The sequence below is a fragment of the Rhizobium sp. NXC14 genome (genome assembly GCF_002117485.1).
Taxonomy (GTDB): Bacteria; Pseudomonadota; Alphaproteobacteria; order Rhizobiales; family Rhizobiaceae; genus Rhizobium.
This window is the reverse complement of the sequence record NZ_CP021031.1, coordinates 403,700-461,370: the sequence shown is the minus strand read 5'-3', so window position 1 is coordinate 461,370 and position 57,671 is coordinate 403,700. Positions and strand designations below refer to the sequence as shown.

General features: G+C 59.9%; 41 protein-coding genes and 4 pseudogenes (1 of these 45 cut by a window edge). 26 read left to right on the top strand and 19 right to left on the bottom strand.

The window, feature by feature from the left end; genetic code table 11:
- On the top strand, nt 1–1,022 hold the 3' portion of the coding sequence (locus NXC14_RS23960; RefSeq protein ID WP_198175545.1) for a phospholipase D-like domain-containing protein. Its footprint begins 49 nt before the window's first position; 1,022 of the gene's 1,071 nt are visible here — the last part of the coding sequence; the start codon falls outside the window, past its left edge; its stop codon occupies nt 1,020–1,022.
- 254 nt (nt 1,023–1,276) lie between these two features.
- Here the strand turns inward: NXC14_RS23960 and NXC14_RS23955 are convergent, their stop codons facing one another.
- From NXC14_RS23955 to NXC14_RS23935, 6 genes and pseudogenes are all read right to left on the bottom strand, one after another.
- Nucleotides 1,277–6,370, bottom strand: coding sequence for an N-6 DNA methylase (locus tag NXC14_RS23955; RefSeq protein ID WP_085780530.1), 5,094 nt, complete (start codon nt 6,368–6,370; stop codon nt 1,277–1,279).
- A gap of 272 nt (nt 6,371–6,642) precedes the next feature.
- A complete protein-coding gene (locus NXC14_RS23950; RefSeq protein WP_085780529.1) occupies nt 6,643–7,242 on the bottom strand; it encodes a DUF1419 domain-containing protein in 600 nt (199 codons plus the stop codon).
- Between the two features lie 123 nt (nt 7,243–7,365).
- A complete protein-coding gene (locus NXC14_RS23945; RefSeq protein ID WP_245362194.1) occupies nt 7,366–8,355 on the bottom strand; it encodes a DUF3991 and toprim domain-containing protein in 990 nt (329 codons plus the stop codon).
- Between the two features lie 191 nt (nt 8,356–8,546).
- Nucleotides 8,547–8,717: a hypothetical protein gene (locus NXC14_RS33140; protein ID WP_198175544.1), complete on the bottom strand. Its 171-nt coding sequence runs from the start codon at nt 8,715–8,717 to the stop codon at nt 8,547–8,549.
- Nucleotides 8,718–8,992: 275 nt separating this feature from the next.
- Nucleotides 8,993–9,528: pseudogene (gene panD / locus NXC14_RS23940) on the bottom strand (aspartate 1-decarboxylase).
- Nucleotides 9,529–9,675: 147 nt separating this feature from the next.
- A pseudogene (locus NXC14_RS23935) lies at nt 9,676–9,871 on the bottom strand (hypothetical protein).
- Between the two features lie 901 nt (nt 9,872–10,772).
- Here NXC14_RS23935 and msuE point away from each other — a divergent pair.
- The 5 genes from msuE (at nt 10,773) to NXC14_RS33610 (ending at nt 17,044) form a co-directional block, all read left to right on the top strand.
- Nucleotides 10,773–11,303, top strand: coding sequence for an FMN reductase (msuE, locus tag NXC14_RS23930; RefSeq protein WP_041679112.1), 531 nt, complete (start codon nt 10,773–10,775; stop codon nt 11,301–11,303).
- A gap of 359 nt (nt 11,304–11,662) precedes the next feature.
- Nucleotides 11,663–12,736, top strand: a complete 1,074-nt coding sequence (locus NXC14_RS23925; protein WP_085780528.1) for an efflux RND transporter periplasmic adaptor subunit — start codon at nt 11,663–11,665, stop codon at nt 12,734–12,736.
- A complete protein-coding gene (locus tag NXC14_RS23920; protein WP_085780527.1) occupies nt 12,736–15,906 on the top strand; it encodes an efflux RND transporter permease subunit in 3,171 nt (1,056 codons plus the stop codon). The genes NXC14_RS23925 and NXC14_RS23920 overlap by 1 nt, the downstream gene beginning before the upstream one ends.
- Before the next feature lie 224 nt (nt 15,907–16,130).
- The gene (locus tag NXC14_RS33615) at nt 16,131–16,595 is read left to right on the top strand and encodes a hypothetical protein (RefSeq protein WP_245362193.1); all 465 of its coding nucleotides are present in this window, start codon (nt 16,131–16,133) and stop codon (nt 16,593–16,595) included.
- A 35-nt stretch (nt 16,596–16,630) separates the two neighbouring features.
- On the top strand, nt 16,631–17,044 hold the full coding sequence (locus NXC14_RS33610; protein WP_245362192.1) for a hypothetical protein: 414 nt from the start codon (nt 16,631–16,633) through the stop codon (nt 17,042–17,044).
- 378 nt (nt 17,045–17,422) lie between these two features.
- Here the strand turns inward: NXC14_RS33610 and NXC14_RS23910 are convergent, their stop codons facing one another.
- Nucleotides 17,423–17,641, bottom strand: a complete 219-nt coding sequence (locus NXC14_RS23910) for a hypothetical protein (RefSeq protein WP_085780526.1) — start codon at nt 17,639–17,641, stop codon at nt 17,423–17,425.
- 503 nt (nt 17,642–18,144) lie between these two features.
- Between NXC14_RS23910 and NXC14_RS23905 the strand changes: the two genes are divergently transcribed.
- A complete protein-coding gene (locus tag NXC14_RS23905; protein ID WP_085780525.1) occupies nt 18,145–20,070 on the top strand; it encodes an acyltransferase family protein in 1,926 nt (641 codons plus the stop codon).
- 102 nt (nt 20,071–20,172) lie between these two features.
- On the opposite strand, the gene NXC14_RS23900 is transcribed toward NXC14_RS23905, so the two are convergent.
- The 4 genes from NXC14_RS23900 to NXC14_RS32675 all read right to left on the bottom strand — a co-directional run bounded on the left by NXC14_RS23900 (nt 20,173) and on the right by NXC14_RS32675 (nt 26,649).
- Nucleotides 20,173–22,059 (bottom strand): MFS transporter, encoded by a 1,887-nt coding sequence (locus tag NXC14_RS23900; protein ID WP_245362191.1) that lies wholly within the window; start codon nt 22,057–22,059, stop codon nt 20,173–20,175.
- Nucleotides 22,060–22,438: 379 nt separating this feature from the next.
- On the bottom strand, nt 22,439–24,082 hold the full coding sequence (locus tag NXC14_RS23895) for an MFS transporter (RefSeq protein WP_085780524.1): 1,644 nt from the start codon (nt 24,080–24,082) through the stop codon (nt 22,439–22,441).
- Nucleotides 24,083–26,242: 2,160 nt separating this feature from the next.
- Complete coding sequence (locus NXC14_RS23890) at nt 26,243–26,500, bottom strand: DUF5334 family protein (protein ID WP_245362211.1); 258 nt, start codon at nt 26,498–26,500, stop codon at nt 26,243–26,245.
- Nucleotides 26,501–26,511: 11 nt separating this feature from the next.
- Complete coding sequence (locus NXC14_RS32675; protein ID WP_155249458.1) at nt 26,512–26,649, bottom strand: YHYH domain-containing protein; 138 nt, start codon at nt 26,647–26,649, stop codon at nt 26,512–26,514.
- 465 nt (nt 26,650–27,114) lie between these two features.
- Between NXC14_RS32675 and NXC14_RS23880 the strand changes: the two genes are divergently transcribed.
- From NXC14_RS23880 to hypE, 15 genes are all read left to right on the top strand, one after another.
- Nucleotides 27,115–28,197, top strand: coding sequence for a hydrogenase small subunit (locus NXC14_RS23880; protein WP_198175543.1), 1,083 nt, complete (start codon nt 27,115–27,117; stop codon nt 28,195–28,197).
- A 21-nt stretch (nt 28,198–28,218) separates the two neighbouring features.
- Nucleotides 28,219–30,009 carry a nickel-dependent hydrogenase large subunit gene (locus NXC14_RS23875; RefSeq protein ID WP_085780520.1) on the top strand — a complete coding sequence of 597 codons (1,791 nt, stop codon included), beginning with the start codon at nt 28,219–28,221 and terminating at the stop codon, nt 30,007–30,009.
- Between the two features lie 11 nt (nt 30,010–30,020).
- On the top strand, nt 30,021–30,743 hold the full coding sequence (gene cybH / locus NXC14_RS23870) for a Ni/Fe-hydrogenase, b-type cytochrome subunit (protein ID WP_085780519.1): 723 nt from the start codon (nt 30,021–30,023) through the stop codon (nt 30,741–30,743).
- Nucleotides 30,744–31,346: a HyaD/HybD family hydrogenase maturation endopeptidase gene (locus tag NXC14_RS23865; protein ID WP_085780518.1), complete on the top strand. Its 603-nt coding sequence runs from the start codon at nt 30,744–30,746 to the stop codon at nt 31,344–31,346.
- 78 nt (nt 31,347–31,424) lie between these two features.
- Nucleotides 31,425–31,721 carry a HypC/HybG/HupF family hydrogenase formation chaperone gene (locus NXC14_RS23860; RefSeq protein ID WP_085780517.1) on the top strand — a complete coding sequence of 99 codons (297 nt, stop codon included), beginning with the start codon at nt 31,425–31,427 and terminating at the stop codon, nt 31,719–31,721.
- 172 nt (nt 31,722–31,893) lie between these two features.
- Complete coding sequence (locus NXC14_RS23855; protein WP_085780516.1) at nt 31,894–32,343, top strand: hydrogenase accessory protein; 450 nt, start codon at nt 31,894–31,896, stop codon at nt 32,341–32,343.
- Nucleotides 32,340–33,188: a hydrogenase expression/formation protein gene (locus tag NXC14_RS23850; RefSeq protein WP_085780515.1), complete on the top strand. Its 849-nt coding sequence runs from the start codon at nt 32,340–32,342 to the stop codon at nt 33,186–33,188. Before NXC14_RS23855 ends, NXC14_RS23850 begins: the two co-directional genes overlap by 4 nt.
- Nucleotides 33,185–33,913, top strand: a complete 729-nt coding sequence (hybE, locus tag NXC14_RS23845) for a [NiFe]-hydrogenase assembly chaperone HybE (RefSeq protein ID WP_085780514.1) — start codon at nt 33,185–33,187, stop codon at nt 33,911–33,913. The genes NXC14_RS23850 and hybE overlap by 4 nt, the downstream gene beginning before the upstream one ends.
- Entirely contained in the window at nt 33,910–35,019 is a 1,110-nt protein-coding gene (locus tag NXC14_RS23840; protein ID WP_085780513.1) for a nickel-dependent hydrogenase large subunit, read from the top strand. The genes hybE and NXC14_RS23840 overlap by 4 nt, the downstream gene beginning before the upstream one ends.
- The gene (gene hypA, locus NXC14_RS23835) at nt 35,012–35,353 is read left to right on the top strand and encodes a hydrogenase maturation nickel metallochaperone HypA (protein ID WP_085780512.1); all 342 of its coding nucleotides are present in this window, start codon (nt 35,012–35,014) and stop codon (nt 35,351–35,353) included. Before NXC14_RS23840 ends, hypA begins: the two co-directional genes overlap by 8 nt.
- 1 nt (nt 35,354) lies before the next feature.
- A complete protein-coding gene (gene hypB / locus NXC14_RS23830) occupies nt 35,355–36,245 on the top strand; it encodes a hydrogenase nickel incorporation protein HypB (protein WP_085780511.1) in 891 nt (296 codons plus the stop codon).
- A 4-nt stretch (nt 36,246–36,249) separates the two neighbouring features.
- Nucleotides 36,250–38,526 carry a carbamoyltransferase HypF gene (gene hypF / locus NXC14_RS23825; protein WP_085780510.1) on the top strand — a complete coding sequence of 759 codons (2,277 nt, stop codon included), beginning with the start codon at nt 36,250–36,252 and terminating at the stop codon, nt 38,524–38,526.
- Nucleotides 38,517–38,744, top strand: a complete 228-nt coding sequence (locus tag NXC14_RS23820; RefSeq protein WP_085780509.1) for a HypC/HybG/HupF family hydrogenase formation chaperone — start codon at nt 38,517–38,519, stop codon at nt 38,742–38,744. Before hypF ends, NXC14_RS23820 begins: the two co-directional genes overlap by 10 nt.
- Nucleotides 38,741–39,898 (top strand): hydrogenase formation protein HypD, encoded by a 1,158-nt coding sequence (gene hypD, locus NXC14_RS23815; RefSeq protein WP_085780508.1) that lies wholly within the window; start codon nt 38,741–38,743, stop codon nt 39,896–39,898. Before NXC14_RS23820 ends, hypD begins: the two co-directional genes overlap by 4 nt.
- The gene (gene hypE, locus NXC14_RS23810) at nt 39,895–40,947 is read left to right on the top strand and encodes a hydrogenase expression/formation protein HypE (protein WP_085780507.1); all 1,053 of its coding nucleotides are present in this window, start codon (nt 39,895–39,897) and stop codon (nt 40,945–40,947) included. The genes hypD and hypE overlap by 4 nt, the downstream gene beginning before the upstream one ends.
- A gap of 734 nt (nt 40,948–41,681) precedes the next feature.
- On the opposite strand, the pseudogene NXC14_RS23805 reads toward hypE, so the two are convergent.
- From NXC14_RS23805 to NXC14_RS32670, 5 genes and pseudogenes are all read right to left on the bottom strand, one after another.
- Nucleotides 41,682–42,356 (bottom strand): annotated as a pseudogene (locus tag NXC14_RS23805) (IS6 family transposase).
- 53 nt (nt 42,357–42,409) lie between these two features.
- On the bottom strand, nt 42,410–43,726 hold the full coding sequence (locus tag NXC14_RS23800; RefSeq protein WP_085780506.1) for an HlyD family type I secretion periplasmic adaptor subunit: 1,317 nt from the start codon (nt 43,724–43,726) through the stop codon (nt 42,410–42,412).
- Nucleotides 43,723–45,471 (bottom strand): type I secretion system permease/ATPase, encoded by a 1,749-nt coding sequence (locus NXC14_RS23795; protein WP_085780505.1) that lies wholly within the window; start codon nt 45,469–45,471, stop codon nt 43,723–43,725. Before NXC14_RS23795 ends, NXC14_RS23800 begins: the two co-directional genes overlap by 4 nt.
- Nucleotides 45,472–46,143: 672 nt before the next feature.
- Complete coding sequence (locus NXC14_RS23790) at nt 46,144–46,935, bottom strand: calcium-binding protein (protein WP_245362190.1); 792 nt, start codon at nt 46,933–46,935, stop codon at nt 46,144–46,146.
- A 222-nt stretch (nt 46,936–47,157) separates the two neighbouring features.
- Nucleotides 47,158–47,307 (bottom strand): hypothetical protein, encoded by a 150-nt coding sequence (locus NXC14_RS32670; protein ID WP_157131490.1) that lies wholly within the window; start codon nt 47,305–47,307, stop codon nt 47,158–47,160.
- 506 nt (nt 47,308–47,813) lie between these two features.
- On the opposite strand from NXC14_RS32670, the pseudogene NXC14_RS23785 reads away from it, so the two are divergent.
- The 3 genes and pseudogenes from NXC14_RS23785 to NXC14_RS23775 form a co-directional block, all read left to right on the top strand.
- Nucleotides 47,814–48,422, top strand: a pseudogene (locus NXC14_RS23785) (leucine zipper domain-containing protein); the annotation flags it as partial.
- Nucleotides 48,423–49,317: 895 nt separating this feature from the next.
- Nucleotides 49,318–50,400 carry an ATP-binding protein gene (locus NXC14_RS23780; RefSeq protein WP_085780504.1) on the top strand — a complete coding sequence of 361 codons (1,083 nt, stop codon included), beginning with the start codon at nt 49,318–49,320 and terminating at the stop codon, nt 50,398–50,400.
- Entirely contained in the window at nt 50,306–52,747 is a 2,442-nt protein-coding gene (locus tag NXC14_RS23775) for a S8 family peptidase (RefSeq protein WP_245362189.1), read from the top strand. The genes NXC14_RS23780 and NXC14_RS23775 overlap by 95 nt, the downstream gene beginning before the upstream one ends.
- A gap of 77 nt (nt 52,748–52,824) precedes the next feature.
- Here NXC14_RS23775 and NXC14_RS33895 read toward each other — a convergent pair whose 3' ends face one another.
- From NXC14_RS33895 to NXC14_RS23765, 3 genes are all read right to left on the bottom strand, one after another.
- Complete coding sequence (locus NXC14_RS33895) at nt 52,825–53,199, bottom strand: MFS transporter (protein ID WP_281064593.1); 375 nt, start codon at nt 53,197–53,199, stop codon at nt 52,825–52,827.
- The gene (locus NXC14_RS23770; protein ID WP_245362188.1) at nt 53,108–54,028 is read right to left on the bottom strand and encodes an MFS transporter; all 921 of its coding nucleotides are present in this window, start codon (nt 54,026–54,028) and stop codon (nt 53,108–53,110) included. Before NXC14_RS23770 ends, NXC14_RS33895 begins: the two co-directional genes overlap by 92 nt.
- A gap of 136 nt (nt 54,029–54,164) precedes the next feature.
- Nucleotides 54,165–55,538 carry an ISNCY family transposase gene (locus NXC14_RS23765; RefSeq protein WP_085780502.1) on the bottom strand — a complete coding sequence of 458 codons (1,374 nt, stop codon included), beginning with the start codon at nt 55,536–55,538 and terminating at the stop codon, nt 54,165–54,167.
- Between the two features lie 462 nt (nt 55,539–56,000).
- Here NXC14_RS23765 and NXC14_RS32665 point away from each other — a divergent pair, with 462 nt between their 5' ends.
- Nucleotides 56,001–56,168 (top strand): hypothetical protein, encoded by a 168-nt coding sequence (locus NXC14_RS32665; protein WP_198175542.1) that lies wholly within the window; start codon nt 56,001–56,003, stop codon nt 56,166–56,168.
- Nucleotides 56,169–57,671: the final 1,503 nt, after the last annotated feature.

Here is a 57,671-nt window from a genome sequence, read left to right as displayed (position 1 = left end):
GCGTCAAGAAAGATGGCGACGACGAAAACGCCGACGCTCGCGCCCGCCTCAAAACCGCGGGCTGCGTCATACACGACCGGTTCCTGGCGCCGGACGGGCTTGCGCACAACAAGTTCGTCGTCATTGGCGAGCGGGAGGGAGATCAGTTTCATGCCGCAAAGGTGTGGACAGGTAGCTTCAACTGGACGCCCACCGGCCTATGCACCCAGCTTAACAACGGCATCCTCATTGAGAATGTCGAACTCGCTCGGCGTTTCGAGGCGCAGTTCGAGCTCCTCAAGGGTGCCGGCAACGGCTTCACGGACGCCCTGCTGGAGTCCAACAACAATCCGAAGCGCGGCATTGCTCTCGGAGCAGCCGAGGTGGACAGCTGGTTTTCCAAGCTCGGCAGAGAGATCGACATCAAGGAACTGATCGAACTGGTGAAGGGCGCGCGTCAGGGCGTGTTCTTCGTCATGTTCCAGCCGGGCAACGAACCGGTGCGAACGCTCCTTCGCATGCAAAGCGAGAAGGATCTCTATGTGCGTGGCGTCGCGACGCAATTGACCAGCAACGGGCTCGAAGATTTCAAGTTGCTGAAGAAGGTCCCAGAGCAATTCTTCCTGGATACCGTTCAGGCAACCGGCGTGGACATGTCCGTCGGCCGGTGGGCGGTGGAAGGGACCGCGAACGAGTTCCGGAACAGCATCGGCCACGCCATCACCCACTCTAAGGTGCTGGTGATCGATCCTTTCAGCGACGACCCCGTCGTCGTCACCGGATCTCACAACTTTTCGAAGTCGGCGAGCCGCGACAATGACGAGAACTTCATCGTGATCCGCGGTCAAAAAGAGATCGCGATGCACTACGCGATCAATGCGGTCCAGACCTATAACCACTATCGCTGGCGAGCCTATCTGGAAGAAGCCGAGCGCGAAGACAGGGATCCGTTTCAGTATCTGTCGCGCGATCCCCAATGGCAGCGCCGGCGGACCACGGGCGAAACGAAACGGATGCTGGCCTTCTGGCGTCCCGAGGCGTGAAGCCGGGTCTACCCGGGAGGCCGACCGACATAAAAAAATGGGCCAGCGGATACCGCGGCCCATGAAGTGTGAAGGTCAATAAACCTCCAGAGGGGAACAGCTGCTGCGGCGGCACTGGGAGGAGAGGCCGCCATGTGCATCAGCTGTGAACAGTATGGACGTTTTTTGAGCAGACGGAAGTCATTTATTGTACAATGCAGCTATGCACATGCTGCATCGCATACAAAAAGTCGGCAATGGGCCTGCCTCGAAGGTCAAGCTGCCTTTGGCTCGTCCGCCGCTTCCTCCCGCGCCACAGTCGCCAATTCCTCCTCAACGTCTCGAAGCTGCCGGCGCTTGTCGGCAAGCTCATCTGCAAATGCGAATACGCCGCCTTCGCGCGAGCGATAGGAGCCAAGACGCCGCTCGGCTTCATGCAGTCGATGCCGATACCGCGCCTGTTCATCGTCAAACCCGGTAAGCGCGTGCTCCAGCCGCGAGATCGCACCGATCGGCGTCACGGTGACGGCGAGATCGACCTCCTGGGTGGCGCCGGTACGCTGGAGAAGGGTGGCGTAGTGATAGCCGTCGCCCTTACCGAACCGCTCGCCGGAATAGATCAGATCGAAGCCGCCGATCGAAGCAATGGCGACATCACCCTCCTGTTGGAGCTGGACGAGGGTCAGTATTTCCTTCATCAGCGCCCGGCCGGCAAGCTTACGCTCCTCATAGGTTTCGCCCTTGACCACCATCATGAAGGCATCACCAGCAGTCGGTATGAGCCGTTCGATGTCCCTGGCAATCTCGCCGATACGCCGAATCGAAACCTCGATGTCGCGCTCGGCATCACGGATCTGCCGGCGCACGGCATATTGATCGTCGTCGTGAGCGGCGCGCAACCGTTCAAGCCGGGCGATGTCGGCCTCGAGCCCCGCCTTCTGCATCAGCCGTTCGTCACCGCTCGCGATCGCCTTGGCCATGGCGAACTGGTTCGCGGCCCCTTCGCCGAGGTCTTCGAGCCGGCGGATCGACGTATCGCCGGAGAGTGCCGCGGCAATGAAGCGGGCCTTGCGCTCGTTGTTCTGCCACATCGCGGCGTCGAGCGAGCCCTGGGTGGCATAGGCGAAGATATCGACCTCATCGTGCTGATTGCCCTGGCGGACGATCCGCCCCTCGCGCTGTTCGATCTGCGAGGGAAGCCAGGGAACGTCGAGATGATGCAGCGCCTTGAGACGAAGCTGCGCGTTGACGCCGGTCCCCATGGTCTCTGAAGAGCCGATCAGGAAGCGGACCTTGCCGGCGCGCACGTCGGCGAACAGACGCTGTTTCGCCTCGGTCTTCTTGTAGTCCTGCATGAAGGCGATTTCGGCGGGCGGAACGCCCATCCGGACGAGTTCGTCGCGGATCCATCGATAGGCTGAAAAGCCTCTCGTCTTCTCGACATTGATGGTGCCGAGATCGGAAAAGATCATCTGCGCCGCCCCGGGCCAATCGAACGGCTTGCCGTCCGGCCGCAGATAGGTCCGTTGTGACGTCTCCTGCCAAATACGGAAGGCGTTCTGGACCAGCAGGTTGAGCTTGTTTTCCGGCTCGTTCTCGCTGTCGCGGTCGACCAGGCGGAGGTCAATGGCGGCATGGCGCCCATCGGTGATGACGGAGAGCAGAATGTCATCGCCGGGCTGCGCCGGCCCCTCGCGCATTTCGATCGCCTTGATACGGGCGTCGAGGATGGTCTGATAGTTCTTGAAAGCCTGCGTCGGCTTGGCGGTCAGGATCTGCCGCCGGCCGGTGGAAAGGTTGGGCACCCTAACGTAGTCACGGAGATCCTCGGGCATTACCACGTCGGCGAAGCTGCGGAACATGGCGATCAGTTCCGGCACGTTGACGAAGGAAGCAAAGCGGCTGACAGGCTTGTATCTGCCCGACGGCTGGATCTCGAGTTCGATCGTCATGTCGCCGAAGGTCGAGGCCCAGGCGTCGAATTCGTGCAGGCCGCGTTCGGCCAGTGCGGCGTGCCCGAGCAGCCGTTGCACCGAGAACATCTCGCCGAGCGTATTGGTGATCGGCGTGCCGGATGCCAAAACCAGAGCCCGGCCGGGGTTTTTCGTCTCGATGAAACGGGACTTGACGTAGAGGTCCCAGGCACGCTGCGAGCCGTTCGGATCGATGCCTTTCAACGTCGACATGTTGGTGGCGAAGGAAAGCCTGCGGAATTCCTGCGCCTCATCGACGATGATCTGGTCGACGCCGATTTCAGAGATCGTCAGCAGATCGTCCTTGCGGGTCGACAACGCCTCCAGCCGTTCCTTCAGACCTTCCTTGAGCCGCTCCAGCCGCTTGCGCGAGACCCGATCCTCGCTGTCGACCTTTGTCAGCAGATCCTCATAGAGCTCCAGCTCGTCCTGGATCATCTGTTGCTCGAAGGCCGGCGGCACGGCGATGAACCGAAATGCCGAGTGCGTGATGATGATTGCATCCCAGGTTGCGGTTGCGGCGCGGGACAGGAAGCGAGCTCGCTTGTCCTTCGAGAAATTCGTCTCGTCGGCGACGAGAATGCGGGCGTTCGGATAGAGCGCCAGGAATTCGCGCGCCGCCTGCGCCAGGCAATGGCCCGGCACCACCAGCATTGCCTTGGCAATCAGTCCAAGGCGGCGCTGTTCCATGATAGCCGCCGCCAAGGTCATCGTCTTACCGGCGCCGACGGCGTGCGCGAGATAGGTCGCTCCCGACGAGATGATGCGCCAGATGCTACGCTTCTGATGCCCATAAAGAACAAAGGTGCCAGAGGCGCCGGGGAGTTGGAGATGAGAGCCGTCGAAGCGCCTGGGCGCGATGTTGTTGAAGCGGTCGTTGTAGACCCGCGCCAGCCAGTCGGTACGATCGGGATCGGTCCAGACCCAATTCTGGAAGGCTTGCTTGATTTTCTGCAGCTTGTCGCGGGCCGCTTCGGTATCGACGACGTTCAGCACCCGCCGCTCGCCGTCTGCGTCCTTGAACACGTCGAAGATCTGCGGCACCCGGCTGTTCAGCGCATCGGCGAGCAGCTCGCCGGCGTGACGCCGGTCGGTGCCCCATTCCGATGTGCCGGCCGCTGTCCATCCGAGCTGCCGCGCCTCAACCGTCCACGAGCCGAGCTCCGGCAAGTGGTGGATCCTGATCTCGGCGCCCATAGTCTCGTGCACGAAGTCGACGATATCGGCCGCCGGAATCCAGGGTGCACCCAATCGAGCGGTGATGTCAGAGGGACGCAGATCGGCGGGCTGCACCGCCTGCAGCGCACGGACATTGCGCTCATAGCCGGGATCCAACTCGGCCGCGGCTTTTGCGGCGGCGAGTTTCGTGCGCACGGCGCCGGAGAGATAGGCGTCCGCGGTCTGCCAGGAGCCCTCGGCGGGATCGCGAAAGATCGTATCGCCGAGCTCGTCGCGAACGGCGTCGGTGTCGCGATGCAGGAGTTCGGCGATGTGGTCGAGGTCGACACGACCGCGCTCGTTGAGGACGACCGCCAAGGCATCGGCGGCCGAGGTGATGACCGGCGGGGACGGGGGCGCGATAACGCGTTCGGAAAAAATCGCTCCCGGCCTGGCGGTGTCGGTTTCGAGGTCATAGTCCTCGATGGAGGCGACCAGCCAGCAATCGGGATCGTCTCGGAAGGGCTGGAGATTCGGCTGGCGATGCGTTTCGCGAACCTCGCCGGAATCCTCGATGATCGAGACTGTCGTATGATTGATCGGCCCGAAATCGCGCACGAAACTCGACCAGGCGATCCGCAGTCGCACCTGGCACTCGCGCCACGGACGATCCAGTTCCTGGGCCTTCAGCACCTCGCGCACTGCGTCTCGGATCGGAACGAGCTTCTTGATGATCCGGACATGCTTATCCGGAATGCCGTCGGCGCTGCGGCCATTGCGCATTTTCACCGCGACCGGTCCGCCATCGATCATCTGCATCAGGCCGTGCCTGTTGTCGAGGAAGAAGCTGCCCTCCCGAATCCGGCTTTGGTCAGGCTTCAGATCGAGGATTTCCGCCAGTTCGTCTTCGAGATCGAGATCGATTTCGGTCGGTTCGCCGTCGTAGATGCCCTCCGGAAGACGCTCGATAGCCGCATGAAGCGCCGGTTCCAAGCCTTCGCCCGGGCGCGCCACGCAGGTATAGGTCTCGCTGAAGGGGCCGGAGGCCAGGGCATGATCGCCGAGCACAGTATCCGGACGCTGCGCGAACCGGCGGTTCACGCGGATCGCTCCGTCCTCCGCTGTCGCTGGGCGGAATTCCTCCAAATCAAGCCACCCAAGATCGTTTGCGGCTTCGCCCGTCTTGCGCTTGCGAAAGAACAAGATGTCGACGACGACATCTGTGCCGGCTTCTCTCCGGAAACTGCCCTCCGGCAAGCGGATGGCGCCGACCAGGTCGGCAGTTTTTGCAATATGCTCCCTGCAGGTGCGGTCGGCCTTGTCCATGGTGCCGGCACTGGTGACGAAGGCGGCGAGCCCGCCAGGTTTCAGGAGATCGATCGCCCGCGCGATGAAATAGTCGTGCAGCCTGAGACCGAGCGCGCGATAGTGCCGGTCGGAACGAACCGTCCGATCGGAGAAGGGCGGGTTGCCGATAGCAAGATCGTAAATCGCATTCAGGTCGGTGCGCGCGAAGTCCGCGTTGATGATCCGCGCGCGCGGCTGCAGCAGTCGCGCGATGCGGGCGGTCACCGGATCGAGCTCGACACCGGTGACATAGCTGCAATCACGATAGTCAACTGGCATCAGAGCGGGAAACAGGCCGGTCCCGATCGCCGGTTCCAGCACCCGGCCGCCGCGCCAGCCGAGGCGCTGCAGGCCTGCCCAGACCGCGCGGATGATGAATTCAGGAGTGAAATGGGAATATTGGGTGCAGCGGGCGAGCGAGGCATAGTCGCTTTCCGTGACCGATGCCTCCAGCGAAGCTGCGAGATCTTCCCAGCCGCTGCGAAAACCGGTCTCACCCGGACGGCGGAACATGCCGTTGGCAAGCTCGGAGCTGCCGAACCCGGTGAAGCGGATCAGTCTGGCCTGCGCCTCGCGCGTGGCCGGCCGATCCTGCTTCTCGATCTCACCGGCTGTGAGGATGGCCGCAATGTTCTGGCGCGCTCGTTCCTTCCAGGTCGCGGCCAGATCGCGATCGCCGTTGTCGAGGTAGAAGTTGGCGCGCGCTCCTTGCTTGTATTGCTCTCTACGTATCGCAGGCGGGAGGGCCCACCCGGGGGCTGGGGCGGGCGGCGTCGGATCCGGGTCGTCGTCATTGGCGGCAAAACCGCCAAAGGCCGTGACGCCGATGCCGAGGCCGGACGACTGAGCGCCGCCGGCGAAGATGTCGAGGGTGAAGGGGTCGTTGCTCATTGAAAGCTCCTGGTGACGGCGCGAGCGTCGTTCTCCTGTCGCGCAAGACAGCAGGAGGCTCGCAATGGTGGATGAAGCGAAGGCGTCCGCTGCCGTCGGCTAAGCTCGGCGAAGCGCTGACGCGCTTCACCATGGCCATATGCTTGACGCACCCGAGACCAGCGTGGGCCGGGGCGCCCTGCATCACCGCCGCGGATTGCCGGCAGCGGTGATATCGGCGGATGATCGCCGCGCAGGGATACGATCAGGCGAAATCGCCCGGCGCCGATCTCTCATGTGGCGAAGGTTATGGGTCGATATCGCAGTTGCACCGGCAGCTTGGCGGCGATCTCGTCGTCCGTGAGATCGTCGAGCAGCTTCAGGAAGCTGCCCTCTTTGCCGCCATAGATGAGCACTGTTCTCTTGCCCCGTGCCTCCGCCGGCCAACGCGAACCGGCATAGCCTCGGTAATCGTCGGCCGTGATGCTCCAGATATGCTCGAGGCGCTCCTGACATGTCATCGCGCAGAGAGGCCGGCTTTCCCGCTCGACGATTGCGACACGCATGGCCTCGACCGAAGCCTTGTCGGAAAGGTCGCAATAGCCGTGGAAGTACCGGATCGCCCCGTCGATACGCAGTGCGAAGAATACTGACGTCACCGAGCCGGTCAAAAATTCCCGCATCGCAAACATGGAGCCGCGGATCCAGAGCGGCGGCAGGACCTCGAACATGTAATCGTGCGCGGCCTCAGCGATTTCAAACCATTCGCCCGCGTAAAGCGGCGTGCCGTCGCCATCGTGACGATCAGGGCGCTGGCCATGGCGGTCGAACATGCGAAACATCTGCTGGCGGCTTGCGACGCTTTGAAACACCTTGCGGACGGAAGAGGTCATCTGCGGCTCCTTGGGCTGAGCGGACGAAGCGCGGCAGGGCCCTCTCGACCCTGCCATCTTCTTCAGTCCTTCATGACCCCTTGCCTGTCGCCGGCATCCAGCCGCTCGGGTCCAGGGCCGGCTTCAGCCGGGCGAAGCCTCCCTTGACGCGGGCGGTGCGCATGCGGCAGGCCTCTCCCCCATTCCCTCCTCCTTCCATTTCGGTTTCTCGCTGCGCCGCTTCGCGCGGAGCTTCAGAATTTCGTTCCAATCCTCTTCGGGCGGGCGAAGCCGAACCCAGTCACATCCGACCTCGTCGGCAAGTTCGCGCAACCGCTCGGCAAACATGTCGCCTTGAGGATCGGCGTCGGTGGCAGCGACAAGCTGGACGCTTGGCTCTGACGCCAGCCTACTCAGGGCGGCAGCGGTGGCCGGCGACCAGCCGCCGCCTGTGCTGAGATAAAGCGTGCCGTCACGCACGCTCTCGATTGCCGCCAGGCTCATGGCGTCGATCGCAGCTTCCGTGACGGCGAGACGCACAGCTGCTTTCGCGCCGAGACGGAACAGGATCTTCGTCCCGCCGGTGGCAAAACCGCGATATTGCGGACCGCGCGCTTCCCAGCCGGTCACGATGCCTGCCTCGTTCGTATGGGCGGCCCACATGCTGCCTTGCGGACCTTCGCGCAGAAGATTGCGTTCGATCGCCTTGCGAACGAGAGCCGTCGGAAGGCAGCGCTCGTCACGCAGGTATCGCCAGGTCGATGAGCCCGGCCACGGGCAGCGGCGCGTTTGCCAGCGATCGGAAAGGGAGAGGTCGGATTGCCGGTCCGCAATGCCGCTTTGCCAATCAGGCTGGGTAATTTCGAAACCCACTAGCGCCGCGACCTTCTCGACGCAGGCCGGAAAGCCGACACGGCCAAGGTGCTCGACCAGCCCGAACACATCGCCTTTCGCGTCGCTGAGCGGATCGAACCATCCATGCCCCTCATGCGTCACGATGACAATCTCGCTGCGGCGGCGGTACTTCACCGCCCGCCGGGTGCTTTCCTTGGCGTCGATTGCAAACCCGGCCTGCTCCAGCACCGCGGCGCAACTTACCTCGTCGCGCAGCCTCTCTATTTCTCTTCTTTCCATTTTGCTTCCGATCGCGAGAGCGATCGCCTCCAATCCGATAGCCCTATCCGTCCGCCGCTTCAGCGGCCGCGAAGAGCAAGGGCCGCAAGGGCGCGGCTGGCAATTGGGCAATCGTGCAAGCTAGGCCGCGGCGAAGCCTCCCTTGCGGCCTGCCGCTCGCAAGCGGCACATCGCAAGGCCATGCCGCAGGCTCAATGCCAAGGCGTGTACTCATGGACGATCTCAAGATCGTCGTCGGCGTCGATTTCGTCGGACGGCAGGACGCCGTATTCGCCGTCGACCGTGAAGAGGGTGACCGGGACCATCAGGTCGCGGGAGAGCTGGAATGCGCGGGACTGGGCGAGCGAGAGGTCGTCCGACATGTGAGAGGCTCCGTCGGAGCGGGCCAATTCCCGCTCGATGGCTCCTCAGAAGGCCCGGGAACGGGCGCGATCACCGCGACGCGAAGCGGAAGCGGCCGCAGCTTGGCTAGCGGACCCCTTGCGGGTTGATCCTGGAAGATCCGGAACCGGGCCAGGACGCCATCACAAGAGAGCGGGATTGGGCCGCTTCGAAGAATGCCTGACGCCACGAACACACGGCCGAAGTCTCGCCACCTCAGCCGCACCATCGCGCAGTGCCGGTCGCAGTCCGGGTTTCACAAGAAATCGCCGGCAGAAGCTTCGACCGAGAGCCGAAGCGGACAGAACCGTGCTGCCAGCCTACTGCGAAGTTTCAGGCGCCGTTGCGTGAGAGAGGCCGGAAAGCCGTACTCGCTCTCCAACGTCTCGGTCTTCACGGCCAAGTCGAGCGCGCCATCTGGTCGACGGAAAACCTCGTAGGTAATGCGGTCGATGATCTCGTTTCCGGGACCGAAGACCAGGACGCGAGGTTTATGATCTATAATGTCGTCGATTTCGCAGAACATGCTCGAGGCGATGATGATCTCGTCGCCTTGTTGGCATGTTCGCGCCGCAGCTCCGTTGAGATGCAGCATCTGGAGCCGGCCTCGCCGTAAAGAACGTAGGTGCTGAACCTCGCTCCCGACATCTTGTTCCAGATGTCGGCATATTCCAGCGGCTTGAAGCCGACCGCGCGGCAGAACTCGGCATCGATCGTGATCGAGCCGTGATAGTTGAGCTTCGCATCGGTGACCCTGATGCCGTGGAGTTTGGCGCTGACATACTTTTCCAAGAGCTCTCCTGCTGTGCGGCGTCTTCGTCGGGCAAAAGCTAAACCGTTCGTCGATAGGTCCAGAGCTGCGCCGGGGGTATGTTTCGGACAATGAAGTTCATATATATTTTGATAGATCATTTCCAGGAAATGATACGCATATCTGCATCAAGGCGTGGTTAACACTTTCCTCACTTCACCGCCGGCTCGATGTCCAGGCGTGTAGTCATGGACGATCTCAAAGATCGTGGTCGGACGGCAGGGCATCGTAATCGCTATCGACGGTAAAGAGGGTGACGGGGACCATCAGGTCGCGGGAGAGCTGGAAAACGTGGGACTGGGTGAGGGAAAGGTCGTGCGACATGTGAGGGCTCCTTCGGAGCGGGCCAATTCCGGCTCGAAGGCCCTCAGAAGGCCCGGGTGACCGCGAGGAGAGGCCGATTCGAACATGCACTGAAACGGGGCGACACAAGCTATAATCCACGTCGTGAATAGGTGTGATCCAAAAAATCAATTTTTCTAAATAGTCGAGTGCGATTAGGAAAGCGCTGGATTTGATGAAATCGCGTGCGTCCGAACAGGACTGTACCGCCGAGTTCTCCATTGCGCTGGCTCGCGCCGGTCGTGGCGATCCACAGAGTGATGCAGCTCGCTCGCTCCAGCCTCACGAGACTTGCGTGAAGGCATTGTGACCGACATGGGAGGGAACGCAAGGGAATGTTCGGGATTGTGGGTGTCGGCTACCAGCCGGTGTCGGAGTGGCTGGCAGATGCATGGAAACCCGACGCCATGCAAGGAACACGGCCCAAAGACCGGTGCCATCGTCAGCACGCGCGAATCTACGGTCGCGTCGGTGTCCAACACTGTGTTCGCCGATTTAGCCGGACGGAAGCTGCGCTCGCGGTTGCTGCCGGAAGGGCACGTGGCGCCCGTTACGGATAAGGAAGAACCCCATCTTGCCGAGATGCCGCGCGTCAAGTGGAAGGCGCTTAACGGCATATGCCAAAGGATCGAGTCTCTTGGCGCACCCTGGCCGGGCGGATCATCTTGATCACGACCAAGAGGCGCCACCCTAACACTCGGCATGATGCATCCGATCGTTCTTCAGAATCTCAACCTGATCACTGCGCCGAGATCGTCGATCGCCTGGATCGATCGCTCGCGCAATCCGGCGATTTCGGTGACGACCCTATGCCCCCTCCTTTCCGTAGGGGATGAACGTTAGAGTTAGATGACTTGTAGCTGCTCAGCTTTTGGATATTCACATGCCGCAAACGAAGATATTTGGCTTCTCAGGGAACATAACACGTCCATCCACGACGCGCTCATTCGTCGAGCACATTGTGGGGCAACTGGCACTCAAGATGCGCGGGTTGGCGCAGTGCGTCGATGTCGATGACCTTGGACCTTCACTGTTGAAAGCCAAGCGGCTGGACGACCTCAATGCTCATGCGCGCGGGGTCGTGGACCAGATGCTGGAAGCAGACGCCTTGGTCGTAGGCTCACCCACCTACAAGGGTAGCTATACCGGGCTATTCAAACATTACTTTGATTTGCTCGACCCGACCTCTTTGAGGGGTAAGCCCATCATCATCGCCGCAACGGGCGGAGGTGAGCGTCATTCGCTTGTTGTCGAACATCAGTTGCGCCCTCTGTTCGGGTTCTTTGAAGCGCTTGCGATGCCGACCGCAATCTATGCCACTCGTAATGACTTCGGCAATGGGGAGGTGATTTCCGAGCCCATCCGCATGCGCGTCGGCAGGGCTGTGGAGGAGGCAGCCTGTGCGATAGGATAATCAGACGCAGCAATCGCCGCCGAAATGGACTTTATTGTCCCGGGAGTATTCGTCGTTCTTGACACTCAACGCCCACAGAGAGCTTTCGCAATTTGCTTGACGGATCCAATCCGCCCAATGGTCTCGAAGGTCCAGTTCCGCCGCGGTCGTACATGGTTTGGCAGGTGTTCCCAGTCGGGCCGCTATCCGGCAACTCGTTAGCGGCCAACGAGAATTTCCTGAACGACCGAACCGCCCGAAATATTCGTTAACGTATTCTAACAACTCAGTTTTTACCTTGGACGGTGTCTGACATTACGACAGTCCAATAAACCCCAATAGTAAGCGCGAATACCCATGAAGTGTGAGGGGATCTTCACTTGCGAAAGCCGTTTATACTACTCGCCGCCGTCGTTGTCTGTGCAGCACTCCAGTATCCCTCCGGCAAGAGCATGGCCGAAGAGGCGATTGCACCTGCTCTCACCATCTCTCTGACGACGCCGGTCCAACGGAACTGGCCGGAAACCGTCCCCGCGAGCGGCTGGCTGAAACCATGGCAGGAAGCGGTCATCGCCTCCGAAACCAGCGGCCTGCGCATCACTGATGTCCTGGTCGACGTCGGGTCCGTGGTCACGAGGGGGCAGACGCTCGTCCGGCTTTCCCAGGAAAGCGTGCTCGCCGATATTCGCAAGCAGGAGGCGGCTGTCGAGACCGCCAAGGCAACCTTGACGAAGGCCAAGGCGAATGCGAACCGCGCACGACAGCTCACGCCTTCAGGGGCTCTATCGAACGAGAAAATCACTGAATATCTGGCCGACGAGCAGACGGCGACGGCAAGCCTTGCTTCCGAAGAAGCCTCACTCGATAGCGAAAAGATCAAGCTCGCGCAGACAACCATCAACGCTGCGGACGACGGTCTCATAACCTCGCGCTCGGCTAATCTCGGCGCCGTCGTCTCCACCGGTACCGAATTGTTCCGCATGGTTCGTCAGCAACGTGTCGAATGGCAAGCCGAGATATCGGCGCGCTATTTACCGCGCATTTCCGAAGGCTTGAAGGTCGCGATCAACGAACCGGACGGGCATGCCATCGAAGGTAAGGTGAGGCTTGTCGGGCCGTCTGTCAGCACCAGTACAAGCCGAGCGATTGTTTATGTCGCACTTCCCGCTGATGTTCGTCCTCGCACAGGTCTTTACGTCACAGGCAACATCGAATTGCAGACCACACCTGCTTTGACCGTTCCCGAAACGGCGATCGTATTCCGAGACGGGATCAGCTATCTCTTCACAACAAGCGAGGACAGCCGGGTGCGCAGGGTGCGCGTGGAAACCGGCCGTCGCAACAATGGCGAGGTGGAAATCACCTCTGGCATAAACAGTTCGTCGAAGGTCGTAACGTCCGGCGGTGCCTTCTTGTCGGATAACGACCTCGTGAAGATTGCGGAGAAACAGTGATGAACTTCTCGGCATTCTCGATCCGCAACCCCACACCAGCAATATTGCTTTTTGTGATACTTGGATCTAGTGGGCTTTGGGCTTTCAAACAGCTGCCGGTCCAATATTTTCCGGACATGGATCTGCCGGCCATTAACATTACCGCCACGCTCGACGGGGCAGCACCGGCGCAGCTGGAAACAGAGGTTGCACATACCATCGAGGATGCTCTCACCTCCCTGAGCCGTCTGGACTATATTGCGACGACGATCACCGGTGGCACGGTTTCAATCAGGGTCTCCTTCAAGCTGGAGAAGGACAGCGAAACGGCCCTCAATGAGGTCCGCAATGCCGTCGATAGTATCAAGGCTGACCTGCCGGCCCAGATGGCGGCGCCCAGCGTTACGAAGGCCGCGGTCCAAAGCTCCGCGCTGGTCACTTATGCCGTCCGCTCGGACGATCTTGACGAGACCGAATTGTCCTGGTTCGTCGATAACGATCTGACCAGGGCACTGCTGTCGGTGTCGGGCGTCGGACAGGTCAATCGCATCGGCGGAGTGAATCGGGAGGTTCATGTCGACCTTGATCCAGCGTCGATGGCAGCGTTCGGGGTGACCGCTGCTACCGTCTCATCGCAATTGAAGGCCGTTCAAGCCGACACATCCGGTGGCCTTGGCGAGATCGGCGGTACGCGTCAGACATTGCACACGCTCGGCGCCGTAGCGTCGGTGGAGGCTTTGAAGGAGCTCAGCATTCCCCTCACTATCGGGCAGCAGGTCCGGCTCGCAGATGTCGCATCCGTCAAGGACAGTTTTGCGGAGCGCTCCTCTCTGGCCTATCTCGACGGCAAGCCGGTGATCGCTGTCGAAGTCAAGCGGTCGAACGGGTTTTCCGACAGCAGTGTTGCAGCTGACGTTGACGCGGCAATGCAAAAATTTGCAGCAGCGCATCCGAATGTGCAGATCCATCCCGTCTACAGCATGATTGGTGCAATTCTCGACAATTACCGTGGTTCGATGCACATGCTGTACGAAGGGGCGATCCTGGCGATCGTTGTCGTCTGGCTGTTCCTTCGGGATTGGCGCGCGACGATGCTGTCGGCAGTCGCGATACCCTTGTCGGTCATTCCGACCTTCCTCGTCATGTACCTAGCAGGCTTCAGCCTGAACGTCGTCACCTTGCTGGCGCTGTCACTGGTGGTCGGAATCCTGGTCGACGATGCAATCGTCGAGATCGAGAACATCGCCCGCCACCTGCAGATGGGCAAGCGGCCGGTCGACGCCGCTTTGGAAGCAGCCAACGAACTCGGGCTTGCCGTTATCGCCACTACGTTCACGCTGGTGGCGATCTTCCTGCCGACGGTTTTCATGAGCGGCATACCAGGCCTCCTGTTCCGTCAGTTCGGAGTCACGGCAGCAGTTGCCGTCCTTGCCTCGCTTGCGGTCGCTCGTCTGCTCACCCCGATGCTGGCAGCCTATATCATGAAGGCTTGTCCGTCTGAGCAAAAGGACGGCCGTGTTATGCGCGCCTATATGGCGATCGCGAAGGCTGCCCTTGAACACAGGAAGACAACGGTCGCAGTGACTGCCGTTGTAGTCGCACTTTCGCTTTCCACAGTTGGCCTCTTACGGACGGGATACTTGCCACCCGCTGACGACGCACGCACGCAGATCACGCTTACGCTGCAGCCGGGGGCCAGCGTCGAGCAAACCGATGCCGCAACCAGGAGGGCCGCAGGCATCGTCAGTAGAATCCCCGACGTGAGGCATGTCTTTGCAGCTGTGGGCTTGGCATCCCCTGACGGAGATCCAAAGGCAGCGATGAGCAGGGTCGGATCTGCGGCGATCGTCGTCACGCTGACGCCTATTGAAGAGCGCGACCGCAAGCAGTCGGAAATAGAAAAGGATATTCGCCAGGCGCTCTCCGTGTTGCCGGGTGTGCGGGTCGCCGTTGGCATCGGCAACGGCACGAAACTCGAGTTCACTCTGGCCGGTGATGATGCCAATGCGCTTGACAACGCAAGTAGGGCACTGGAGGAGCAATTGCGAACACTGCGTGGCATCGGAGCGGTGACATCGACTGCGGCATGGCAGGCGCCGGAGGTTCAGATCACGCCCGATTTCGCGCGCGCAGCAGCACTCGGTGTGACCTCCAGCGCCATCGCCGAGGCCGTGCGTGTGGCGACGAACGGAGATTATTCTTCCGATCTGGCGAAGCTCAACCTGCCACAGCGACAGATCCCGATCGTCGTCCGCTTCTCGCCCGAGACGCGCACCAATCTCGACGACATCAAGAACATGCGGGTGGCGGGAACGAGCGGCAGTGTCGATCTCGGATCGATCGCCGATATCCGCATCGGCGGCAGCCCGTCCAAGATCGACCGCCTCGATCGTAAGCGCAATGTCACCGTTTCCGTCGAACTCAATGGCCGCGTTCTCGGCGACGTCAACCGCGAGGCACGGGCGCTGCCGGCGCTCCGGCATTTGCCGCCCGGCGTCACACTTGTTGAGCACGGTGAACTTCGACGCAGTTCTGAACTGTTCCAGAGTTTTGCTCTTGCCATGGCAATCGGCGTGTTCTGCATCTATGCTGTGCTCGTCCTGCTCTTCCAGGATTTCCTGCAGCCGCTCACGCTTCTGATGTCCCTGCCACTTTCCCTTGGCGGCGCGCTGCTGCCGCTTGTGGTAACTGGCACCAGCTTCTCTATGCCGGCCGTTATCGGCCTTCTCATACTCATGGGCGTAGTGACGAAGAACTCTATCCTCCTCATCGAGTATGCAATCATGTCAGCTCGCCAGGGCGTGTCCCGGTTTGATGCACTCATCGATGCCTGCCATAAGAGGGCGCGGCCGATCGTCATGACCACTATTGCCATGGCCTCTGGCATGCTGCCGGTCGCTCTCAGCCTCACGGGCGGCGATACGAGTTTCCGGCAGCCGATGGCGATCGTGGTGATCGGCGGCGTGATGATATCGACGCTCATCAGCCTCATCGTCATCCCGGTCATCTTCACTTTCGTCGAGGACCTGCGCAATCTGCTCGAATGGTTCAGCCGCCGAGCGCTTTGGCGCCACGCGACCTGCAGTCAGGAGATGAAGTTCAGCAATTTGCAGGGCGATCTCGCCGGCGACATGACGAAATCGCCAGATATGACCGCATCTCAGCGTAACATCATCAAAGCTACACCATGAGTCGTGCGCCGAGTGATGACACTTCTCGGATCTGCCCACATCCCGAAATCCGATGGACGCCAACTCCATGAATGGCAGCGCGACCCTATCGAGAGCCGAATATGACCTTTCCCGCGAACGCGCGGCAAGATAGTCCTCGAGAAAGGACCCGTCGGCTCTTTTCTTAGTGACTGGCACGGTTGTTGCGTCGTCTCACGAAAGACAGCCGTTAAGGGGAGGTCACGATGATTGACGTATGCTCGATGGGGATGGTGCTGTGCGGTGGGTACCTTCTTGCAGCATCCGCAGGCGGACTCGGCAGCGCTGAGAATGCCTTATCTGACTCGCCATTGTCGACGGCTGATGTATCCAATTTCGAGACTTTCATAGTTCGCAGCCCACCGACATCACTCAGGCTGGATCCGTTTTATGCCAAATATGCTGACGCAGCGGGCATACCTATTATCTCGTCAAACAAGGTTCCAGACACGGCACTATTGATCTCACGTGACATTGTCCTCTACATGTTTTCAGAACGCCGTGATGTCCGCGATGCTTTAATCCAGGCTGGAGCGCGGATGGGCGTCATGGCAATTGACGAGACGACGACTGATATTCCCGAGCAGCGGGATTGGAAGAAGCCTCTTCCCGATGATCCACGGCTCACCCCGGATGAGCGGCGGAATTACGCCACACGATCGGCAAGATGACTGCCCGAGACTACTGGGCCCAAAGGGCGCGCGGCATGGGCGGGCTCTACACGACGGGAGCTGTGGCGAATTTGATGGGCGTGCCGGGCACGTGGTATTACGGTGGGAACATTCTTGTTCACGAATTCGCACATAACATTTTTAACGCGTTGCGCACGGTGGATCCTGATCTCGTTGCACGAGTTGAACATGCCTATTCGCACGACTATAAGGAAGGCCTCTGGGCGTGTTCGTGTATGGAGAACAACGTCGATGAGTATTGGGCCGAGGGCACGCGGTTTTGGTTCAATACGAACTTGGCTTACAGCCATGGTGATCTCACCGTTGCCACATCAGACGAATTCGAGGCTCACGATCCAAGGCTTTACAATATCATGGCGGAAGTCTACCGCCATGATCACCGCATTCTGGCGGATGTCTTTTACCGGCATTCGGTGAAGTCCCGGTGATGTCGATAGGATTCCGTATTGGCTGTCGGCCTCATGCTGCAATCCCACTGGAGACCCGAACTATCGCTGATCGTCCGTGATTTGCCAAAGCAGCCATAAATTTGAGTTTCCGTTCAATTGAAGCGCCCATGTTGGTCCCACGGGTACATACCAAGTACTTCGCGACCTTGATTGCCTCCTTGTGCACATCGATACCAATGAAGGCGTAAACTTCTCTCCATGACGTCTGTCCTCCTGCCGGCGACACTCGGCCGCCGCGCAAAATGCGTCGACGGCGGGAAGGGCCATGTCACAGGCTTGAACATGCCAGGCCGAACCCGTCCTCGTTCAGCGTTGCTGGATGATCAGTGTTGTTAAGCCGGTAAACGTTTCGTGGGCCTATTCTGGCGCATCTTCGAGGAGGCCGTCATAGACTTCCATGAGCGCGTTGTTGATCGCCTGTCCAAGAGCATTGCCTGCTTCCCGGACTGCGTCTTCGGTTCCATCACGCGCGGCCTTGGCTAGATCAAAACCCTGTTTGCCGACAATTTGTTTGGCAACCTCGATCGCCCAGATACCAAAGTCATCCCGATTGTCGATTTTGATGCATTCTTCCATTGTTCGTCTCATCTGTCTATGCGGAGGCGCTTCCCGCCATGACCAAGATCGTTGGGAGGTCGCTGTCCACACCATGGCGCTTTATAGCTATGATTGATTTTTCTCATCTGCACAACAAGCCCCGCCCCAGAAGTTGGCGCAGGGTTAAGTCAGCGCAGCCTGCCGACGCGACGCATCCATCGTTGGGATGGCGTTCATCCAAACAATCGATTTTACCGATAAAGCGCCGTCATTCATTGAATGAACTACGCTTGATCGCCGCCAAATGCATTGGTGGCGGAAGCGGTTCGCGAATGGACAGGGTTTTGAGTTGCAAACAGTACAAATTCAGACATTAGCGTCAGAAATGTTATTCTTGGAACGAGGGCCACATCGGAGGCAGATGGCTTTCGGATCCCCTGACCCCGTGAATTTCAGATGATTGGAAAAGTCCAACTGAGAAGCGCCCCCCAGGCCGAACTATCGGTCGTTCAATCGACCAAAATCACGTAAGGCCTCCCAGAATGCCGCGAGAATTTCGAAATGACATCCAAGCATTGCGTGGCTTGGCTGTTTTACTTGTCGTCGTCTATCACGCACGTATTGGGCCGCTTACAGCTGGCTATGTAGGCGTCGACATCTTTTTCGTAATTTCCGGCTTTCTCATCACCAAGCTGGTCAGCACACAGCTTGAGAAATCACAGTTCAGCTTTTCGGAATTCTATTACCGACGTGCAAAGCGTCTATTGCCGGCGGCCTATGTCGTCATTGCGCTTACGACGATCGCAGCGCCATTTCTGCTGTCGGACGTGGGGCTGAAGCAGTTCAACAATCAAGTCATCGGGGCGCTCACATTTTCCACCAACATCGTTGCTTGGTTCAAAGTGGACTATTTCGGCCCTGCCGCGGAAACGATGCCTCTCCTGCATTTTTGGTCGCTCTCCGTCGAAGAACAGTACTACCTGCTGCTACCTCTCTTCTTGGCTTTAGCGCCCAGGAGATGGTGGCTCGGCGGTATCACGACGGTCCTTGTCGCTAGCCTAGCTCTATGTTTTTATCTGGCCCCCCAGAACCCATCCGCTGTGTACTATCTTCTTCCGACCCGATCCTGGGAACTGGCCATAGGTTCACTTGGCGCATTGCTTCCCACCACGCCCTTGACGTCTGCCGCACTTTCGAAGTTGCGTCTCCCCGCTCTCGCGCTTCTCCTCCTTGCCCCTATGGGCTTCATACATCCCGTCGCGAATGCCACTTTGGTTTCTGTTGCAACGCTGGGACTCCTGCTTGCGCCCACCCGCGACAATGTGGTCGTGCGAGGGATGGCGAGGATCGGTGACATCTCTTACTCCCTTTATTTGATCCACTGGCCCGTGCTTGTCTATGTGAGAGCTGTGTGGCTAGCGGAGCCTCCCGCAGTCGCAATTTATTCGGCAGTTGCCTTCTCATTTGCAGCAAGTTGGGCCCTTTACCGTTTCGTCGAGGAGCTTTTCCGGCGAGGACACCTCACCTCTCGCGCAAAGCTGACCTCAGGACTTGTTGCCGCATCAATTTTTCTCGGCTTGTCGCCCTGGATCGCCAGCGCCGCAATCGAGAGTAAGGGTGATTTTGCCGGGGTCCGACGGATCAACTACGGGCTGGGACGAGCATGTGACTTCATGGCGGGATCTCCTCCTCAAGACATCCCCAAGAACTGCCAGACAACGGGCAAGCCTCAATTTCTGATCTGGGGCGACTCGTTTGCCATGGCATTGGTTCCGGGCTTGGCCAAGACAGTCGGAGAAGGCGGACTTGCGCAGCTCACGATGAGCGGATGCCTCCCCGCCATTGGCGTCTCTGGGATCTCGAAAGCACCAGCGTCGCCCTTTTCCCATGCCTTCGGCGAGCAATGTATCCGCTTCAATGATAGCGTTTTAGCCATCTTAAAAAATCGGCCCGAGATAACCACCGTCGCCATTTCAAGCCCTTTCGATGTGCCTCCATCAAGCGCGTTCATGCTGCTTAAGAGGAGTGGTAATAACCTCATGGAGGAGGAGCTCTCGCTGGATGTCGCCGTTGAAGGAATCAAGGCTCTTGTCGAAGCTGTTCGCGTTTTGGGCAAGCGAGTGGTTGTGGTTGCTCCTCCACCAGTAGGAAATTACGACATCGGTAATTGCCTGGAGCGAAAGGCGAGAGGAGCTATTATTCTGGGGCGCTACAGCGACTGCAAGATATCTGTCAGCGAATACCGCCGGAGCCGCTCGCAGACGCTCGAGCTGTTAAACGAAGTGGCAGCAAGGGCCGATGTAGAGGTTGTTTCCTACCACGACTTTCTTTGCGATAGCACAACATGCAAAACCGAAATCGACGGCAAATTTCTCTACCGAGATAGCGGTCACCTCTCCTATGAAGGATCTGAAGTTATCGCGCGCCAGACAGATCTTGCTGCCAGGCTGATTAGGGCTGCTCGATAAATCTGGCACGGTTACCTCAGCCATAGGACGACATCCCACGGGTATAAGATAGCTTGGGTGGTCGGAAGACTGCCCAAGCTTAAGGGGCGGCGGCAAGATCGCTCACTTCAAATGATCGCCTTCAATTTTGCGAATGGCCTCCTGGACAGAGCCGACGCGAAGCAGCACCAATGCATCCTTCAGGCAACGTTCGATTTCATGCTCGTCCAAGCCTTCGATCTTGGAAATCTCAGCAAGCGTTCTGCCTTTAGCGAGCCATCGCAGGGATACGATCTGCAACGGGCAGAGGATCCATGTGCTTATCGGACCTATCCTCTCGTTCCGAATGGGCACTTGAGGTCGATGCGATTGCTCATTTCTGCAATATGTCTCGAACTGGCGAGGACTTGCGCGCAGCTGTGTGGCGTTCCAAAAAATTGTCGTGCGCGGCAAGTTGGATACTGCGCTCAACTCCTTGAGCGCATCGTCGAATCGTTTGTCCGCTGCCGTGAGGCGGTGATGAAGGCGATGAAAATCTGTCCAGGTGGGTGTCCGGAAGGTCTCGAGCCACCTTGACGGTTGTTGAACGTCGCGGGTGAGCGTCCATTGGCGTGCACCGACTCGGCTTTGAGCATGCCGCCGTCTGCACATGATCTCAAGAAAGAGAGCGGCATTCTCTTCGGAAATCGCATATTCCGTCGTCACCAGAATTGGGCCGCTTCTCGGCTTCAGATCGAGTGCCGGCACCGGCGGATCGAAAGCAACGGAGGCATCGAGTTCCGACTGCGATCGATTGCTGATCGGCAACTTGAGGCCCATAGCGGCGACGACCAGCGAAGCGGCAGCAGAGCATGCCAGTGACACGGACAGAGAATGGTTTTCCGCGATGGCTCCCCACAGCCAGCTGCCGGCAGCGATGCCGCCATAGGTGAAGGCGCTATAGATGGAGATGGTACGACCGACGACCCAGCGCGGGCTTGCCAATTGTACGTTGACGCCGAAGCCCGACCACCCGGTCACCCAGCCTGCGCCACCGAGGGCGAGGCAGACGGTAGAGATGACGAGTGAAGACATCAGCGCAAGAGCAATGGCACACGCCGCGCATGCAAGGCAGGCCAGCACGATCAACCGTTCCTGGGTGCAGGTGCGTCTGAGCGAGGGATTTGCCAATCCTGCTATGATTGCACCCGCGCCGAAGCCACCCATGAGGATACCATAGTCAATCGAACCGCCCTTCAAAAGTTCACGGGCAACCAAGGGCAAGAGTGCCAATATGGAGGTACCGGCCAGCCCGAACAGCGTCCCGCGAACAATCGTTGCCTTGATTTCGGAGGATATTGCTGTGAAACGCAGACCGTCATAGATCGCCGTCATGAGCGCTTCCCGGGAAAGAGGCGACATCTGACCCTTCCATTTGTTTCGCCACAGAGCTGTGAGGGGAGCGACGAAGCCAAAGGTGGTGATCGCGAAGGTTACGAGCGGTCCAAAGACCGCAACGATGATGCCGCCGAGAGCCGGGCCAACGCTACGGACCGTGTTGAACCCGACGTCGAGAAGGGTGACGGCCGCCGGCAAATCGTGATGTTCCAGCATGTCTCCGAGGGAGGCACGCCAGGCCGGATCGCTGAGCGCGATGCCGCAGCCGTCGAGGAAGCTGAGCGCAAGGATCATCCATGGGTCAGTGATGCCGAAAGCCATGAGGATCGTCAGTGTCGCCGACGCCGCTGTCATCAAAATTTGTCCGACGATCATCACCATACGTCGGCTGTAATTGTCGGCAATCACTCCAACCAAGATCGCCAAAACAAAGGTGGGCAGGGTGGACGAGGCCTGAACGAGAGCAACCATCACATCCGACGTGGAAACGGTGGCCATAAGCCAGCTGAGCGCCACTCTTTGCAGCAGCCAGCCAACGCACGAAAGCTGCGACGCGAAGAAAATGGAACGGAATGTCGAACTCTTCAGTGGTGCCAATAACACTATGGATGCTGTCTCTTCATTTGAAGGCATGTCAGTCAGTCTCTTCCGGGCGGGTCACTTCGGCCGCTTTTGACGGACGCGGTTCGACGAGGATGGATGGCAGTGGTTTTTGGTTTTATCTGTCGCCTGCCCAGCCGAACTTATAAGCAGCAGGTAGCTGCTCCCGCTTTGGCGGGCTGTGGCAAGACCACAATCGAAAACGGAGGAAAAAGCGGCTGTCGTCGAGCAGGGGTCGACGACAGCCGAGCGAACCTGGATGGCAGGGGATGATGCCACTCCCAGGCCAGGAGCTGTGTTGGACTTGCGGCCATTCTCGGCGGTCCGAATGCTCGTGAGGTTTTGTTCCTCGCCAGCGCCACAACGGGACCGTTGCAGCTGTTCGACAGATCGCCCCATCGCAAAACTCACTTCACGGACGCGAAACGCGCGCGACCGCTTGGCTGCGGGTCCGTCGCGCATCCGTTGTTCGTTCAATCGAAAGATCAGTTTCGGGAGGCTTGTCACTCATATGCAAAGCGGCGAGAAGCTGGACGACCTCCTGATCGAATGGAGAGAGACGATGATGCAGACGCAGGAAGTCCATCCAGGTCGGCGTGCGGAACGTTTCCGTCCAACGGGACGGCTTTCGAAGGTTTCGCTGGAGCGTCCAGTCGCGCGCGCCTGCGCGAGTTAGGGCGTATCGGCGGGTGCGCATGTGATGGAGGAAGACGTTCAGGTCGTTTTCGTCTATGGAATATTCTGTCCTGGCTGCAATCGGACCGCTTCGGGGCATCAGATCGAGCGCCACCGCTGGAGCCGGATAGACGGAGCCATGTTGGTCCCCCTCCGCCGCAAGATCGACCGTCAAGACGAATCCTGACGCCGCAACAAGAAGCAGGACGGCCGCCGCCAGTTCGAGAGAAGAGGTGAGCGAATAGGTCTGGGCGACCGTGCCCCAGATCCAGCTGCCGGCTGCCATGCCTCCGGAGAGAAACGCATAATAGATGGAGAGCGTCCGACCGACGACCCAGCGCGGACTGGCCAATTGGACCCAAACGTCGAACCCGGTCCAGGTTACAACCCAGCCGGCGCCGCCAAGAGCAAGCGCAAGTACCGCCACCGGTAAAGAGGAGGTCAGAGCAAGTGAGATGCAACAACCTGCACCTGCGACCGAAGCAATTGCCATCAACCATTCCTGAGGTATCAATTTCCTCAAGAGCCGGTTGTTCAATCCGGCTATGCAGGCGCCCGTTCCAAAACCGGCGAAAAGAACGCCATAGGTGATCGGCCCGCCGGCCAACCGGTCGCGTGCGACGAGCGGCAGAAGTGCGAGGATGGCAATGGCAGCAAAGCCGAAGAGCGTTGCACGGATGATTGCGGCACGGATATCGGAGGAAAGCGCCGTGAACCGGATGCCGTCATGGACTGCTGTCGAGATTTGCTCCGCAGGCAGAGGGGACGAGCACACGTGCCACTTGTTGCGCAACACCGCGCCGAGAGGCGCCAGATTGCTGCATGCGGAGAAGAGGAATGCGGCCAAAGGTCCAAGGAAGGCGACAATTGCCCCGCCCAAAGCCGGGCCAACGCTGCGCGTCACGTTGTATCCAACTGACATAAGTGTCACCGCGGCCGGAATATCCCGCTTGTCGAGGATATCGCCCACGGAGGCGTGCCAGGCGGGATCATTCAGAGCGAATCCGCAACCTGCCACAAATCCGAGCGCGAGAATGAGCCAAGGACTGATGAAACCAAAGGCGGCGGAGACTGTCAGTGCGACGGACGCCAGTGCGATCAATGACAGCCCAGTGATCATCACTGATCGGCGGCTATAGGTATCGGCGATGGCTCCGGCGATAATAGAGAGTATGAACGCGGGAAGCGTTGTCGACGCCTGGACGAGCGCGACCATCAAATCGGAAGCGGTGATCGTCGCCATCAGCCAACTGATCGCGACCGTTTGCACAAGCCACCCAAGATTTGCGGCTTGCGTCGAACTCCAGATCGAACGGAACGCGGCGTTGCGCAGTGGATCAAGAGTGGTTGATCCGGTTATGGAAATGTCTTCGACCTGCATCTAAAGTGACTCTGAGCTTCCCATCATCCCGCTGACGAAGCAGATTATCCGCAACCGAGATGCGAATTCCGGCATTATCGATGCCCGTGGCGCAGGAACGCTGCATAAATGAGGCTGGTGTCAGGAAATCGGTCCTTCTAACGGTTGTTGGCGTTAGCTCTAGTCTCCGCTGCAACGTCAAGCAGCAGTTCGACTCGCGAAGGCTGCATGGTGGGTAACGGGCCTCCTAGATCGCAGACCTTCCTAGTAGGTATCAGTGACATTTTCGGCAGTGACAGCAATGGCTCCGATCGCCGGTCATCAGCCTATGCGTCACCGCATCCGAACTGATCGCTGAGGATTGTGCCTGGCGCATCGATGTGTGGCTCCCATCGATGCCATCGCGAACCTCGACTATCACCACTTTTCCGCTCGTATCGGCAGAATAGTGCTCTATCTCTGGCCGACTTAAGCTGTGATGAAAACCAAGTTTGGCAGCCGTAGGCTGCTTTGAGTAAAACGGATTTTAAGATCATTCCGCCAATGTGAACATCTCATGTATCAAACGACCGTCGTGGAGGGAGGCCGCGAGCCCATTGGCTTCGAGGACCCATCCTTAAGCCGGACTTGTCTCCTCGGCCCGCGCGGTGTCAGTTGGCCCCCTGCGACGTGTTCGCAGGGGGCCAACTTTCATTATCTCAGGTCTTAGGCATAACTGATGAGCTTCCAGTTAACAGCCTCGCCGCTATAGGGAGGCATACGATTGCCCTTCGCAATAGGAGCCGTGGTTGACGGCGATCCGACGACCTTCCAGACTCCGCTCTCTGGGCAAATTTCCGCCGTTTTGGCCATGGTTCCAAGGGGCTTCTTCATTGCATTTCACTCCCGCGACTGGTTGATCAAAATGCCTTTAGGAGTGGAATCCAATGCTGGTGGACTTGGTAAAACTCCGGGGGCGATCAGGTCTGACGGCGTCGCGAGCCAACCAGACCAAGCCGGAGGCGAGGCCGTTTGGCGCGGCCTCGCCTTTTTCTGTCTGAGAAAAATCCCGGGCAGCCTCTAAGGCTCAACCGATTGAGCCCGCCACGCATCGTCGCTGCGAAGTCGTTCGTCGACGAGCTCTGCTTATCCCCGATTGATGCAGAGACCCCAGATGGGCTTATCCTCAGTCGTATGCGCTAGGTAGCGGCAATCGTCGGCGACGTTGACGCGGTAGAGGCCTGCAGAAGAACTGCTGATTGCCATGCGCGACCTTGATGCAGATGTCCTTCCCCGTCCCGACGATCGTCGCCCGCTGAGTTTGCGGTGGTAAGGTCTTTGAGCTGCATCATTGGCCCTATTCCTTTTGATATCGGTGGTCACTACTTATCCTTCATTGATATGCCCGCGTGGTGGAGGGTTTCGTCAGAGCCCCTCAACATTTGGAGCGAAAATACTGCCGCGTCTGACTTCATTTGCAGCGTTTGATAGACCAGGTTTGCAGGCTTGCGGCGATTTTCGCCATCGTATGAAGAACTACTGCAAGCGGGCGTCACAGCCTCGTCGGACGACGATCCTTTGGCTCGCGGCGGACCAGATTGGCAGAAGCTGCGAAATTGAAAATGGCGGCGACGCCAAAAAGCGTCCCTGATCATGGCGACCTGATCTTTAAGGAGAGCGCAGTCAGTGGTGAATAGCCGCACCATTCGTTCGGGAGGCAGCGGATACAAACGAATGTCCACATCGCGCCAAGAAGCGCCAGGTGCTGAATGCAGCAGAACCGCGCTCGACACAGGGTCGTATTGGATGCAGAAAATCGTGCTTGTCGAGTATCGCTGACTGAAGCGTGCTTGGCAGCATCATTCAGCGCAACGCGCAGCGCGCGGCAAAGAATAGCCATAGGCAGACAAAGCAGCCAGCAGCGATTGTCAGCGCTATAGAAGCGAGCGACCTCATGTTGTTGAAGGTAAAGCGATCAGCCGCTCACACGCGGTCGGATAAGTCCGGATTGTGGAGCAAATGCCGATGGCACTTGCTCCATAATGTCACTGATTTGCCGGGAAGCGGCCTTTGGACGATCGATCCTGGAAACTTGGACCACCTCAAAACTGCGCATGTCGTCGGTCGAGGCATTCTGGGCTTCACAATGGGCGGTTCAAACCACCATCGCTGCGGCGGCATCCCGATGCGGTGAGAATTTTTTCAGTCGTCCATTTCAAACGTGCGGTATTCACCGCTTTCGTTATCGTAAACCTCGACCTCGACCGAGCTTCCCGAACGCCGGATACTTTCGACATCGACGTCACGGTATTCGCCGGCTTCATAATCGTAGAAGTCGACGGTCTGCCCCGATCTGACGAGGTTGCCCTTTCCAATCTCGACCGCACCGCCAGAATTGCTATCTACACCATCCCATCCGAAGGTCATCGCCGGAGGCGATAACGTCAGGACGGCGGCCACCAACAACGTTCTCAATGGCAATGGTAATCTCCCGTCTTGTGGTTTGTGTGGCAGCCGTTTGAATCCGTTCCGCCACTGTGAGCGGAGGCTGCCGAGACAGACAAGGAGAGCGTGGACCATGCGACGAAGATTGCGATTGCGATTTTCATTTCTAACCCCCACGGCAACAGGTGGGCCGAGTTAGCTCGCCGCGTCCTCGCGGAGTTGCCCAGAGAATTGATGCCCCACCCGCGAAGCATGTAATTCATTTCACACCAATGAGTCGAGCACATTGATGCGAGAAATTGCACTTTTGATTGTATGGTAAATTCCGTCTAGTCATTTGATCCGACCTCATCAACAGCCTGCGACAAGTAGGCTTGCACGGTCCACCACTGCACAATATCGCGCATACGCTCCGCGATGCGGCGCATGTCATGATCGGAGACTGGCACCTTCGAGCAGCGCGATGACTGGCATCGCGTCGCGTATATCTGATCGCGCTAGGCTGGGTAGTCGAGAAATGTCTCTGCATAACCAGAAGGACTGCCTGGGTCCGAAATGGCCCGCTTCTTGCGAGCCCTTGGTGACAAAACCCGACCTCAACCAGGGGATGGAATTGCTGGAGGAGCATCATGGCAACAGCTAAAACCTTTTATGAAATTATACGACACCAGGGGATTACGCGGCGTAGTTTTACCAAGTTCTGCAGCCTGACGGCGGGGAGCCTCGGCTTCGGCCCCGGTGGAGCGATCGCCATGGCAGAGGCGCTCGAGACCAAGGAGCGCGTGCCCGTCATCTGGATGCACGGGCTCGAATGCACGTGCTGTTCGGAAAGCTTCATCCGCTCGGCCCATCCGCTTGTGAAGGATGTCGTGTTGTCGATGATCTCGCTCGACTATGATGACACGATCATGGCTGCTGCCGGCCATCAGGCCGAAGCGATCCTGCAGGAGACCAAGGAGAAATACAGGGGTAAGTACATTCTGGCCGTCGAGGGAAATCCCCCGCTCAACGAAGACGGCATGTTCTGCATCGACGGCGGCAGACCCTTCGTCGAAAAGCTGAGATGGATGGCCGAGGACGCGATGGCGATCATCGCCTGGGGCACCTGTGCCTCCTGGGGATGCGTGCAGGCGGCCAACCCGAACCCGACCCAGGCGACGCCGATCGACAAAGTCATCCTCGACAAGCCGATCATAAAGGTCCCTGGCTGTCCACCGATCGCCGAGGTGATGACGGGCATCGTGACCTTCATCACAACTTTTGGCAAGCTGCCCGAGCTCGACCGGCAGCGCCGGCCGAAGATGTTCTATTCGCAACGCATCCACGACAAGTGCTATCGTCGCTCGCATTTCGACGCCGGCCAGTTCGTCGAGGAATGGGACGACGAGGGCGCCCGCAAGGGCTACTGTCTCTACAAGATGGGCTGCAAGGGCCCGACGACCTTCAATGCCTGCTCCAGCATGCGCTGGAACGAGGGCGTCTCCTTCCCAATCCAGTCGGGCCATGGCTGCATCGGCTGCTCTGAAGAGGGCTTTTGGGACAATGGCAGCTTCCACGACCGGTTGACGGACATTCGCCAGTTCGGCATCGAGGCCAACGCTGACAAGGTCGGGATGACTGCAGTTGGGATCGTCGGCGGCGCGGTTGCTGCGCATGCCGCAATAACCGCTGTCAAGCGGGTAACCAGCAAGCGCGAAAAATCCGACGCATAGAACCTGGGCAGGAACTCTATCATGACGATACAAACTCCGAAGGGCCTCCCGCTCGCCAATTCCGGCAAACGCATCATCATCGATCCGGTTACCCGCATCGAAGGTCACATGCGGGTCGAGGTCAATGTCGACGAGAACAATGTGATCCGAAACGCCGTTTCTACCGGCACAATGTGGCGCGGCATCGAGGTCATCCTGAAGAACCGTGACCCACGCGACGCATGGGCCTTTACCGAGCGCATCTGCGGCGTTTGCACCGGCACTCATGCGCTGACATCAGTGCGCGCGGTGGAGAATGCGCTCGGCATAACTATCCCGGACAATGCCAATTCGATCCGCAACCTTATGCAACTTGCACTCCAGGTGCATGACCATATCGTACATTTCTACCATCTCCATGCGCTCGATTGGGTGGACGTGGTTTCGGCGCTCTCAGCTGATCCGAGGGCGACCTCGACGCTGGCGCAATCGATATCCGACTGGCCACTCTCGTCGCTGGGCTATTTCAAAGACATCCAGGCCCGGCTTAAGAAATTCCTGGAGTCCGGCCAACTCGGACCGTTCAAGAACGGCTATTGGGGCAATGCTTCCTACAAGCTGCCGCCGGAAGCCAATCTCATGACCGTGGCGCACTATCTTGAGGCTCTCGACTTCCAGAAAGACATCGTCAAGATCCATACGATCTTCGGCGGCAAGAATCCCCACCCTAACTGGCTGGTTGGCGGCGTGCCCTGCCCAATCAATATCGACGGTACCGGCGCTGTCGGGGCGATCAACATGGAACGGCTGAACATGGTCACCTCGATCATCGACCAGATCATCGAGTTCAACGACAAGGTCTATGTTCCAGACATCATGGCCATCGGCTCGTTTTACAAGAACTGGCTTTACGGCGGCGGAATTTCGGCCAAGAACGTGCTGGCCTATGGCGACATTCCGGAACACGCCAATGACTATTCGGAGGCGAACCTCAAGCTGCCGCGCGGCGCGATCATCAATGGCAATCTCGCCGAAGTGCTGCCAGTCGATCACACCGATCCCGAGCAGATACAGGAATTCGTCACCCATTCCTGGTACAAATATCCCGACGAGACGAAGGGCCTCCATCCCTGGGATGGCATCACCGAACCACACTTCGAGTTGGGCCCTAACGCAAAGGGCACCAAGACAAATATCCTGCAGCTCGACGAAGGCGCAAAATATTCGTGGATCAAGGCGCCACGCTGGCGCGGCAACGCAATGGAGGTCGGACCTCTGGCTCGCTGGGTGGTAGGCTTTGCCCAAAACAGGGCGGAGTTCAAGGATCCAGTCGAAAAAGTGCTCAAGGATCTCGGTCTGCCACTCTCGGCGTTGTTCTCTACGCTTGGCCGCACGGCGGCGCGTGCACTCGATTCGAGCTGGGCTGGCCACCAGATGCGTTATTTCCAGAAAAAGCTGATCGCCAACATCAAAGCCGGCGACTCCTCCGCCGCCAATGTCGACAAATGGAAGCCGGAGACGTGGCCGCAGGAGGTCAAGGGGGTCGGCTTCACTGAAGCACCGCGCGGCGCTCTCGCGCACTGGATCAAGATCAAGGACGGCAAGATCGACAACTATCAGTGCGTGGTTCCAACGACCTGGAACGGCAGCCCGCGCGATCCGGCCGGCAATTTGGGCGCCTTCGAGGCTTCGCTCATTGGTACGCCGATGTCCAATCCGGCCCAACCTCTGGAAATCCTTAGAACCCTCCATTCCTTCGATCCGTGCCTGGCCTGCTCGACGCATGTCATGAGCGCGGAGGGGCAGGAAATGGCCAAGGTTCAGGTCAGGTGAACGGTGCGGTCATGACGGCTCATGTAACTCTTGCCGCCGGCGACGCGCATGGCAAAAAGGTCCTCGAACGCCAGAGGGTCTACGTCTACGAGGCGCCTGTGCGCATTTGGCACTGGGTCAGTGCGTTCTCGATCCTGTCGCTCGCGCTGACCGGCTACTTCATAGGCTCGCCGTTGCCCTCGGTGTCTGGCGAAGTAAGCGCCTATGGCCTGATGAGCTCTGTGCGCTTTATCCACTTCGCATCGGGGCAGCTCCTCGCCGTGTTCCTGATCCTCAGGATCTACTGGGCCTTCGTCGGCAATGTCCAAGCCCGGCAGATCTTCCACGTGCCTGTCTGGAGCGGCCACTTCTGGAAAGAGTGGCTGCACGAGGTTTGCTGGTACACTTTCCTGGCGCCGCAGCCCAAGAAGCATATGGGACACAATCCGCTGGCGCAGTTCACCATGTTCTTCATGTTCACCCTGCCGCTCTTCTTCACGATGATCACGGGCTTTGCACTCTATAGCGAGAGTGCGGGCCCCGACAGTTGGGGGTATCAGCTGTTCGGCTGGGTGTTCTCGATCCGGCCGAACAGCCAGGACGTCCACACCTACCACCACCTTGGCATGTGGGTGATCCTGGTCTTCGTCATGGTCCACATCTACGTGGCGGTGCGCGAGGACATTTTGAGCCGGCAGAGCATCATCTCCTCGATGGTTTCGGGGGAGCGGCTGTTTGAGGAGACCGAGGACTGAATGGACATCCCATCTGTACCTGCATCGCCGGCGCGCATTCTGGTGCTGGGCATAGGCAACATCCTCTGGGCCGACGAAGGCTTCGGCGTGCGCGCGGTCGAGGCTTTTCACAAAGCCTATGAGGTGCCAGACAATGTCACCATCCTCGATGGCGGCACCCAAGGCCTTTACCTCGTGCAATTCGTCAACGAGCATGAGCGGCTCATCGTCTTTGACGCGATCGATTACGCCCTGAAGCCGGGCACGATGAAGGTGTTGGAAGACGACGAAGTGCCGAAATTCATCGGTAGCAAGAAGATGAGCCTCCATCAGACCGGCTTCCAGGAGGTGCTGAGCGCAGCCGATCTCATGGGACACTACCCGAAGCGGCTGATCCTGATCGGCTGCCAGCCTCTCGACCTTGAGGACTGGGGCGGTCCACTCACCGCGCCGGTCAAGGCCGCAATACCGGCAGCCGTCAAGACGGCGGTGGAGATCTTGAAGCGCTGGGGCGTCGCAGTTTCGGCTCGCCCCGAGGGCTCGGTGGTTCCGCCACTCCTCGAAAACGATATCGACCTGGAAAACTACGAACGCCGCCCCGAAGTAGCTGCGCCGACCTCCTGAGAGGAATGCCCATGAAATGCGACAGGACCGCGATAACCGCTCCCATTTCAGTGAAATCCGGATGAAGGGGCGATCACCATGTGCATCGGCATTCCCATGCGCGTCGTCGGCGGAAGCGAATTCATGGCGCAGTGCGAACGCCATGGCTTTATATCGCCGATCTCACTCATGCTGGTTGGCGCGCAGCCGCCAGGAACCCATGTCTTAACCCATCTCGGCTCTGCGGTTCGTGTGCTCGATGCCGAGGAGGCACGCACCATCGACGATGCACTTTCCGGCATCGCGGAGGCGGTAGAGGGCCGCGCTTTCGAGAGCCATTTCGCCGACTTGCTCTCCCGCGAGCCGGAACTGCCGTTGCATCTGCGTGACGGGTGAAAAATCACTTCCAAGCTGGAAGTTGGCTTGCCCATCTCGGTGTCGCGCATATTGCAGCAGAGGCCAAAAATTCCTTTCGAGATCAAAGGAATTAAAGCCTTCCGCAGATTTTGGCACGCGCTTTGCAGACCAACCCTTGAAATGTTCTGCATGCCAATTTGTGGAGGAGATAATGCAATCTGCCCTGGTCCATGCGCTTAGCGAGCAGGCGCACCTGCCTGTCGTCGACGAGACGAACATCGATGCCTTCCTGATCCCGGCGTCAGGTGAACCGGCCAACGCGGTGCTGTTTTTTACCGGCGATCCGAAGCAGCGGCCCCAGGCTGACGATGTCGCTGTCGTCCTCCCCCAACTTCTGCAGGCTTTCAGTGGCCGCCTGCGCGGCGCGGTGATCGGTCGCGCGGCCGGAGAGAAGCTCAAGTCTCGCTTCAACGTTGTCGCCATGCCAAGCCTTGTCGTAACCCGGCGAGAGCACCCCGTCGGCGTGCTCGGCAAGATCTGCGACTGGTCCGAATACATCGAGAAGATCAGCGTCTGGCTGTCGCCCGACGCACCAGTGATGGTCGCTCCAGGCGGACCAAAAGCCGGGATCGTCCGTCCAGGCAGGGAGATCAAGCGATGAAGGCCGGTTTGTGGGTGTCGCCGGAAGGCGAAGATGAGGCAATGACGATGATGCCAATCGGCGCCGCGCCGCCGCTTCGCGCCCGTGGGGTCGATTTCCTCGCCACCAGCAGCGCCGAGGAGACGATCCGACGATGTGCGCGGACGGCGATGCTCCTGCCGGAGATCGTCGATGCGCTCGAAACCCAGAAGTTCGATCAGCCCGGCCGGCTGTTCGACATCACCGATTTACCCGATGACGACAAGGAACTGATCACTCAAACCCTTGGCGAGGGCGAGGTCACTGGAATAGCGGCGCTTTCGAACGGCATCAGCGCCGAAATGAAAGAAGCTGTGATGGCGGGCGTGTGGCGCATCTGCCTCACCAATGACGACGGCAGGCTGATAGGCGACTATATCGAGGTGGCGAGCATTCCGGGCGCTTTGCGCGAGGCCTGTTCGGGAATGCCGACTTCGATCAGCCATAGGCCTGCGCCCGCCGGTGCCATGAACGTCATGCCCGTGCTGGCCGAGGTCGCCGATCGGGTTGCACACTATCGCGGCGGCGATCCGGCTCACGTCATTACCTTCTCGCTCCTTCCGATGAGCCCCGAGGACATGACCTTCCTGCAGGAGACGCTGGGGGCGGGGCCGGTGCGGCTGACCTCACGCGGTTACGGCACCTGCCGCATCGTGGCGACCGGCGCGCGCAATGTCTGGTCGGTGCAGTTCTACAACGCCATGGATACGATCATTCTCGACACGTTGGAGATCTGTGACATACCCTCGGGCGCCATTGCCGCCGAGGAGGACTTTCGCGACTCCGCGGCGCGGCTGCGCGATATCGAGGAGGCTTACTTCAAATGAGCGCCTTCGAGAGTTTCGGCACGTGCGAGACAGTGTCCGACGACAACCGGATGGAGTGCGGCATCTGCTGGGACGTCTATGACCCAGAAAAGGGCGACGAAATCTGGCAGATCCCGCCGGGAAAGCCGTTCGCGGGCCTGCCGGAGAATTGGCGATGTCCCAACTGCGACGCGCTGAAAGCGAAGTTCATGAGGCTCGGCGATGGCTCTAAGGTCGCCGAACGGACCTCCGTTGATCCAGCCATGGCCCTTGGCCGGAGGTTGGAGGCGCGCTATCGGCAGATCCATGCGTCAGCGATGGCCGACATGCCAATCTGCAATCCCGCACTCGGCGTTGCCGCGACCGGCTTCCAATCCTACGGCGGGCGCGCCTTCGGCATCATGACCACGCCCTGGTTCATGAATCTCGTTGCGGCCGATCTGCCCGACGGTAAGCCGGCCGTCCCCGCCGACATCGGCACCACGTTGTGTTTCCGTCTCCCGGCGGGCGAAGCCGAATTCATTACGGGCGAACTCGATGCGATCGGCCGGATCGACTCTTGCTCGCTGTTTTCGCCGGTTTTCGAATTCGCTACGATGGAAGCGGCGCTGGAAACCGCGGAGGAGATCGTTCGCACTTTCTTCGATCCGATCACGCTGGAGCCGCCAACCGCTGAGCCCACACCGGTCAACCGGCGCGACCTGTTGCGCGGCCGCTTCCGCAGGCGCGAGGAGGCATCGGAATGACGGTCTTTGTCGGCGCAGGCGCGATCAGCATCGACGTGACAGTTGCGCGCGCCGTTGTCTCTTCCGTTGCGGTGAAGGCAAGCCGCCCGCACGGGGTGACGCGAATGTTCATCGGACAGCAGACCGATAGGGTCCCGGCGCTTGCCGGCCAGGTGTTCACGCTTTGCGGGTTTGCGCAATCGATCGCGTCGCGCCTCGCCGTCCTTAACGCCGCCGACCTGTCGATGGACGCGGACGAGCAAGCAGGCGCCAGCGCCGGCGTGCTCGCGGAACGGATCTTCGAGGCCCTGCGTGCACTCGTACTCCAATGGCCGTCGCCGCTGCCGATGTCGCTCGCGACCGCAGCCGGCAAGCACCTGCGCGACGCGCTCGCTGCCTCTCGGGCCGTCATCGCCGAGGCTAAGGACGGCACGATCGGGCGGGCTAATCTGGCGGCGGCGGCCGCGCGGCTGCAGGCGGCGGCGTCCGGCCTCGGCGTTGCGCAAGACGGCAGCACTCCCCTGCCTGGAACGGTATGCGAGGCGATCATGCGGGAGGCGGCCGCCGATCAGATGTTCACTGGCCGTTCACCCGACCCACTGACTGCCCGGGACGACGCCGAAGTGATGGCCCGGCTTTGCGACGAGCCAGATTATGCGGCTCAGCCATATCTTTTCAACCGCGTCGCCGAGACCGGCGCTTATGCTCGACTGGCGGCAGAGCCCTCCGGGGCTGCTTCTCATCTCGTGGATCGCCTCCTCGTCCGGATCAGAGATATCCGGTCCTGCCTCTGGCAACTCATCACGCTTGCACGGACAGGCGAATACGACTGGGCCTCGCTCGCCCGGGGCGGCCCGGCGGCCCGCGGCGGCTATGGCGCGGTGGAGTGCGCCCGGGGGCGCCTCTATCACCAGGCCGAGATCGGTGCCGATGGCCGGCTTACGGCCTATCGCATCATTGCCCCGACGGAATGGAATTTTCATCCTGCCGGGCCTTTCGTCGATACCCTTGTCTCGTCGCGGATCGGACTAGACGAGGCGGCCGTCCGGTCGGTCTCGCGGCTCGTTGCGCTCTTCGATCCCTGCCTGGCCTACAAGATCGATGTCCGGGAGGACGCGCATGCATGAAATGTCATTGATGGAAAGCGTCATCGAGATCGTCTGCGAAACTGCGCGGCAGAATGGCGTGATGCGGGTCACGTCGGTGCGCCTCGACATCGGCGTTCTCAGCCATGTCGACCCGGAAGCGCTGCTCTTCTGCTACGAGGCTGTTCGGCGTGGCACGATCGCCGATGGCGCAGCACTGGAAATCAACCGTGTGGAGGGCGAGGGCTGGTGCGTCGATTGCGGCAAGACAGTGAAACTGGAAAAGCGGTTCGGCGCCTGCCCTGACTGCGGCCGGCATCGCGTCCAGATGACGGCAGGCGACGAATTGAAAATCAAGGATATGGAGGTGATCTGATATGTGCACAGTATGCGGCTGCGCGACGTCGGCGATCGAAGGTCGCAAGCAGGAAAAAGGCAGCCTTAGCAATAGGGATGCCGATGGGCATAGCCATGACCACGAGCACCATCACGCCCATCGTTACGGCGGTGAGTGCGATCACCATCACGGCGATGGCGGTAATATCCATTGCGGCCGCGGCATCGCTGGGGTGCATGTGCCTGGCATGAGCCGGGAACGGATCATCCAGGTCGAAAACGACATCCTGTGTAAAAACGACGCCTACGCCGAGGAGAACAGGCGCTACCTGGAACATCAGCGCATCTTCGCGCTGAACTTCGTCTCCAGCCCTGGTTCGGGTAAGACCAGCATTCTGGTCCGGACAATCAGCGACATGAAGGAACGCCTCGTGATCTCGGTTATCGAGGGCGATCAGCAGACGTCGAACGACGCGGCCCGAATCCGCGAGACCGGCGCCAAGGCGATCCAGATCAACACCGGTAAGGGCTGCCATCTCGACGCCCACATGGTCGGTCACGCAGTAGAGGATCTCATGCCGGAGCCAGGCTCGGCACTGTTCATCGAAAATGTCGGCAATCTCGTCTGTCCCGCCGCCTTCGATCTCGGCGAGGCACACAAGGTCGTGGTGCTCTCGGTCACCGAGGGCGAGGACAAGCCGCTCAAATATCCGGACATGTTTGCTGCCGCCGACCTGATGATCATCAACAAGGCCGATCTTCTGCCGTATCTCGATTTCAACGTCGGGCTCTGCATCGCCAACGCGCTGCGCGTCAATCCGAGTCTTCTGACGCTCACTGTCTCAGCCCTTACGGGCGAGGGCATCGAGGCGTTCTACGCCTGGCTCGAAGCAGCCGCCGCCCGCTGGGCCGCGCGGGCGAAGGTGGCGTGAACCAATGGCGCCGGCGCTCACACGACAGATCGAAAAGTCCGTCCGACGGCTGAGGCTGCGAGTGCGTGGCACCGTGCAGGGCGTCGGCTTCCGACCTTTCGCTTACCGGCTCGCTCGGGAAATGGGGCTTACCGGCTTCGTGTTGAACGACGGCGCCGGCGTCTTGGTTGAGATCGAGGGTGCGGATGTGAACGGCTTTGCCCAGGCAATCAGGACCCAGGCACCGCCGCTCGCCCGCATCGACTCGATCGATGTAGTGGAACTCGTGCCGACCGGCGGCGCGCTGTTCGAGATCCTCAAGAGTCTGGGCGGCGCGACTGCGACCAGGATCGGCGCCGACGCCGCGACCTGCGACGAATGCAGCCGGGAATTGAGGGATCCGGCAAGTCGCTTCTTCGGCTATCCCTTCGTCAACTGTACCCATTGCGGCCCGCGCCTCACCATTACCCGCACGCTGCCCTATGATCGGGCAAAGACATCGATGGCGTCCTTTCTGATGTGTCGCGCCTGCGCGGCCGACTATGTCGATCCTGAGAACCGGCGCTTCCATGCCGAACCGGTTGCCTGTTCCGATTGCGGCCCGAAGCTCAGCCATCCGGTGGCCGAAGTGGCAGCCAGGCTCGCAAGCGGCAAGATCGTTGCGCTCAAGGGCATTGGCGGGTTCCATTTGCTCTGCGATGCCCGCAACAATGCTGCAATCGGTCTTCTCCGGTTGCGCAAGTCGCGCCACCAGAAGCCTTTCGCCGTTATGGTGCGCGACATCGAAGCAGCACGTCGGCTCGCCCGGCTTACTGCAACCGAAGAAGCGTTGCTGATGTCAGCCGCCGCTCCGATCGTTCTGGTTGAGCCGCTGGCTGGCCAATCCTTCGATCTCATCGCGCCCAATCTCGCCCGGATCGGCATCATGCTCGCCTATGCCCCGGTCCATCACCTGCTGTTCGACGCACTTGTGACGCCCGCATCGCACGGTCCCCCGGCGTTGGTTGCGACGAGCGCCAATCCGAGCGAAGAGCCGCTGATCGCTGACAATGCCGATGCCGAGCGCCGCCTCGGCGAGATTGCCGATCTGATCGTCACCCACGACCGTGACATCACCATCCGTGCAGACGATTCCATCATGCAGGTGATCGACGGCGTGCCCGCGTTCATCCGCCGCGCTCGCGGTTTCGTGCCGGAGCCTATCGATCTCGGTGCGGACGGCCCATCGGTGATCGGGACCGGCGCAGATCTCAAGAACACCGTCTGCGTCACGCGCGGCCGCGAGGCATTTCTCTCCCAGCATGTCGGCGGCCTCGACAATGCCGAAGCGATCCGTTTCCAACGTGAGGTGATCAGTCATCTCTGTTCGACCCTCGACGTCAAGCCGGAATACGCCGCCTGTGACTGCCATCCGGACTTCCGCTCAGTCCGGATGGCGGAGGGCTTGAGCCTGCCCGTCGTGCCGGTCCAGCATCATCTTGCCCATGTCGCGGCAGTGACGGCCGAGCATCGCCTTCGAGGGCCGGTGCTCGGACTTGCGCTGGACGGCCACGGCTTCGGCAGCGACGGGACGGGCTGGGGCGGCGAGATGCTGGCGCTCCACGGCCATTGCTGGCTTCGCGCGGGATCGCTCGTCCCTTTGCCACTGCCCGGCGGTGACCGTGCGGCGCGCGAACCTTGGCGCATGGCCGTCGCGGCGCTTCGGGCAGCCGGACGCATTGACCTCGTGCCGCGGCTCTGGCCAGACCATCCAGGCGTGGTGCAACTTACGACAATGTTCGACCGCGGCATGCGGCCATCCGGCACCACCAGTCTCGGCCGCCTCTTCGACGGCGCGGCAGCGATAGCGGGCATCGGCCTGACCCAAGGTTACGAGGGGCAGACCGCGATGGAGTTTGAGGCGCTGGTCCACACGCCGCAGTGCCTTCCTGACGGATACTCGATCACCAATGGCAAACTTGACTTCCTGCCGCTCATCCGCTGCCTTGCCGAACAGGGTCTTGGCGGCACCGAAGCTGCCGATCTGTTTCACGGCACGCTCATTGCGGGTCTTGCCGACTGGGCGGCCGGCGGCGCAGCCCGGGTCGGCAGCCGACAGATCGCGCTTAGCGGAGGGTGCATGGTGAACCGGGTGCTTGCGGCCGGTCTTTTGCAGGCGCTTCGCGCGCGAGGTCTCGAGGCCTATCTGCCGCGTCTTGCACCTGCCAATGACGGTGGCATCGCCCTCGGGCAGGTGGCCTATGCACGGCATGTCGTCATGAATGAAAATGCATTCAGCGGAGAGAGCCTGACATGTGCCTAGCCATACCGGTCCAGGTCAAGGAAGTACTGCCCGGCGGCATGGCGAAGGTCACGCTCGACGGCGTCTCGAAAATCGTCTCGACGGCGCTCGTCGATGACATCGAGGCCGGCGACTACGTCGTGCTTCATGTCGGCTATGCGCTCGCCAGGATCGACCGCAATGAGGCGGAGAGGACGCTGGCCCTGATCCGCCAAGCGGCCATAGGAGATGCGCCATGAAATATATCGACGAATACCGCGATGGCAGGCTCGCCAGGGACGTTGCCCGGCAGATCGCCGCCCGTGCCGATCCCGCACGCTCCTATCATTTGATGGAGTTCTGTGGCGGCCACACCCATGCCATTTCCCGCTACGGCCTCGAGGACCTGCTGCCGCCGAATGTGACGATGATCCATGGGCCCGGCTGCCCCGTCTGCGTACTGCCGATCGGCCGCATCGATGCGGCGATCGCGCTTGCCATGCGGCCCGAGATAACGCTCTGCACCTATGGCGACGTGATGCGGGTGCCGGGCTCGAATGGATCGAGCCTGCTTAAGACCAAGGCGGCCGGCGCCGACATCCGCATGGTCTATTCGACGCTCGACGCGCTCCAGATCGCGCAGGCCGAGCCGGAACGTGAGGTTGTGTTCTTCGCCATCGGCTTCGAGACCACGACACCGCCGACGGCGCTGGCGCTCAAGGCGGCGATCGCAAACGGCCTTGGCAATTTCTCGATCTTCTGTAATCACGTGCTGACGCCGCCGGCCATCCAGAACGTCCTGGAGAGCCCCGACATCCGCAAGCTCGGCACGATCAAGATCGATGGCTTTATCGGGCCGGCCCACGTTTCTGCCGTGATCGGCACCAGGCCTTATGAATTCGTCGCGGAGGGTTTCCAGAAGCCGGTGGTCGTGGCGGGCTTCGAACCCCTCGACGTCATCCAGGCGATCCTGATGCTCGTGCGCCAGGTCAATGATGGCCGCCATGAGGTGGAAAACCAGTATATCCGGGCGGTGACCCCGTTCGGGAACGAAAAGGCTCAGGCCGAAATCGGAAATTTCTTCGAACTTCGTGAGAGCTTCGAATGGCGCGGGCTCGGCGAAGTGCCCTATGGCGCGCTCAGGCTCAGGCCGCAATATGCAAGCTATGACGCGGAAAAGCGCTTCGCGATGGTGATCCCGAACGCGAAGGACAATTCGGCCTGCGAATGTGGCGCTATCCTGCGCGGCGTCAAGCAACCGGCAGATTGCAGGCTCTTCGGCATAGTCTGCACGCCGGACACGCCAACGGGCTCCTGCATGGTGTCGTCGGAAGGAGCCTGTGCGGCGCACTGGACCTATGGCCGCTTCCGCGAAAAGGCGCGGCAGGCGGGTGCGGGGAGGGCAGCCGCATGAACATGATGATCAAGGCTCACGGGCCAGTGCTCGACATCGCCAATGGCCATATCGATCTCTCCCATGGCGCCGGTGGCCGCGCCATGGGTCAGCTGATCAAGGGGATTTTCCTGAAGGCCTTCGACAATGACTGGCTGCGCGCCGGCAACGATCAGTCGGCGTTTTCTGTGCCGGGCGGGCGGATGGTCATGACAACGGACGGCTATGTGGTCTCGCCGCTCTTCTTTCCGGGCGGGAATATCGGCACGCTCGCCGTGCACGGCACGATCAACGATATCGCCATGGCCGGTGCCGTGCCGCTCTATCTGTCGGCGAGTTTCATCATCGAAGAGGGCTTTCCGCTCGCAGATCTAGAGCGTATTGCCGCCAGCATGGGCGCGGCGTCGCGCGAGGCAGGCGTGCTGATCATCACTGGCGATACCAAGGTGGTCGAGCGCGGTAAGGCAGATGGCGTGTTCATATCGACTGCCGGTGTCGGCACGGTGCCCGATGGGCTCGATTTTCGTTCCGATGCGGCCCGGCCCAGCGACGCGGTCATCCTCTCCGGCTCGATCGGAGACCACGGTGTCGCCGTGATGTCGAAGCGCGAGAACCTGGAATTCGATACGCATATCGTCTCCGACAGTGCAGCGCTGCACGGGCTCGTGGCCGAGATGGTCGCGGCGGGCGGGAGGCATATCCGGCTGATGCGGGATCCAACGCGTGGCGGCATCGCCGCGACCCTGAACGAGATCGCCAGCCAGTCGAAGGCTGGCTTTCGCATCGACGAGGAGGCAATTCCGCTCAAGCCGGAGGTCGTAGCGGCTTGCGAATTTTTGGGCCTCGATCCGCTAAACGTCGCCAATGAGGGCAAGCTCGTCGCCGTCGTCGCGCGCGAGGGCGCGCAAGCGGTGCTGTCGGCGATGCGCGCGCATCCCTTAGGTCTGGAGGCGGCACTGATCGGCCACGTCGTGGCTGACGAGAATTGCTTTGTGCAAATGGCCACCTCTTTCGGAGGCAACCGGATCGTCGACTGGTTGTCAGGTGAACAACTGCCAAGGATCTGCTGAGCACGCGATACGTGTCCGGCTCCTCTGCTACAGCTTCCAACTCGCTCTCCGGGCGATTGCATGTCAATCGGGCCGGATACGCAGCCTCGAGAGGGTTCCACGTCATGACGACTGCTTTGAACCGAACGGCATGAAGCCTTCCCGCATCAGGCCGTCCAGAATTTCAATGGTCGAGACGGGCTTGAAACGGTCCGGCCGGCTCTCATGAGCGGCCACGGCAAGTATCGACGGTGCAAGGCTGGCATTGCGGTTTCAGTCAAGGGGCGGCCGGTGCCGAAGCGGGTAGTCTCGTGGTAAAAGCTGACGGTTCTGGCTCGTGATTTCCCATTTGCTGAGAGGACGCCCTCCGGGCGAAGCCACGTCAATGTTTCCAAGGAATGGCCTCTGACGGTCCCGGGGACAGAGGGGGAGGGCGAAGTAGCGATCGAATGTAGGCCGTGACTTAATAAACCGCTGACCAATTTAGCGAAGACCGCACCGGACGATCGGCAGGCACAGTAACATGCGGAGCTTGTCAATATGGCGCCCGCATTGTCACGCGCACAACCAGCCACCTGCCGCAGGACCGCGACGCGGCGATCGCCTCCAAAGTTGGATGACCTTCAATCGACCAGCGGATCAGTGCGCCGTGTCGTCGGCTCTACCTGGAGACCGAAGCCGCGGAGAATGCCCCGGATGGCATCGTAAACTTAACGGATGAAAGACCAGCGAAAGACGCCATCCGCAGATATCTCTCATGATCGGGCAATTTTGGCCCACAGGCTCATCGCCGCCGTGCGCAGTTCGCGTTGGTGGCCGAGGAGATGTCGTGGCGCGGGATTTGAAATCGGTTGGCGATCGGATCATGGATGGAGACGAAGCGTTGTAGATGTGACTTGAAGCGCTTCATGATCCGCTCTCGCCGCCGGACTGGTTGGTGTGAATTCTCCGCCCGATTATTCATCCCTTTGTGGGAGCGATGCTCTACCCGCATGATCTCTCGCTTTGCCGCGCCGTAGGACTGCAGCTTGTCGGTGATCATCGCACGCGGCGACCGTCCCTGACCCATCAGGCGCTTGGCGGCCTTTGCATTCGGCGGCTTTGTACGAGAACCTCCAAGACGAAACCGTCCTGATCAACCGCGCGCCAGCCAATGCTTCTTGCCGCGGATTGAAACAACGGCTTCACCGAGATGCCACTTGTCCCCAAGTCGACCGGATGATCGACGACGGATCTCGTTGGCAACGGTGCGGCCGAATTTCTCCGCCCGCAGCCGGACGGTCTGGTGCGAGACAATGATCCCAGGGGGCAGCCAGCGAGTCCTCGACCACTCGCAGGCTCAGCGGGAAACGGAAATAGAGCCACACGGCGTGGGCAATAACTTCAGCGGGAAAGCGATGTCGGCGATAGAGTGGATCACGGTCTGTCATGAGCCTTCATCGCGCATCGAATTCCACATTCCGTTAAGTTGACGATGCGCGATTCAATCCTCCCGGAACGCATGCCGCATCTGGTCGGTGAGCGGCTTCGTCAGATAGGAGATGACGGTACGGTCGGCAATCTTGAGGAAGACCTCGGCGGGCATTCCAGGGTAGAGTGAGAGGCCCTTGAGCTTGGCAAGACTTTCTGGCTTGGGGCGGATCCGCAGCGGATAATAGGTGGCTCCTGTGCGCTGATCACTCACGAGATCAGGAGCGACCGTCGTGACCTCTGCCTCGACCTCAGGCGTGGTGCGCTGGTTGAAGGCGCTGAAGCGGATTTCGACTGCCTGACCAACGCGGATCTGGTCGATGTCGCGAGTGTTTACGCGGGCTTCCACGGTCAGCTCATCTGCCTCAGGTACGACGAGCATCAGCGTTTCCCCTGCCATGACGACGCCGTTGATGGTGTGGACAGCGAGCTGGTAGACGCGCCCGGGAAGCGGCGCCGTGATGTCGAGACGGCGCAACTGATCCATTGCGGCCGTGCGGCGCTCCTCATATTCGGCGATCTTCGCCTCGGCCTCAGTTAGGTCCTTGGAAATCTCCGTGCGCCGGTCCTCATCGAGCTGTAGAATTTGCAGGTCGATTTCGCTCAACTTTCCACGGGCCGCGGCGCGTGCAGCGACTTGCTGTCCCCGCTCGCCTTCGAGCTCCGCGCGCTGGCGCTTCAGCGTCGTAACCTGCTGGACCGGCACGAGTCCGCGGCTATAGAGCGAACCGACGCGAGTCAGCTCTTCCTCGATCAGCTTGAGCCCATCCTCGTTTGCCTTCGCCTGCACCGTAAGGCCTTCGATCTCGTCAGCGAGCTGCGCCTTCCTCGATCCGAGCTGGCTTTTCATGCCGGCAAGCGCCGCGTTGCGGCTTGCGAAAAGCTTCTGCTCGCCTTCGATGAACTTCGACGCTGCCGCGCCGGAGATGAACTGGTCGAGATCCTTATCGACTGAGAAGGAGGCAGCACCGATGCGCTCCGCCTGGAGCCGGGCGTGGCGGGCATAGAGCTGCGCGAGGGTGCTTTCAACGATTGCGAGATTGGCGCGTCCAGTGGTGCCGTCGAGACGGATCAGAACCTGTCCGGCTTTGACACGATCGCCTTCCTTGACGAGGAGTTCGCCGACGATGCCGCCGGTCAGGTGCTGGATCTTCTTGACGTTGTCGTCGACGACGACGACGCCGCCGGCGACCACGGCGCTAGACAGCTCCGTTGTCGCCGCCCAGCCGCCGACGCCTCCGACCAGCGCAAGCGCAAGTACGGAAACGCCGATCATGTAGCGTGAAAGCGAACGGCGCGAACTCGATGTCTGCTGCATACGGCCGTTCATTGCTTCGTTTCCTGGCCTTCAACGATCTTCAGCGGGGCAGGCCTCTGCTGCTGGCGCAGCAGGCAAAGGACTTCTTCCTTCGGGCCGAAGGCCTGCATGCGGGCCTCATGCATCGTCAAGACAAAGTCGACGCTGGCAAGCGCGCTCGGGCGATGGGCGACGACGACAACAATGCCGCCGCGCGTACGCACATTCATGATTGCTTCGCTCAGCGCCTGTTCGCCCTCTGCATCGAGGTTGGAGTTCGGCTCGTCCAGGACGACCAGGAAGGGATCGCCATAAAGCGCCCGGGCCAGCGCGACGCGCTGGCGCTGGCCGGCGGAAAGTGCCATGCCGCCCTCGCCGATCTCGGTATCGTAGCCGTTCGGCAGACGCAGGATCAAATCATGGACCCGGGCAGCCTTGGCGGCGGCGACGATCCCCTCGGAGGTAGCGTCCGGGTCAAAGCGAGAGATGTTCTCGGCAACGGTTCCGGCGAACAGCTCGACATCCTGAGGCAGGTAGCCGATATGCTTGCCGAGAGCAACGCTATCCCATTGGTCGAGTGCTGCGCCGTCGAGCCGGACGGAGCCGCGATAGGCGGGCCAGATACCGATGATGGCGCGGGCCAGCGACGATTTTCCCGATGCGCTCGGGCCTATGACGCCAAGGGCGCTGCCCGCTCGTATGGTGAAGGTCACGTCAATGACGGCGAGGCGCTGCGCCGCCGGTGGCCCGCTTCCCAGGGCCTCGACGCTGAGACGCTCTTGCGGGCTCGGCAGTGCCAGGGACGTTTCCGTCTCAGGCAGGGCTTTCAGCAAGTCCTTGAGGCGCTGCCAGCTCTGGCGCGCCGAGACGAGACCGCGCCAATTACCAATCGCGAGTTCCACCGGAGCAAGCGCTCGCGCAGTTAGGATGGAGCCGGCGATGATGATGCCTGGCGACGCCTGTCCCTCGATCACCAGGACCGCACCGGCTGCGAGCACGCCCGATTGCAACGCCATACGGAACACCTTTGACATCGCACCATAGCCGTTACCGATATCGGAGGTACGGCGGTTTTCGTCACGATATTCGGCATTGCGGCGCTCCCAGCGCTCGGTCATGCGCCCCGACATACCCATGGCCTGAACGACCTCTGCATTGCGCTGCGACGCTTGCGCAAAGGCGTTGCGGTATCCGCCGGCTTCGGCCGCCTTCTTGGCGGGCACCTGGGTGCCACGATTGGTGAGATAGGTGAGAAGCGTCAGGATCATCCCGCCGGCGACGGCGACCATGCCGATGACCGGGTGAAACAGGAAGCATATGACGACATAAAAAGGAAGCCATGGCAAGTCGAAGAAGGCAGCCGGTCCGATGCCTGAAAGGAATGACCGTACCTGATCCAAATCGCGTATTCCCTGGAGGCCGTCACCTTCCATCTTGAGCTTCAGCGGTGCCTTGACGAGCGCGCGATAGATGCGCCCGCTGAGGCTTTCGTCGAGCGCGCCAGCGATACGCACGAGCATGCGGCCGCGGATCAGGTCGAACACCCCCTGAAATCCATAGAGCAGCAGTGCGAGCAGACAGAGGGCGATGAGCGAAGGAATGCTCCGGCTCGGCAGCACCCGATCATAGACCTCGAGCATGAAGAAGGAGCCGGTGAGATAGAGAATGTTGACAAGTGTACTCGCGATGCCGATGCCGATGAAGGCCGTCCGGCAGCCGCTCAGCGCGGAGGCGGGATTGGCGCTCCTGCTGCTCAATGTTGCTGCAAAGACTATCATTAATGTCTCTCCACGAGATAACCGGCGCACTTAGCCTAACCGCGTTTTTCGGCGGCAAAAAAAGCAACGCCATTGCCTGCGCCAGAGCACGAGAAGGCTCGGCTTGTGTTCGCCTTTTTAAGTTCCAACTAAAGGCACCACGAGGTGCGCAATTTGACGCCACACTGCCCTTGCGGACTCTAGTCAATCCAACAGAGCCACGAGACGTGGAAGCCTCGCCGAAGTCTGTGCAATATCTGACCGCACGACCTCAGCGACCGGCCGATCCCCTACACAAGAGAAAGACGCGGGATGAACTCAATCAACATGCCGACTGCATCTGCGGAAACACAAAACGTGCCGCCGCTCGACAAAGACAAAGGCACATGGCGTCGGAACCGGCAGCGAAGGCTGCCGGTTCCTTAAACCATCTAAGTCACTCAGAGATGCCACCAGTCTAATGAGGGCTCTGAACTCGCGACGGTGTCGGCGATGGGCTGGAAGCCGGGCTCTGCCGGCCCACTGATGATGGGAAACCAACCGTTCTGACTGGCGTCGAAGTGATGCGATTAGGCCCATTCGAGCAAGTCGGCGCCCGGCTTAGGTACATTCACCCTCGCCATTAGGTCCAGTATACGTCGTCATCGAAAGTCTCTTTGGAGGCTTGACGCGAACGGGCCAAGCCTCCTGCGATCAGACAAACATGAAGTCGGAGGCGGCAAGGTGCATGTTAGCCAGGTCTGAGACGCTATGTACTTCCGACAAGTGGGCGAAGACATTCACTTGTTCAGGCGAAGAAACATACGCTAGATCGGCGGTGTCAGTTTTGGCGTTGTGGTAGACGATGATGTCGCCGTCGTGCCCTCCGGATATCGCACCCCTTGCGTCAGACGCGCTGGCGAAACTCTTGTCTGTGATTACCACGATGCGTTGACCGCTCGCACCCGATGCATTGCCGCTATAGAAGGTCTCAACGGGGGCGTCTTCTCCATTCCCGTCGTAATTAAAAAATCCGGACGTGAATTGGAAGGTATCTTGAGCACTGTTAAAATCTAGGATCGTCGATACCGGTGCGGGGATCTCCCCAACGTGTGACCCCGGCTCTGGGGTGCCCGGCGTCGGATCGTGGAACTTGAAAATGAACGCGTCGGAGCCTTCGCCTCCCATCAACGAATCCCTGCCGTCCCCGACTAAGATTTCGTCATCGCCTCGTCCACCATCGATAAAGTCGTCGTCCTGACCACTGATGTGGCCTTCGTCGCGCCCGCCGAAGAGAAAGTCGTTACCGTCTTCGCCATGGATTCGATCGTTGCCCACACCACCGATCACAAAGTCGTCCCCCCCTCCACTGAACACCCTGTCGGCGCCCGCACGAGCGTCGATCTCGTCATCGCCGCCTTTGCCAAAGATCATATCGTCGTCGTTGCTTGCGTTGATGGTATCATTGGATTCTGTTCCCACATACATGCTCGAATACATGCTCATTCAAAGCTCCTAAAGTTGCGACGTTTGTGCGGGACGACACATAACCGCGACCACCCACTCTGTGAAATTGGTTGTTTGAATACAAAGCATCGACGTTGTGGATCATTAAGCCCATGTCAAGAACCAGGTTGGCTCCCGTGGTACCGATTAAAAAAGTTCAGTCCGATTCTACGGCTGGTTCTCAAATTGTGTTTGTCACGATGGCACGATTTGTGTCGCTGGTCAGGCCGTGAGTCGGCTCTTGTCGCGAATAGAAGGTTTTACGGCGATCTCGCGTTGTTTCACGAACGCGCGGACAAGGGCCTTGCCGGTGAACTCAGGCAACGCTGTCGGTCGGACCGATGCGTTGCTCAGGAATTTGGAAGTCAGCACCAGCTTGTCCGGACGTGCCCCTGGCGCAGTCCTTCCGCCGCGCGCTGCGTTCCCTTGCTCGTAGCGACAATGATAACGGCATCGTCAACTTATCGGAATGTGGAATTAGATGTGCGATGAAGGCTCATGACAGACCGTGATCCACTCTATCGCCGACATCGCTTTCCCGCTGAAGTTATTGCCCACGCCGTGTGGTCGCTGGGTCTTTGCAGGTCAATCTGTGTGTGCGCGTAGCAGAGGTCTCCCGGAGCGCCATGAACGAGCTCGGTATAAACCTGTCAGCTTTTAACCAACTTGGAAATTTCAAGCTTGGTTTGTTACACAGCGGCGGAATTGATCCTTCTGCGGGACCAACGGTGGGGGAAACGGAAATCGGATTTAGCGGTGCACGATAGGTGTGAACGCGGTTCTCGACGCTCTAGATGTGAGCTTTCAGGAGGTTGTCCATTCGGCCCTGGTCGAGAAAGCTGAGGTTGTCAAAGCTTCAGTGATTCTCGGAGGACCGAATGAACATTCACAAGAATGCCCGTTTGACACCACGGCGTCGAGAGGAGATGGCGCGCGCCGTTCTTGAGGGCGCTTGTTCCAACGCCGATGCTGCGCGGATATATGGGGTGACGTCGAAGGTGGTCGCTCGTTGGACGGCGCGTTTTCTGGCGGATGGCACCGCCGGCATGGCGGACCGGTCGTCGCGGCCGAGGAGAAGTCCCAGACGCACAGCGACCGACATTGCCGGCGAAATCGCAGTGTTGCGCCGACAGCGGCTGACAGGCAAGCACATCGCCAAGCAGACGGGCGTGTCGGCGGCAACGGTGAGCCGGGTGCTCAAGCGCGCCGGTCTTTCCCGGCTGAGGGATATCGAGCCGGCCGAACCGGTGCGAGGCTATGAGCGCGAGCGGCCTGGCGAAATGATCCATATCGACATCAAGAAACTTGGCCGCTTCAGCCAGGTTGGCCACCGCATCACCGGTGATCGCACCCGCCAAAGTTCGCGCAGAGGCAAAGGCTGGGGCGCCGGCTGGGAGTACGTTCACGTCGCCATCGATGACGCATCGTGCATTGCCTTCTCGCAGATATCGCCAGACGAAAAGAAGGACAGCGCGGTTGCCTTTCTCAAGCTGCGAGATGTACGGCCTCGTGCATCGCTCGGACGACTTCGCTGCCCCGCCTGTACCGGGTCAAGATAGAGCCCAGTCTGATCGCCCTCCGGGCTTTCCATAGACGCGCTCGGCCTTCTTGGGTAATTCCGGCTGGCCCATTGTTGATAGCGCCCTTCTTCGGCAGGTGCTGGTCCTCCATTCCTCCTGGGCGCCCAGGAACGCTTCCATATCGTCGGGTAAAGTATGGAAGGCAAATAAGGGCGATACATCGCCTGGTGGCAAGACCGCCAACGGACTATCGAGGACCCGGATGTTTGCCCGTGACGCCTGCCGGCCATGCTCGACCGGATGGCCAGGGGCGACATGCCAAACGAGCAGGAGTTTCGCACCTTCGCCGCCGCCTCGCTCGAGGATCAGAAAGAAGCGATTGTCCTGATCGGCCTGGGCCGAAGAGACCGTCGGCCCATTCAATCCCATTGGCTTCAAGGAGATCGTCACCGAAACTAGACGCGCGTTACGCGGTGAGCTTGAAAGCGCGGGATGCCGATATTTGACGAGTCTACCTCCCCCTGCCTCCTGTTAACCCGTTGTGACAAAAGGTCGGTCCGCCATAAGGCGATTTCGCTCCCAGAGACCGGTGGTCGAGCATCAGAGGCATTGGTTCGAACGATCTACACCCAGCTCTTCATCCAGTCCGTTTCCCCTACTTTGCTTACGGGTGGCGTAAGCCGATCCCGGCTGATATAGGCTTGCCGACAACTGCCGGGGCGGAGCGTTATGTCTATGGCTTCTCCTTGATGGTAAGGTCCGGGCGAGCCGGGTCGGACAGCATGCAAGTAAATCTCTTCAGAAAGCTCCTATATAACCGTATCGGACTTCCTAAACCAGGCAACACGCTTAGAGTGAGACCATGGCATCGGCACAACAGATCATCGGGCTCGTGAAGAGCCATGCTGAAGGCGACAAAGATCGTTTCTACGACCTTGCGATGCAGTTGGCTGCCGCGGAATCCCAGAAGGGTCATGGCCGCCTTGCTGAACAGCTTCGCCAGTGGGCGGAAGCGGGCGCAAGCGCCCCGGAACAGAAACGTCCTAATTTGACGCCTCTTGCTGCACCGCGCGGCGAGCTTTCCGGCTTCCTAGGCGCAAGCTATCCCACAGCCCGCATGGCCGATGTCATCGTGCCCCCGGTCATCGAAGACGAGCTCAGGCACCTTGTCGTCGAGATCCATCATGCCGAGAAGCTGGAAGAACGTGGTCTTAGGCCGAGACGGCGGGTGCTTCTCGCTGGTCCGCCTGGCACCGGCAAGACCTTAACGGCGGCAGCTCTATCCGCAGAACTGCGCTATCCGCTCTTCACAGTGCTCCTTCACGGGCTGATCACGAAATTCATGGGGGAGACTGCGCAGAAGCTTCGCATGGTCTTCGACGCCATCAAGACGACGCGCGGCGTCTACCTGTTCGATGAGATCGATGCACTGGCCTCAAGCCGAGGCAACGAGAACGATATCGGTGAGGCGAGACGCGTCCTGAACTCGTTCCTGCAGTTCCTGGACGAAGACACCGGGCCTTCGATCATCATCGCGACGACAAACCTCCCCGAATTACTCGACCGCGCCGTACTGCGTCGCTTCGACCTGGTTCTGTCCTACGACTTGCCGGACGAGGAGGCGATCGAGAAAGCGATGCGCCGCCGGCTGCATGGCTTTGATGTGGGCGAGATCAATTGGGGCCAGATCGCCGGCAGCGCCGACGGCCTATCGACGGCCGACGTTATCGCGGCCGCCGAAGACGCAGCTCGTCGCGCCGTTATTCTCGATTTGGGCACCATCGCGACGTCAGATGTGGTGGCATCGCTCGAGCGGAGACGTTCGCTGCAACGCATAGGAATAGACAAGCATGACTCGAGATCGGCGCCACTTCACGCTGAGTGGAATCGGAAAAGCGCGCCCGTTCGCGGCAAAAACCGGCGGCAAGACAAAACATCCAAGTGACGTCGACCACCGGGAAGCCCACGCGCAAGCTCTGCTTGCGGCACTCGACCATCTTCCAGACGTCACAGAGAACAACCTCCCGGGCGTATATCTAGCGATCGAAGGCCGGCCGCACGAGGTGATGGTCACCAAGAGCTTGAATGCCAGCGGGCTGACGCTCCTCAAAGTCGAGAGGCAAGCTGGCGCACCGCCTGAAGCAACGGTGTTCGCGACCGAGAAGGGTCTGCAGAAGCTTCGAAAAAAGATCGAGGATTTCGGGGGCGATCTTCCCGTCAACGAGGACGGAAGCTTCAAGCCGCCGAAAAACGCCGATTTGGTGCAAAGCATCAGCGCGATTTCCGAAGCCGGGCTTCGGGCCTTGTGGCGCAGCCCCAAAGACCGGTTCCCGACGCAGCCCGGCAAAAAGGCTTGGGAGGTGTGGCTTGACAAGGTGCTCGCATCCGACTTCTTCGCAGGCGCTGCGGACTATGATGTTGCAGTCGGTACGGACAGGCTGGAATTCCCGGAAGATCTGGTGGTGATCGCGGTCGCGACGGCGGTGGAACTGGCGGCGGCCATCCGCAATCTCGGTGGAGTCAGAGCGCTTGCGACACCAACCCGCACGGCGGACGATTTCGACGCCATGCCGATCGAGGAGCAGCACCAATGGGTCGAGGATCTGGTAGGGCGGACGGCTTACGCCGCCAATGCCGATCCAAACTACATCACGCTGCTTGATCGCGGCGTCAGCCGAGCCCACCCCCTGATCCAGCCTGCCCTGGCGGCTGCCGACAGGCACGCGGCAGAAGCGGGTTGGGACGTGAACGACACGGTTGGCCATGGGACGCAACTGGCTGGTCTGGCGCTCTTCGGCGACTTGAGCATGGCACTGCAGACCACCTTGCCGATGACGATCAACCATCGGGTGGAATCGTCGAAGATCATCCCAGATGGCGGGCACAATCCGCATCATCTGCTCGGAACCGTGACCCGCAAGGGTATCGATGTCGCTGAAGCGGTGGCCGAGCGCCGGCGGACCTTCTGCCTGGCGAGCACGACAGAAGACGACACGCCGCACGATGGAGCGCCTACGTCCTGGTCGAGCGAGATCGATCAGTTGGCGTCGGGCGCGTCGGGATTGCAGCAACGCCAGCGGCTCTTTCTCGTCTCCGCTGGAAACAGCGATCAGAACGCGTTTGCCGGTGGCAACTATCTTGCGGTCTCCGATCACCCCGACAATGAGCTGGAGTCACCGGCGCAAGCCTGGAATGCGCTCTGCATCGGCGCCTATACGCAGAAGGTTACGCTCCCGCCGGGCGAGCTGGGTACGTGCGTCGCGCCACTGGGTGATCTGGCGCCGTCGTCGCGAACCGCAAGCTGGCAGTCCTACTGGCCGCTCAAGCCGGACGTCGTTTACGAGGGCGGGAACTGGTTCTTGCATGGTGCGCCACCGCCGATGAAACATCCGGCTCTTGCACCGCTCACGACCGATCATCAATATCCCCAGCGCGCCTTCACCACCTGCGGAGATACAAGCGCTGCAACAGCGCTCGCCTCACGCGACATCACGGCACTGTGGTCCGACTATCCGGAGCTCTGGCCGGAAACAGTCCGGGCAATTTTCGTATCGTCTGCGCGGTGGACCAACCAGATGCTCAGCCATGTCCCAGCGCAGCCGTCTAAGACCGATCTCGGGATCCTCTTCAGGCGTTATGGTTATGGAGTGCCGGATATGGAGCGGGCAAGGCGCAGTGCCTCGAACGCCCTCACGCTGATCGTAGAGGATACGATTAAGCCCTATAAGAAGAGTGCTAGGAAGAATGCCGAGCACATCCATAACGAGCTGAAGCTGTTCGAGCTGCCATGGCCGGTGAAGGAATTGCGCCGCCTCGGTGCTGCTCAGGTAAAGCTGCGCATCAGCCTCAGTACGTTCATGTCACCCAATCCGTCCGAACCGGCGCGCGGATCGAAGTATCGCTATGCCTCGCACAATCTGCGCTTCAAACTGAACCGGGCGAACGAAAAGGCCGGCGCCTTCATCCAACGCATCAGCAAGATTGCCGAACGATCGGATGAAGGAGTCATCGAGGAGCCGGATGGTTGGGAATTTGGCCCGAACCGTCGCGACGTCGGTTCGCTGCAGATCGACCAGCTTACTTGTGCAGCCTCCGATCTCGCGCGTCGCAACCTCATCGCGGTCCATCCCGTCACAGGATGGTGGAAGGCACAGAGCATCCTCGATCCTCGAGATCTTGTCGCCCGTTTTGCGCTCGTCGTTGAGCTCGACGCCGGAACGGTCGAGGCGGAGCTCTATGCCGAGGTGCAAGGGGCGATCGCTGCCATGGCTCCCGCTGTCATCGCTGTCTGATGGTTGTCATACAACGTGACGCGCAGCGTTGAACCGCCCTGGGCGGGGCGTTATCGCCTTTCGTACAAAGGGCCAACTCATTTCTGCGATACGTATGGAACTGGCGGGGACTTGCGCGCAACTGTCGGGCGCTCCACCAAAATGGTCTTCCGTGGCAGGTTGGATACTGCGCTCAACTCCTTGAGCGCATCGTCCAAGCGCTTGTCCGCTGCCGTGAGGCGGTGATGAAGGCGATGGAAATCAGTCCAGGTCGGCGTCCGGAAGGTCTCGAGCCACCTTGACGGTTGTTGAACGTCGCGGGTGAGCGTCCATTGGCGTGCACCGACTCGGCTTTGAGCATGCCGCCGTCTGCACATGATCTCAAGAAAGAGAGCGGCATTCTCTTCGGAAATCGCATATTCCGTCGTCACCAGAATTGGGCCGCTTCTCGGCTTCAGATCGAGTGCCGGCACTGGCGCATCGAAAGCGTCGGAGGCATCGAGTTCCGACTCCAGGCGGTTGCTGATCGGCAGCTTGAGCCCAAAGGACCGCGACCGCCAAGGATGCGGCAGCAGAACATGCCAATGCCATGGAAAGAGAATGATTTTCCGCGATCGCTCCCCACAGCCAGCTGCCTGCCGTGATGCCGCCATAGGTGAAGGCGCTGTAGATGGAGATGGTACGACCGACGACCCAGCGCGGGCTTGCCAGTTGCACGTTGACGCCGAAGCCAGACCAGCCGGTCACGCAGCCGGCGCCACCAGAAGCGAGGCAGGCCGTTGCGACGAAGAGGGAAGACGTCAGCGAAAGTGCGAGCGCACATGCCGCGCATGCAGTGCAAGCAAGTACGATCAGCAGCTCCTGCGTACAGGTGCGTCTAAGCGACGGATTTGCAAATCCTGCTACGAGTGCACCTGCGCCGAAGCCACCCATGAGGATACCGTAGTCGATCGGGCCGCCCTTCAAAAGGTCACGGGCAACCAAGGGCAAGAGTGCCAACATGGAGGTTCCGGCCAACCCGAACAGCGTCCCGCGAACAATCGTTGCCTTGATTTCGGAAGATATTGCTGTGAAGCGCAGACCGTCATAGATAGCCGTCGTCAGCGCTTCCCGGGGAAGAGGCGACATCTGACCCTTCCATTTGTTTCGCCACAGAGCTGTGAGGGGCGCGACGAAGCCAAAGGTGGTGATCGCGACGGTTACGAGCGGTCCAAAGACCGCAACGATGATGCCGCCAAGGGCAGGTCCGATGCTGCGGACTGTATTTGTGGCGGTCAGGTTGAAATGTCCGGATATTTGCAAAGTAGAAATGTCACTTTGGTCTGATCCGGCAGGCCGATCAGCCCCGATCTGAGCGGCTGGGCCGGGTTGCAAGATCAGATCGGGGCGGGTGAGGGGCACCCTTGGACTTTAGCTTTGAGACGATGCGATCGACGCCTCACTCAGCAGCGTCAAGCTTTGCCAGCGCCGCTTTACGGCGTTCGATCACCGCTGGATCGTTCATAAAATCCCTCCGCCGTCCCGGACCGTGAGCCCGTCGCACATAGCCGTTCTTCTCGCTGTTGGTCTTTACATCAGGCTTCGACTGCTGCTCCTGCCGCTCCTTGATATAGGCCAGAACATCGCCGAGCCGCTTGTTCTCGACGATTGCCGCATGCGTCACCCGCTGGTCCTTGTCGAACACCTTGTAGGGCAGGGAGTGTCCCTTCCACCGCACATCGAGCCGGCCGTCTGCATAGGCATAGGTCTCGACATAGCGACCAGCCAATCCACGCGTCACTTCGCTCTCCTCCAGCATGATCCGCTTGCGCTCAAACGAAAACGTCAGCTGCGCCCCGACATAACGCTGCTCGCGTTTGCACAGGATCTCCCTTAACCGATCCGCGGCCAGATTCATCGGCCGGTGCAGATCACCCGATCGGGCAGGCACAAGCGCAAACCGCGCATTGTAGTCCTCCATGAAGCCAGGCAAGAACGCATTGCCTGCCTCCATGTCGTCGATGCCTGCCAGCCGCAATTCCTTGACCAGCCGGTCCTGCAGCGTCCGGTTCATCCGCTCGACACGACCCTTGGCCTGGCTGGAGTTCGCACAAAGAATCTCGATATTTAGCTCTGAAAGCGCCCGCCCGAACTGGGTCATGCCCTGGCCGCCCTTGGCATCTTTCTTCGCCACCCGAAACACCGAATGCTTGTCCGAGTAAAAGGCAATCGGCGCACCGTGATCCCGCAGATAAAGCGCCAGCGCCTCGAAATAGCTGAACGCACTTTCCGAGCGCACGAAGCGCAGCTGCATCAACTTGCCCGTCGCATCATCGACGAACACCAACAGCGAGCACGGATCTCCACGATCTTCGAACCAGCGGTGCTCGGACCCGTCGATCTGTACCAGCTCGCCATAGGCTTCGCGCCGCAACCGCGGCTGATGAAACGTCCGCCGCTGCTTGCGTGACAGCCACAGGCCGGCCTCCGACATCCAGCGACGCAGCGTCTCGCGCGACACACGCAATCCATCGCGCTCGGCAAGCTTCTCCGCCGCCAGCGTCGGACCGAAATCCGCATAACGTTCACGAACCAGCGTCACCGCATAATCCCGAACACCGTCGCTGATCCGGTTGTTCGACGGCCGACCGATCGCCTTATGGCGGATCGACGCCGCGCCGTCGGTGCTGATGCGATCCAACAGCCGCCGCACCTGGCGCTCGCTCAGAGCAAGCACATGCGCCGCCGTGACCATCGTCATCCGGCCGGCGATCACCTTCGACAGAACCTCGATCCGCTGCAGATCACGCTCGCTCATCGCAATCAATCCCATCCGCAATCTCCCACGTCAGCAAACGCGGGGAGTGTGACATTCCAACTTTGCAGAAACAGGACATTCTAACTTTGCGGCTACAGTATTGAACCCCACAATGCTCCTTATGAAACAGCCCCACTGGACTCTTTCATATGCCTTGCCGGAAGGTTTTTGTAATCCATTGTTTTGATAGGAAACATTGACATGAGGGATAAACCGACCTCCGGTGCGCTCTAATCGATATGAACTCCGGATGTAATCCAGGTCGAGCTCAAATGTATAAGGGCAGAGCATTTCATCCGGTGTACCCCGATTAAACATGCATTTAGAGGCGGAGGCGACCCGCCCTGCAATACCGCTCATAGGCGGCCCAATTAAATCAGCTGACGATTCATCGGGCATCTTGCGCAGCGGAGCCTCTCGCGATGGTGGCACTCAGCCGGCGGCCCAGCCCGGTTCGGCATCGGGGGAGGGTGCATGATGACCGGTTCCTTGCGGCAGGTCTTCTGCAGGCGAGATTTCGAAGCCTATCTGCCGCGTCTTGCACATTCCAACGACGGTGGCACCGCCCTCGGTCAGGTAGCCGATGCGCGGCGTGTCGTCATGAATGAAAACGCATCAGCGGTGGAGCACCTGACATGTGCCTAGCCGGCCCAGGTCAAGGAAGTGCTGCGCGCTGGCTGGGGCATTCCTCCAAAGGACTTCGTCATCGAAGAACTGTGTGCTCAAACCCGTGATTGAACGTACGCCTGCGCTAGGGTCCGTGCCTAAATAACGTTTCTTTGTAGCTCTGCCCTTAGAAAGCTCCTTAAGGCCATGTCCCCGGCATCACCGACCTGCGGCATGCCAAATGACCGAGCACTCCTCACGGGCGGCTCTCCCTTGGGCCAAAAGTGATTCGCCTCAGGGTCAGCAAAGGACCTCCAAACTAAACCAGCAAATGTCCGAACGATCCGAATTTCCCGATAACGGTGTAATTATGCGGCGTTCCTGCGCCAAGCGCATCGATAACGCCGGAATTCGTATCTCGCTTTGCGGATAATCTGCTTCGTCAGCGGGATGATGAAGAGCTCAGAGTCACACTTAAATGCAGATAGAGGAGGCTTCCCTACGCGGGCCAACCCCATTTGAATCCGTTGCGCAACGCCGCAATCAGTTCGATCTGCAACGGGCTGGAACTTGAGGTCGTTTACATGAGTCTCCACGCAAGAAATAGTGGTCAGTATATTCGGGACGTAAATATTAGCGCAATGGAGATAGCGATTGATCGGGGCGTCAAAACGGTACTGCAAAGTGCGAAAGTAGGTAAGTTCTGATTTAAAACATTGCGGAACAAAACCGTTGCTTCCGTGCAGCAGGCAAGTATTGCACACGAGATCCAATATTACCTCCGGTGCAGAAGGTATAGTTTCGCTCGATACAGACGGCTGTTGATCCGATATCTCGGAATTTTCGCATTTGAGCGTTCTAAGCAAAAGGTCTGAACCAAGAAGGTCGTAAACTGACTTCGATTGGTTAACTCGCATTAAACTGGTGGTGGAACCGAGAGTCAATCGCCGAAGTAGTAGGGGTTGGGGGCATGATAATTTCTAAGACGCGGGCAACTTTAGTTGTTCCACTTGTTGTGAGCATTGGCCTGCAGGGATGTACCACTGTCGGAGGGGCATCTTATGCGAGTACGACTGCCATGGATCGGGCGATAGGCAAGTGTCTCACCAGCACTGTCATTTCTGCTGGTCTCGGTGCCCTCGCTGGCGCCGCGATTGATGGTGGCCGAGGTGCGGGCCGCGGCGCATTGATCGGAACGGCAGTCGGCGTAGGGGCCTGCGCTGTGCTGTTGCAGATAGCCGCCGAAGAGGATCGGACACGCGTGCGGGAAGCAGAACTTGCGGCAATTGAATCTAACACCAGCAGTACCAGGGCCTTCGTGTCCCGCTCTGGTAAGTCTATTGCTGTATCGACTAGGGTGGCGAGTGCGCCAGTGCCTACAGTAAAGCCTGATGCCACGGCTAAACCGTCCAAGGGGGCGTCAGGCGAAACGAAGCCGCAATTCACTGCATGCCGCTACTCCGAACAGACTGTTTCCGTTGACGGCCAGAGTGCAGGCAGCGGCAAGCAATTGTGGTGTCGTCTCGACACGGGCGACTGGAA

Excerpts from the sequence above, each read along its gene's own strand:
- NXC14_RS23910 (WP_085780526.1), bottom strand. The coding sequence starts at position 17,641 with ATGGAAGAATGCATCAAAATCGACAATCGGGATGACTTTGGTATCTGG.
- NXC14_RS23790 (WP_245362190.1), bottom strand. The coding sequence starts at position 46,935 with ATGAGCATGTATTCGAGCATGTATGTGGGAACAGAATCCAATGATACC.
- NXC14_RS33615 (WP_245362193.1), top strand. The coding sequence starts at position 16,131 with ATGATTGACGTATGCTCGATGGGGATGGTGCTGTGCGGTGGGTACCTT.
- hypD (WP_085780508.1), top strand. The coding sequence starts at position 38,741 with ATGAAATATATCGACGAATACCGCGATGGCAGGCTCGCCAGGGACGTT.
- NXC14_RS32675 (WP_155249458.1), bottom strand. The coding sequence starts at position 26,649 with ATGAAAATCGCAATCGCAATCTTCGTCGCATGGTCCACGCTCTCCTTG.
- NXC14_RS23765 (WP_085780502.1), bottom strand. The coding sequence starts at position 55,538 with ATGGGATTGATTGCGATGAGCGAGCGTGATCTGCAGCGGATCGAGGTT.
- NXC14_RS23800 (WP_085780506.1), bottom strand. The coding sequence starts at position 43,726 with ATGAACGGCCGTATGCAGCAGACATCGAGTTCGCGCCGTTCGCTTTCA.
- NXC14_RS23855 (WP_085780516.1), top strand. The coding sequence starts at position 31,894 with ATGCAATCTGCCCTGGTCCATGCGCTTAGCGAGCAGGCGCACCTGCCT.
- NXC14_RS32665 (WP_198175542.1), top strand. The coding sequence starts at position 56,001 with ATGACCGGTTCCTTGCGGCAGGTCTTCTGCAGGCGAGATTTCGAAGCC.
- NXC14_RS23850 (WP_085780515.1), top strand. The coding sequence starts at position 32,340 with ATGAAGGCCGGTTTGTGGGTGTCGCCGGAAGGCGAAGATGAGGCAATG.
- NXC14_RS23875 (WP_085780520.1), top strand. The coding sequence starts at position 28,219 with ATGACGATACAAACTCCGAAGGGCCTCCCGCTCGCCAATTCCGGCAAA.
- msuE (WP_041679112.1), top strand. The coding sequence starts at position 10,773 with ATGCCGCAAACGAAGATATTTGGCTTCTCAGGGAACATAACACGTCCA.
- NXC14_RS23840 (WP_085780513.1), top strand. The coding sequence starts at position 33,910 with ATGACGGTCTTTGTCGGCGCAGGCGCGATCAGCATCGACGTGACAGTT.
- NXC14_RS23880 (WP_198175543.1), top strand. The coding sequence starts at position 27,115 with ATGGCAACAGCTAAAACCTTTTATGAAATTATACGACACCAGGGGATT.
- NXC14_RS23795 (WP_085780505.1), bottom strand. The coding sequence starts at position 45,471 with ATGATAGTCTTTGCAGCAACATTGAGCAGCAGGAGCGCCAATCCCGCC.
- NXC14_RS23775 (WP_245362189.1), top strand. The coding sequence starts at position 50,306 with ATGACTCGAGATCGGCGCCACTTCACGCTGAGTGGAATCGGAAAAGCG.
- hypE (WP_085780507.1), top strand. The coding sequence starts at position 39,895 with ATGAACATGATGATCAAGGCTCACGGGCCAGTGCTCGACATCGCCAAT.
- NXC14_RS23900 (WP_245362191.1), bottom strand. The coding sequence starts at position 22,059 with ATGCCTTCAAATGAAGAGACAGCATCCATAGTGTTATTGGCACCACTG.
- NXC14_RS23905 (WP_085780525.1), top strand. The coding sequence starts at position 18,145 with ATGCCGCGAGAATTTCGAAATGACATCCAAGCATTGCGTGGCTTGGCT.
- NXC14_RS33610 (WP_245362192.1), top strand. The coding sequence starts at position 16,631 with ATGGGCGGGCTCTACACGACGGGAGCTGTGGCGAATTTGATGGGCGTG.
- cybH (WP_085780519.1), top strand. The coding sequence starts at position 30,021 with ATGACGGCTCATGTAACTCTTGCCGCCGGCGACGCGCATGGCAAAAAG.
- NXC14_RS23950 (WP_085780529.1), bottom strand. The coding sequence starts at position 7,242 with ATGACCTCTTCCGTCCGCAAGGTGTTTCAAAGCGTCGCAAGCCGCCAG.
- NXC14_RS23860 (WP_085780517.1), top strand. The coding sequence starts at position 31,425 with ATGTGCATCGGCATTCCCATGCGCGTCGTCGGCGGAAGCGAATTCATG.
- NXC14_RS23945 (WP_245362194.1), bottom strand. The coding sequence starts at position 8,355 with ATGGAAAGAAGAGAAATAGAGAGGCTGCGCGACGAGGTAAGTTGCGCC.
- hypF (WP_085780510.1), top strand. The coding sequence starts at position 36,250 with ATGGCGCCGGCGCTCACACGACAGATCGAAAAGTCCGTCCGACGGCTG.
- NXC14_RS23865 (WP_085780518.1), top strand. The coding sequence starts at position 30,744 with ATGGACATCCCATCTGTACCTGCATCGCCGGCGCGCATTCTGGTGCTG.
- NXC14_RS23895 (WP_085780524.1), bottom strand. The coding sequence starts at position 24,082 with ATGCAGGTCGAAGACATTTCCATAACCGGATCAACCACTCTTGATCCA.
- hybE (WP_085780514.1), top strand. The coding sequence starts at position 33,185 with ATGAGCGCCTTCGAGAGTTTCGGCACGTGCGAGACAGTGTCCGACGAC.
- NXC14_RS33140 (WP_198175544.1), bottom strand. The coding sequence starts at position 8,717 with ATGTCGGACGACCTCTCGCTCGCCCAGTCCCGCGCATTCCAGCTCTCC.
- hypA (WP_085780512.1), top strand. The coding sequence starts at position 35,012 with ATGCATGAAATGTCATTGATGGAAAGCGTCATCGAGATCGTCTGCGAA.
- NXC14_RS23955 (WP_085780530.1), bottom strand. The coding sequence starts at position 6,370 with ATGAGCAACGACCCCTTCACCCTCGACATCTTCGCCGGCGGCGCTCAG.
- NXC14_RS23780 (WP_085780504.1), top strand. The coding sequence starts at position 49,318 with ATGGCATCGGCACAACAGATCATCGGGCTCGTGAAGAGCCATGCTGAA.
- hypB (WP_085780511.1), top strand. The coding sequence starts at position 35,355 with ATGTGCACAGTATGCGGCTGCGCGACGTCGGCGATCGAAGGTCGCAAG.
- NXC14_RS23820 (WP_085780509.1), top strand. The coding sequence starts at position 38,517 with ATGTGCCTAGCCATACCGGTCCAGGTCAAGGAAGTACTGCCCGGCGGC.
- NXC14_RS23920 (WP_085780527.1), top strand. The coding sequence starts at position 12,736 with ATGAACTTCTCGGCATTCTCGATCCGCAACCCCACACCAGCAATATTG.